Raw genomic sequence first — 54,598 nt, 5'->3', positions numbered from 1 at the left:
GCGCCGGTAGTCGCGGATGATCTCCTGGGCGAGCGTCGTGATCGGGGTCGACGTCGCTCGCGCGCGGACCCGCAGCACCTCGAAGGCCTGCTCGACCGTGGTGCGTTGGGCGTAGGCGAGGATCCCCTTCGCCTGCTCGATCAGCACCCGGCTGTCGAGGGCGTGCTGCAGCTGCTCCTGGGTGACCGTGCTCTGCTGGAGCGCACGCTGGTGCAGGATCCCGATCGTCGCGACGTCGGCGAACGCCTGCACGACCGCGATGTCGTCCGGATCGAGCCGCCCCGGCCGGGCCTGGAAGAGGTTGAGGGAGCCGATCGTCGCCCCCGCCGACCGCATCGGCACGCAGTGCGCCGAGAGCACGTCGAGCTCGACCGCCAGCGTCCGGAACTCCGCCCACTCCTCGCCCACGGCACGGGCGTCCTCGACGATCACCGGCCGCCCGGTCTCGAAGCACTGGATGCACGGGCCCGACCCGCTGTCGAGCTGGAGCAGCTCGATCAGCCGGGTGTCCTCGTCCGTGGAGGCGAGCACCTCGAGGGAGCCGGTGGAGTCGGCGAGGACGAGCCCCGCCGAGACGGCGTCGAAGAGGGTCGCGCTGCTCTCCACGAGGGTCTGGGTGAAGTCGACGACGTCGTAGTCGTCGACCAGCGTGTCGGAGAGGGCGACGAACGTCTGGATGACGCTGCGCTCGCGGGAGTTCGTCACCATGTGTCGTCCTGGGCGGTGAGAGGGCGGTCGGGGAACCCGTCGTGCCGGGCCACGATGCCGGAGGCGACATCGACGACGGAGCGCTGCTGGGCGAAGGCGTGGGCGCGCAGCAGCAGCTGCGCCTCCTCGGCCGTGCTGCCGTAGCGCGCGATGATCATGCCGGTCGCCTGGTGCACCACGCGTCGCGAGCGCGGATTCGTGCTCTCCTCGACCTCGTTGTCGCGCAGCACCGCGGCAAGCACCAGCAGCGCCGTCGCGGTGGTCGAGGCGCTGATCCGGCCGAGGAGGGAGTCGCTGAGCGACGTGGGGCGGCGGGAGTAGAGGTCGACCGCGCCGATCGAGAGCCCCGCGATCGAGAGCGGGAAGGCGAAGACCGCGCGCACCGCCGTGGGGCCGATCGCCTCGGTGAAGAGCGGCCAGCGCTCCTCCGCGCCGGTGTCCGGCACCGAGACGGGGCCGGCAGCGCGGATCGCCTCCCAGCACGGGCCCTCGCCGAGGTCGATCTGGATCTCGTCCAGCCGGCTCGCGGTGCTGTCGCTCGCGGCGACGGTCTCGCCGCCGAAGGGGCTGCCGACCGTGGAGATCGCGACGCCGTCGATCGGATACCCGCGCAGATACGGGTCGCAGAGAGCGTCGGAGTCGGTCACCGCGCCCATTTTAGCCGTCGGCTCCGCTCGGAGCGACGCTCCGCCGGACCGGCGGGGACCACGACGCGGTGACGCGCGGGAGCCCGCCTGGCTGCGCTGCCCGGGCGCACGAGGCGACGGCCCGTGAAGCGGCTCGTCGGGCGCGGACGGTGCATGGTGCGGGGCGACGGGAGCCGGAGGACGGCGGCCTGCACGGCGACGGAGCGGCTCAGGCCGGGGTCGATCGAGCCGGGACGCTCGAGGGCGGCGATGAGGTCGTCGAGGACGGCGAAGGCGGGATCTGTCATCACGGCTCCTGGCCGGGTGTCCGCGGCCGTTGTCGTGCGCCGAGGCGCGGGAGGTGTCGATCGGGTGTCGCCGTGCGGGGTCCGCGCACGACGTCGACGAGGTCCTGCCCGACGGTACGGGGCGCGGATCGACCGGACGACGTGGTTGACCTCTCGGAGGTCCGCCGCTACTCGTACTCTGCGTTGAGCTCGTCGAAGTCGTTCGTGATGATCGACAGCGGGGTGTACGGCGTGATGAGGAGGAGCGCCGGGTTCGCGCGACCCTCGCCGTAGTTGACGGTCAGCCACTGCGGGGTCGGGGAGGCCAGGGCGGCCTCGACCTCGGCGCGGAACTCGTCGAGGCTCCTGTTGTTGACCGTGTAGGCGGTGCCGTTGTAGATCAGGTCGATGCGCTTCACAGCTGATCGCCCTTCGCCGGAGGACGCACCGGTTCGGCGGGCTCCGAGATCACGTACAGCCCGCCCGCGGAGTTCGCGAGGTCGGTGAGCGCGGAGATCCAGGCGGGGTTGATGCGGGGCATCCGGCCGCCGAAGTACTTGTAGCGGAGCGCGTGGGAGGGGTGGATCCAGATCGCGCTGCGGCCGTCGCCCATGCTGTGGTCGTCGCGCCAGCTGAGCAGGAACGACTCGTTGCGGCGCAGCTTCGCGGTGATGACGATCTGCAGGTGCGCGAGCACGCGGTCCTCGAAATCGATCTCGACGGTCCCGTCGTAGTGCAGCTTCCCCATCGGCGTCTCCAGCCCCTGATCTCCGCTCGGCAGGCGCCCCACCGTGGCCACCACCCTTCCGCAGACCGGAGGGATCCGACAACCCGGTCTGCCATTCTCTGCTCGATCTGTCCAGGTCTTCCGTCAGCGGCGGTCCTCTGTCAATTTTCTCCCTCCACGCAGCCGGCACTGCCGAGCATGGACGGCATGAAGCACATCCTCTTCGCCGACAAGACGATCCTCGTGGGGGACGAGGCGGCCGACGCGCTCGTCGAGTACGCCGTCGCCCTCGCCGCGAAGGGCGCGGCCGACACCGTCGAGTACACGGGGATCGGCGCCGACGGCGGGACGGTCGACGCCACCTTCCTCGTGAACGCCGCGGCCGCCCTCATCGTCGAGACCACGCCGAGCGACCTGCCCGAACCGGACAACGCGGCGGAGGTGGCACGGCTGCGCGAGCGGATCGACGCGCTCACCGGCGAGCATCCCGTGCAGCCCGGCGACGGCGAGCTGACCAGTGGTGCCGACTACGAGGACTCCTCCGAGCGGTGAGTGGTTCCCCGTGGTGCGCGTCCGGGCGCGACCGGCGTCCGCTACCACTGCGAGGCTCCGCAGTGAACCCCCTGATCGGCTGAGGGGAGGCGGACGTACCGTGGCCCTGCGGGTCGCCGGCGACACGATCACCGGTCGACCGCTACGGGCACGGCCGCGGGTCGGCCGGGGAGGACGGACACCATGACCGGAGACCATCCCTTCTGGGTGCGCCTCGCGCGCAAGGAGCCGCAGTGCGCCATCGTGCGCGGCCGGGTCTTCGAGATCGGCGTCCCCGACGAGCGGGACGGGGCCTTCCTCCTCACGGTCTGGGAGAAGGGGCGGCCCGTCGGGCACGTCCTGAACGTGGATCCGCCCGCCTACAAGCCGTGCGGACCGGGGCACCCGGTCGAGCCGCAGCGGGTCGACGGGGTCGAGGAGCTGCTCGAGCTCCTGGTGCCCCAGCGCACTCGGCTCGCGGCGCACGGCTGACGCCGCTCCCGTCCGCGGGGGCCGCCCGAGTCCTGTGCACCGGGAGCGGGGCGAGCGCTGAGCACCCGCTGACGGACGCCCGGGACGGGGGAGTCGTGCGGCCGGGCGGCGGCTGGCATCCTGACCTCGGTGCGACGAGCGCGCCCGCGAGGGGGAGCCCGATGAGCACCACCGAGGACGTCGACGACGGGACCGCTGAGTTCGGGTACCGCCCCTCCCTCACCCGCGGGATCGGCCGCTTCGGCAGCTTCGCCGCGGGCGTGAGCTACATCTCGATCCTGACCGGCACGTTCCAGCTCTTCTCCTTCGGCTTCGCGCTCGGCGGTCCCGCCTACTGGTGGTCCTGGCCGATCGTGTTCACCGGGCAGCTCATGGTCGCGCTGTGCTTCGCCGAGCTCGCCGCCCGCTACCCGGTCGCCGGCTCCGTCTACAACTGGAGCAAGCGCCTCGCCGGGCCGACGGTGAGCTGGCTGGCGGGCTGGCTGATGGCCACCGCGTCCGTGGTCACGCTCGCGGCCGTCGTGCTGGCGTACCAGGCGACGCTCCCGCAGATCTGGAGCGGGTTCCAGCTCGGCGGCTCCGCGGGGGTGAGCGCGGTGGTCTGGGGAGCGGTCCTGATCGCGTTCACCACCGCGGTCAACGCGCGCGGCGTGCGGCTGATGGCCCGGATCAACAGCGTCGGCGTGCTGATCGAGCTCGTCGCAGCGGTGCTGCTGGTGGCGGTGCTCGCGGTGAACGTGGTGCATCCGCCGACCGTGCTGCTCGACACCAGCGGCTACGGCGGGAGCACGCCGGGCGGGTACGCCGGCGCGTTCCTCATCGCCGCGATCGCGTCGGCGTACGTGATGTACGGGTTCGACACCGCGGGCTCGCTCGGCGAGGAGACGGTCGATCCGCGCCGGACCGCGCCGACGGCGATCCTGCGGGCGGTGACCGCCTCCTTCGTCCTCGGCGGCCTCATCCTGCTGCTCGGCATCCTCTCGGCGCCCGACCTCGCCGACCCGGCGCTCGGGCAGGCGTCGGGCGGGCTGCAGCGGATCGTGCTGCAGGTGCTCGGGGGGCCCCTCGGATCGGTCCTCCTGCTCTGCGTGGTCGTCGCGATCACCGTGTGCGCGCTGGCGGTGCACACGGCGGGCATCCGGCTGATCTTCGCGATGGCCCGCGACAACGCCCTGCCCCGCAGCCGCGTGCTCGCCCGCGTCGACCCGCGGCGCGGGACCCCGGTGGCGCCGGCGCTGGTCGTGGGGGTGCTCGCGGTGCTGATCCTGGTCGTGAACATCGGGACGCCGGCGATCTTCACGGCCGTGACGAGCGTGGCGGTCATCCTGATCTACCTCGCCTACCTGCTGGTGACGGTGCCGCTGCTGATCGCCCGGCTCCGCGGCCGGTGGCCCGCAGCCGCGCCCGGGCGCTTCTCGCTCGGCCGCGCGGGCCTGCCGGTGAACGTCGTCGCGGTGCTCTGGGGCGCGGCGATGACGGTCGACCTCGCGTGGCCGCGCGTCGAGGTCTACGGGGAGGAGCTGCGCTGGAGTGCGGTCGTCGTGATCGCCGCGGTCGTCGGGATCGGCCTGGCCTGGTTCCTCCTCCGCGGCCGGCACCGCCTCGGCACCCTGCCCGCGCACGCGCTCCCCGCGACGCCGCCGCAGAGCTGAGTCGCTCGAGAAGGCCTGTTCTCGAGGGGCAGGACGATCCTTCCCGGGCGACTCGGCGGCGGCACCGGGAGGAGGATGGGGGAGCGGGTGCTCGGCCGAGCGCCGCGGGAAGGAGCGCGCGTGCGGAACCGCCTGGCGACTCCGTCCCTGCTCGCGCACGCCGTGCTCATCCAGGCCGTCGCGTTCCTGCTCCGGCCGGCCGCCGTCTACCAGGCGATCCGGCTCGACGTGCCGGCCTGGGCGCTCGGGGCGCTCGGCGCCTCGTTCGCGCTGGTGCCGCTGCTGATCGCGCTGCCGGTGGGCGGGCTGGTCGACCGGGTCGGCGCTCGGGCCGTGATGGCCGTCGGCTCGCTCGTCGCGGTGGGAGCGGCCGCGGTGCTGCTCCTGGCGGGCGGGAGCGTCGCGGGGCTGCTCCTCGGCATCGCCCTGCTCGGCGCGGGGCACCTGGGCTGCGTGGTCGGGCAGCAGACCGTCGTCGCGGGCGGCACCGGAGGGACGCGTCTCGACAGCCGCTTCGGCTACTACACGTTCGCCGCGTCGCTCGGGCAGGCGATCGGGCCCGCGTTCATCCCGGTGCTCGCGGGCGGCTCGGTGCGGCCCGACCCGGCGCCGCTGTTCCTCGTGGGCGGGATCCTCGCGGTGCTGCTGCTCGTCTCGACGGCGGGGATCCGCAGCCCGTCCCCGCGAGGACCCGCGGCGGAGGGGGCGGCGGCTCCGGGCTCGACGCTCGGTCTCCTCCGGGTGCCGGGCCTCGCGCGCGCCCTGCTGACCAGCGCGACCGTCGTCGCCGCCGTCGACCTGACCGTCGTCTACCTCCCCGCCCTCGGCGCCGAGCGAGGGCTCCCGGCCGGCGTCGTCGGGGCCCTCCTCACCGTGCGCGCGCTCGCGTCGATGGCCTCGCGGCTCCTCCTCGGTGCGGCGACCGCCCGGCTCGGGCGCACTCGGGTGATGGTGGGCGGCATCCTGATCTCGGCGCTCTGCCTGGTGCTGGTCGCCCTGCCCGCGCCGACCGTGCTCCTCTTCGTCGCGGTCGCCGCCCTCGGCCTGGGCCTCGGGATCGGCCAGCCCATCACGATGTCGTGGCTGATCGAGCGCACCCCCGCCGACCGCCACGGCCGCGCCCTCGCGCTGCGCCTGGCCGGGAACCGCCTCGGGCTGATCGCCCTGCCCAGCCTCCTCGGCGTCCTCGCGGCGGCGTCCGGAGCGGGCGGCGTCCTCATCGGCACCGGTGCCGCGGTCGGCGCGACCCTCCTCCTGCTGCGCGGGGTGCGCCTGGACTGAGGTGCCCGGGGCCGCAGTGGATCGGCGGCGCGAGCCGCGTTCCCGGGCCTCTCCGTCGGAAGACCGGAGGGTCAGCTGCCCGGCTCCTCCACGCGGACGTCCTCGGCGGCCTTGTCGGCGCGCCAGCCGCGCCAGACCGGCTGGCGGAGGGTCCCGGAGGCGGTGCGCTCGCGGTAGCGGACCTCGCCGACCAGGACGGGCGACACCCAGTGCACGCCGCGCGACTCGAGCGGAGGGACGGAGACGGCGGGCTCCTCGGTGGCGTGCTCGGCCAGGCGGTCGACCAGTCCGCGGCGCTCGCGGTCACTGAAGCCGGTGCCCACACGGCCGGAGTAGGCGAGCCCGTCCTCGCCGGGGATCGCGGTCAGCAGCGCCCCGACCGACCCCTGCAGGCCGCCCTCGCCCTCGCGCCAGCCCACGATCACGACCTCCTGCAGCCGGTGGTGGGTGAGCTTGATCCAGTCGCGCGAGCGGCTGCCCTCCTGGTAGCGCGAGTCGCGGCGCTTGGCGACCACGCCCTCGAGGCCGAGGGCGCGGCTGGTGGCCATCGCCTCCTCCAGGTCGCCGTCGAACACGGACGGGACGTGCACGCGCTCGTTCTCGGCGACGAGCTCGACCAGTGCCGCGCGACGGGTGTCGTAGTCGCTCCCGGTCAGGTCGTCTCCTGCGCGCTCGAGCAGGTCGAAGACCATCAGGTGCACCGGCGTGGACCGGGCGGCCGCCTCGATCTCGCGCGGCTTCGTCAGCCCGCCGCGGGTCTGCAGAGCGCCGAAGTCGGGGCGCCCGCGAGCGTCGAGGGCGACGATCTCGCCGTCGAGCACGGCGTCGGCGGCGGCCTCGGCGAGCGGGGCGAGCAGGTCGGGGAACGCCGCGGTCAGGTCGTTGCCGTTGCGGCTCGTGAGGGTCGCGGTGCCGCCCTGCACCCGCACGAGAGCGCGGTAGCCGTCCCACTTCATCTCGATCGCGGCCCCCGGGTCCACGTCGCCGCGGCGTCCGGCCGTGGCGAGCATGGGGCGGTGGCGGCGCGGAGCGGAGTCCTCGGCCGGGCGGTCGGCGGAGGGTGCGGGGCGGGGAGCGGGCGACGCGGCGGACGCGGTCGCCCGGCCCCGTCGCTGCGTCCCGTGCCCGTGAGCGGGACCCGGCGCCATCAGGTGCAGGAGCCAGTTCTTCTCGGCGCCCTCCCTCGAGCCCGTGTGCAGCAGGGCGTAGCGGCGGGGCTCGCCGCCGAGCCCGCCGTCGGGGCGGCCGGTCAGCACCGCGATCACCTCCTTCCCCTCGCGCCACTTCTCGAGCGCGTAGGTGCCCTCGTCCCAGATGCGCACCTCGCCGCCGCCGTACTCGCCGGCCGGGATCGTTCCCTCGAAGGTCGCGTATTCGAGGGGGTGATCCTCGGTCTGCACCGCGAGCCGGTTCGGGTCGCCCTCCAGCGGCGGGCCCTTCGGCACCGCCCAGCTGACCAGGACGCCGTCGTGCTCGAGCCGGAAGTCGTAGTGCAGACGCCGCGCGTGGTGCTCCTGGATGACGAAGGAGTCGCCCGAGGAGGACCCCGCGGACGCCGCCTCGGGCACAGGCTCCGGCGTCCTCGACGCGTCGCGCATGCTGCGGTAGGTCGCCAGGCGGTCGGAGGAGGCGTCCGTCGCGGCGAAGCCCGCCATCCTCTCCGGGGTCGGCTCGAGCCCGGCACCGCGGGCGGCGAGCAGCGGGCGGAGGAGGTCGCCGTCGCTTCGCAGCCGCTCCACCACCTCGTCGGGCGACAGGTGGCGCAGGTCCTCGGCGCCCAGCTCCTCCCACGTGCGGGGCGCGGCGGCGGCCGGCCGGAGGCGCCCGCGGAGGGAGTAGGGGGCGATGGTCGTCTTCGTCGCGCTGTTCTGGCTCCAGTCGACGAGGACCTTGCCCTCGCGCAGGGTCTTCTTCATGTCCGAGACGACGAGGTCGCGGTGGTCCAACTCGAGCGCGCGCGCCAGCTCGTGCGCGACCGCCGAGATCTGGTCGCTGGAGGCGGAGGCGTCCAGCGGGCAGTAGAGGTGGATCCCCTTGCTCCCGCTGGTCACCGGCAGCGGAGCCAGCCCCATCCCCTCCAGCAGGTCGCGGGCGAGGAACGCGACCTCGGCGCACTCGGCGAGGCCCGCCCCCTCACCCGGGTCGAGGTCGAGCACGAGACGGTCGGGCGGACGGCGCTCGCCGTCGGAGCCCACCCGCCACTGCGGGACGTGCAGCTCGAGCGCCGCCTGCTGCGCCAGCCAGGTGAGCCCGGCGACGTCGTCGACCAGCGGGTACTCGACGTCGCGCGACGAGTGCGCGAGCCGGGTCCGGCTCAGCCAGTAGGGGGCGGAGGAGGGGAGGTTCTTCTCGAAGAAGACCTCGCCCGGATGCTCGGCGGTGCCCACTCCGTCGACCCAGCGCTTCCGGGTGACCGGGCGGCGCGCGAGATGGGGCAGCATCGCGGAGGCGACGGAGGCGTAGTAGGAGAGCACGTCGGCCTTGGTGAAGCCCGTCTCCGGGTAGACGACCTTGTCGAGGTTCGTCAGCCGCAGCCTCCGCCCGCCGACCGAGACGATCTGCTGCGAGGCGGCCATCCCCCCATGGTGGAGGCAGGCGCGCGCCGAGGGAACCCCGGACCGTCGCGGGAACCCGCAGCGAGCCGCCTCCACGACTCGGGGTTCCCTCGGCGGCGGGGAGTAGCGTCGACGCACCACGTCCGAAGGAGCCCTCCGTGCCCGACACGATCGCCGACATCCCCCTCACCACGATCGACGGCACCACGTCGACCCTCGCCGACTACCCGCCCGTGCGGCTGATCGTCAACGTCGCCTCCCGCTGCGGCCTCGCCCCGCAGTACGAGAAGCTCGAGGCCCTGCAGAAGAGCTACGGGGAGCGCGGATTCACGGTCCTCGGCTTCCCGAGCAACCAGTTCCTCCAGGAGCTGAGCGACGAGGACAAGATCAAGGCGTACTGCTCGACGACCTGGGGGGTCACCTTCCCGATGTTCGAGAAGGTCCGCGTCAACGGCCGCTCGGCGCACCCGCTCTACGCGGAGCTCACCAAGGCGGAGGACGAGAACGGCAAGGCCGGCCGGGTGAAGTGGAACTTCGAGAAGTTCCTGATCACGGCCGACGGCACGGTCCACCGGTTCCGCCCGACGGTCGAGCCCGACGACCCGCGGATCGTCGACCTGATCGAGGCGTCGCTCCCCGCCTGATCCCGCTCAGCGGCGGGCGCGGGGCGGAGCACGCCGCCCGTCGCGGATCAGCGGTCGCGGAGCCCCAGGGTCGAGCGGGCGTCCGCGGGCTCGACGCCCTCGGGGCAGACGATGTCCGAGACGTCGAACGGCGTCGCGCGCGAGAACGGGATCATCTCGATCCCGTCGACGTGGCGCAGCAGCACGAGGCCGCCCTCGCCCTCGCGCAGGCTCCGGCGCACCTGGCGCAGGAAGATGCCGGCCATGTCGAGCTCGACGACGAAAGAGCGGCCGCTCACGTCGATCCGGCAGCCGATGACCGGCTGGGAGCCGACGGAGACGGAGTCCGGCACGCGGCGCGGCTCGATCGGCTGCTCCTTGCGAAGCGTCCGCACCGGGGTGAGGGTGGGCAGGCCGGTCGCTCGCGCGGTGTCCGTCATGGTCGTCTCCGTCCGTCGACGTCCGCCGATGGTTCCGGGGACGTCTTCTCGACGGTACTTCGCGTCCCCCGCAGAGGGGACGGGGTTGACGGCCGTGCGATCAGGGGGCAGCGGGGCCCAGGAGCGGCGGAGCTCAGGAGCCCTGGCGCTGCTCCTCGGGCTCCGGCAGGACCGAGAGCTCGCCGTGCATGCTGGCGACGCTGAGCATCTGCTCGATCCACGCGCGGTTGAGCTTGGGCTGGTGCGCCTCGGTGAAGCGGAAGTGCAGCGGCACCGACGGGTGCAGCCAGACGGAGCTCCGGCCGTGTCCGGTGGAGGCGTCCTCCATCCACGAGAGCGAGAAGGCTTCGTTGCGGCGCAGCTTCGAGAGGACGGCGACCTTCAGGTGCGCGAGGACGCGCTCCTCGAATTCGATCTCGAGGTTCTGCGGTCCGTAGATGAGCGTGGCCACGGGCCCCCTTCGTTCATCGGGCCGGCCCTGGCGGACGGCTCCTCGGGGACGGTAGCCGCTCGGACCCCGGTGCGGGGAATCGGGCGGGAGACACGCCGGACCCCCATTGACAGTCCCGCGGACGGGACGTAGCACTGCCGGGCGTGCTGGGCGCCACGTTAGCCGACGCATGTAGCGAGAGTCGATGCTCCGTCGCGGATCTCCCGTCGGCCGGGGCCGGCCCGGGAGCGAGCGCGGGCACCTCCGGCTGCCGGCCGCGCCGCTCAGGATCCCGTCACGGCCCGGCCGGCGCGTCCCACCCCTCCTGCGGAGTCGCGCAGGTGCCGCGGAAGACGTACTGCGACGGCAGCTTCCGCTGGTGGGAGGACCAGTCGATCGCCGGCCGCCGCTGCTCCGGAGGCAGGTAGCCGAGCCGGTACACCGCCATCAGCTCCAGCTCGTCGGGCACGGCGAGCAGCGACTCGATCCGCGCCCACGCTCCCGGCACCTCCATCGGGAACGACACGAACTGGATGCCCATCCCCAGCTCGACCGTGCTCAGCCAGACGTTCTCCATCGCGGCGCCCATGCTGAACACCGAGTAGAAGGAGGAGAGCTCGCCCGGCCGGTACTCGGAGCGGTCGAGCATCACGCCGAGCAGCAGCGGCGATCCCGCGACGAGCCGGCGGTTCTCCTCACCGAGCGTCTGCGGGACGCGGAGGGAGTTCATCAGGAACTGCCCGCGCTTCGTGAAGACCTGCTTCGTGAAGGGGCGGAGCGCAGCCGGCAGCTTGTCGAACAGCATCCCGTCGCGCCGCTGCTCCATCTCCTCGCTGCTGAAGCGGAAGTAGGGCTTGTAGCGCTCGAAGAACGTGCCGTTCGACATCGCGGTGGTCATGCTCTCGCCGCTGATCGCGGCGATCCGGTCGATCGTCTCGCGCTCCTCGACGAGCACGAACCGCCACGGCTGGCTGTTGAGCTGCGACGGCGCCCGGCCGGCCACCTCCATCAGGAGCCGCTGGTGCTCCTCGGAGACGGGGTCGGGCAGGAACGCGCCGTTGGTGGTCTTCCGGCGTCGGACGACATCGAGGAACTCCATGCCTCGATCCTGCCCCGATCGATCGTGCAGAGGGGGGAGCGGCGGCGGCCCGGGGCGCGCGCGGTAGCATCGAGGGTCCTGTGCAGACTCGAGGGAAGCGGTGGAACGGTGAAGACGAGGGTCATCTTCTACCTTCTCGGAGGTGTGTTCGTGCTCGGCGCGGGCATCAACTCGGTCGTGGGCAGCGGATTCTCGGTGCCGAACCTGCTGACGATGCTCTGCGGCGCGCTGATCCTCGCGATCGCCGGCTGGCAGGCGCTGCGCTCGTACCGCTCCGACCCCGACCGCGACGTCGAGCCCCCGCGCTAGAAGCCGGGGCCCGTCAGCGCAGGGATGACCCGGCCCTGAGACGCTGGAGCACTCCTCGGCGCCGCGCCGGCCGCCGCGTCCGCCCGAGAGCGGCGAGCACGAACGGAGCCGCCGCCAGCGCGATCGCCGGGTGCCGACGTCCGTGCGTGCCCGCGAAGGGGATCACCGCCAGCGGGACGGCGGCGGGAGCCAGCGCGGACGCGGCGCGGGTGTCCGATCGCCGCAGCGTCGCCCAGGCCAGAGCGGTGAGCGTCGACGTGCAGATGTAGAGCGCGTGATGGATCCAGTGCCAGCGGCCCGTGCGGAGAGCGCCGGTGGCGACGGCGGTGCCGAGGGCGCAGTTGGCGGAGTAGCTGACAGCGGCGGCGCGCAGCCAGAGCGGACCGGAAGCGCTCACCCTCCGCCGCGTCCTCACACCTCGCCCCGCGCGAGCAGCAGCCGGTAGGGCGCCACGCGCTCGACCCGCCACCCCTCGGGCGCCACCGCCCGCAGCTCGGCGGCGGTGAAGCTGCGTCGCACCGACAGCGACCCGTCGTAGTGGAGGAACGAGCCGGCCGCGATCGGTCGCGTGGCCAGCAGGTAGGCCGTGTAAGCCAGCCGCGAGCGCTCGATGTCGTTGTGGAGGGCGCGCGGGGCCAGGCGCTCGCTGTCGGCGAGCAGGTCGGCGAGTGATTCCGGCGACAGGTGGTGCAGCACGTGGTTGGAGGTCACCAGGTCGAAGTGCTCGCCCTCGGCGACCAGGTCGGCGCTGCTCGCGCGGCGGAACTCGACTCCGGGCGGCGCGGGCGTGGACGTGGCGAACGAGGAGGCGCGCTCGTCCGGATCGACGGCGGTGATCGCCAGGCGGAGGCCGTCCTCGCGGGCCCAGCCGGCGAGGGAGCGGGCGACGTCGCCGCCTCCGGAGCCGATGTCGAGCAGGCGGAACGGCTCGTCGGGCCGCAGCAGCGGACGCAGGCGCGAGCGGTAGAGGCCGCGCCACCCCGAGACCAGCCGGTTCACGGTGCCGAAGCGGGCGTAGGTGGCGTCGAGCAGGGTGCGGTCGCAGTCCGGGTCGTCCATCAGCTCCTGCTCGGAGACCTCGCGGTGGCGCAGGTCCGGCGCGAGAGGGGCTCGCGGAGTCACTCCCCGCCCCGCTTGGTGAGCAGCGCGAGCTCGACGGTGAGGCCGGGGCCGAACGCCATCGCGCCGATCCGCTCGCCGTCGGCCGCCTCGCCGTGCAGCAGGCGCCGCAGGATGAAGAGGACGGTCGCGCTCGACATGTTGCCGTTGGTCCGCAGCACCTCGCGCGACGGGGCCAGCTGCTCGTCGCTGAGGGCGAGCGAGGCCTGCACCTTGTCGAGGATGCTGCGGCCGCCGGGGTGGATCGCCCAGCGCTGCACGTCGCTCCGCTCGACCTCGGCGCCGGCCAGCAGCGGGGCGACGGCCGCCTCGATGTTCGCTCCGATGATCGAGGGCACGTAGGTGCTCAGCCGCATCGAGAAGCCGTGGTCGCCGATCGTCCACGCCATCTCGGTCTCGCCCTCGTCGGTGAGCGTCGTGGCGAGCGCGTCGAGCTCGAGCACCGGGGTGCCGGGCGCGGCCTCGCGGGCGGTGACGACGGCCGCCGCACCGCCGTCGGCGAAGACGGAGGTCGCGACGATCTGCTCCGGGTCGTTGGAGCTCGTGAGGTGGATGGTGCACAGCTCGACCGCGACGACGAGGACGACCGCCTCCGGGTCGGCCTCGCAGAACTGGCGGGCGGCGCGCAGGCCGGGGAAGGCGCCGTAGCAGCCCATGAAGCCGAGGTGGAAGCGCTGCGTCGAGGGCGCGAGGCCGAGGCGGCGGACCAGCTGGTAGTCGGGCCCCGGAGCGTAGAAGCCGGTGCAGGAGACGGTCACCACGTGGGTGACGTCCTCGGCCGTCATCGACGCGGACGCGAGGGCGCGGCGGGCCGCCTCCGTGAAGAGCTCGGGAGCGCGCTCGGTGTAGACGGCGTTGCGCGCCGCCGTCCCCGGGTCGAGCACCAGGCCGCTCCCCGCGTCGTAGAAGACGCTCGCACCCTCCCGCTCGACCCGGTCGAGCTCGTCGACCACCGTGCTGCGGGTGTCGATCCCGGACGCGTCGAAGGCCGCGCCGATCAGGCGGGACCCGAGCCGGGTCATCGCGGGCTGGGACGCGAAGAGGTCGCGCACCTCGGACTGGCGCAGGACCGTGGTCGGCACCGCCGTCTCGATGCTGCGGATGTGGACGCTCACCCGCAGGAACCTATCGCGGAATCCTGCGGGTGAGCGGTGCCCTGGAGCGTGATCAGAGGATCGGCTTCCCGCCGGTGACGGCGATCGTCGACCCGCTGATGTAGCTCGCCTCGTCGGAGGCGAGGAGGACGTAGGCGGGAGCCACCTCGGCCGGCTGCCCGGGGCGGCCCAGCGGGACCTGCTCGCCGAACTCGGCGACGGCCTCCTCCGGCATGGTCGAGGGGATGAGCGGCGTCCAGATCGGGCCGGGCGCGACGGAATTGGCGCGGATGCCCTTCTCGCCGAGCGCCTGCGCGAACGAGGCGGTGAGGCTGAGGATCGCCGACTTCGTGGCGGCGTAGGGGAGCAGCTGGTACGACGGCTGGTCGGACTGCACCGAGCTCGTCGCGATGATCGATGCGCCCTCCTTCAGGTGGGGCAGCGCCGACTTCACGAGGTGGAAGTAGGCGCTGATGTTCGTCGCGATCGTGCGGTCCCACTCCTCGTCCGGGATGTCGGTGACGCTCTCGCGGCTCATCTGGAAGGCGGCGTTGCTGACGAGCACCTCGAGGTGGCCGAAGCGCTCGACGGTCTCGGTGACGACGGCGCGGCAGTGCGCCGGGTCCTGCAGGTCGCCGGGGAGGAGCAGCGCCTCGCGGCCGGCCTCCCGGACCCACTTGGCGGTGTCCTCGGCGTCGTCGTGCTCGTCGAGGTACGAGATCGCGACGTCGGCGCCCTCGCGCGCGAACGCGATCGCGACGGCCTTGCCGATGCCGCTGTCGCCGCCCGTGATGAGGGCGACCTTGCCGCTGAGGCGGCCGGTGCCGCGGTAGGTGGTCTCGCCGTGGTCGGCCTTCGGCGTCAGCTCGGCCTCGGTGCCGGGCGGTGTCTGCTCGGGGGATTCCGGAGTCATGACTCTCCCTCTCGTGTCGTCGGTCGGTCCCTCCATGCAAGCGGGTGGGAGGGAGGGGGCGCAGGGGGTTGACGCCCGGACCGCTCCGTCGTGTCGTCAAGCCCGCGACACCGAGGGCTCCCTGGGTCTTGACTGAGCGTGTCGCCCTTCTTCGGGGCGCTCGGCCAGGAGGTTCGACATGAGCACGACAGACAGGGATCCGGCTGACGGCGGACTGCCGCGACGGGCAGAGGGCTCGGCGGCGGGCGGCACGGCGCGCATCGACTCCGCGGGGGAGACGGGAGCGGCTGCGGCGACGGACCGCTCCGCGACTCCGGACCGTTCCGCCTCCTCGGACCGCTCCGCTTCGACGGACCGCTCCGACTCCGCGCACTCGGTCCCCGAGCACCGCGCGCCCGTCGACCCCGACTCCGCCGAGGCGAAGCAGGCCCGTGCGGCCGCGCGCAAGGACATCCACCAGCGCGAGCGCGACCGCTTCGGCGGCTTCAAGATCGGCTGCGCCTTCTTCGGCTGGCTCGCCGCCACCGGACTCGCCGTCCTCCTGACCGCCCTCGTCACCGCGATCGGGGCCGCCGTCATCGGCACCCAGGACGTCACCGGCGACCTCGCGGCCGACCCCGCCGCGTTCGGCTGGGCGGGCGCGATCGCACTGCTGGTCATCCTCCTCGTCGCCTACTACTGCGGCGGCTACGTGGCCGGCCGCATGGCCCGCTTCAGCGGAGCGAAGCAGGGCGTCGGAGTGTGGGCCTGGGCGGTCGTCGTCGCGATCGTCGTGGGCATCGTCTCGGCGATCACCGGCGGCAGCCAGGCGCTCTCCGCTGTCAGCGGCTTCCCGACGATCCCCCTGGACGCCGGCGACGCCACGGCCGCAGCGGTCGTGACGGCGCTCGCCGCCCTGATCGTCGCGCTGGTCGGCGCCGTGCTCGGCGGTCTCGCCGGCATGCGCTTCCACCGCCGCGTCGACCGCGAGGGCCTCTCCGGCCTCTCCGTCTGACGCTCCCGTCCCTCCTCCCTCCCCGGAAGCTGCCGCTCCGGTACGCCACGCACGCCGTGCCGCGCACCGGAGTGGCAGCTCGCGGAGGGGAGGTAGGGTCCATCGCGTGACGGGGGAGCGAGGGACGCGGCTGGCGGACGAGCTGCGGGAGTGGGACGCGGGCGCGCTCGCGGACCTGCGGGACGAGTACCTGGCGTTCCTCGAGCAGCGCGGCGAGTCGGCGCTCGAGCGCGACGGCGGACCCGAGCACGTCACGGCGAGCTGCTTCGTGCTCTCGCCGGATCTCGCGCAGGTGCTGCTCTGCTTCCACCGCAAGGGCCGGTTCTGGGTGCAGCTCGGCGGTCACGTCGAGCCCGGCGACCACTCCACGGCCGACGCGGCCCTCCGCGAGGCGCGGGAGGAGAGCGGAGCGGCACGGCTGCAGTCGCTCGGCGTCCTGCCCCTCGACCTCGACCGGCACGCGCTCGGCGACGGCTTCGGCCGCTGCTCGCGACACTGGGACGTGGGCTACGGCGCGATCGCCGATCCGGACGCTCCCGTAACGGTCAGCGACGAGAGCGACGACGTGGCCTGGTGGCCGGTCGACGCGCTGCCCGCCGAGGTGCCGCCGGGGTTCGCCGAGCGGCTGGCCGGGGCGCTCGCCGCGGCGCGGCTGCTCCGTGGTGCGGGGTCGCTCGGCGGCTGATCGAGGCCCGCCTCCACCCACCTCGCATCCCGGCAGCGCGCCTGCGACGAGTCCTCCCCGTGACTCCGGCGCCGTGCGGCACGATGGGGCGATGAGCAGCACCGCTGACCCTGTCGTCGTCCTCGCCGGTGCGAGCGGATTCCTCGGGACGGACCTCGCCCGCCGCTTCGCCGCCGACGGCTGGATGGTGCGGAGGATCGGCCGCTCCGGGCCGGACGCGCGCTGGGGCGACACCGCCGGCATCACCCGGGTGCTCGACGGTGCGCGCCTCCTGGTGAACCTGGCCGGCAAGAGCGTCGACTGCCGGTACACCGCGGCGAACCGGGCCGAGATCCTCCGCTCGCGCGTGGCGACCACCGCGGAGCTGCACCGCGCGGTCGCGGCGGCCGCGACTCCTCCGCCGGTCTGGATGAACGCGAGCACGGCGACGATCTACCGGCACGAGGAGGAGCGGGCGAACACCGAGGACGAGGGCGTGCTCGGCGAGGGCTTCTCGGTCGACGTGGCGCGGGCGTGGGAGTCGGAGTTCTTCGCCGGGGAGACGCCCGGCGTGCGGCGCGTGGCGCTGCGGATGTCCATCGTGCTCGGAGACGGTCCGGCGACGGCGATCCTGCTGCGGCTGGCGCGGCTCGGCCTCGGCGGTCCTCAGTTCGACGGGCCGTGGCCCTCGACGCGCGCCCGCCGGGAGGCCGGCGTGCACCACGAGCACCGGCGCACCCGCGGCCGTCAGCACTTCAGCTGGATCCACGTGGAGGACGTCCACCGGTCGATCCGCTTCCTCGAGGAGTCGACCCTCGACGGGCCGGTGAATCTCGCGTCGCCGAATCCGAGCGACAACACCGAGCTCTCCCGGCTGCTCCGCGCCGCCGTGGGCCGCCGGATCGGCGTGCCGGCTCCGCGCTTCGTCCTCGAGCCCGCGACGCTCGTGCTCCGCACCGAGTCCGAGCTCCTGCTCAAGTCCCGCTGGGTCGTGCCCGCCCGCCTCGAGGACGCCGGCTTCACCTTCGCGCACCCCCACCTCGCCGAGGCCCTCCGCACCCTGGCCTGACCCGCCCCCTGCGTGGCGACCGACCTCCGCCGCGAGCCCGTATCGCGGAGGTCCGAGTCCGAGCGCGGATCCTCCCACTACCGGCCGCCCTCGAGGCGTCGGGCGAAACGCGTGCCGAGCGTTTCGGATGCGCCGAACGCTCCCCGCTCCACGAGACCCGGCCGCCCTCTGAGCCGACCGCGCCACGCCGCGCGGGGAGAGGCGTGGCCGACATCGCGGCGAAGGTCGCGCTACTGCGCGACCTTCGCCGCGATGTCGCTCCGATACACCCCGCCGTCGAGGTGGATCAGGTCGAGCGCGCGGTACGCCCGCTCCCGCGCCTCGGCGAAGTCGGCGCCGCGTGCGACGACGTTGAGCACGCGGCCGCCGGTGGCGACGAAGCTCCCGTCGACCAGCTGGGTCGCCGCGTGGGCGATGGTGACGCCGGGGACGTCCGCCGCCGCGTCGAGTCCGGTGATGGTCCGTCCGGTGACGGCGTTCTCGGGGTAGCCCTCGCTCGCGAGGACGACGGTGACGGCGACCTCGTCCGTGAACGCGGGCCACGGGACGGAGGCGAGCGCGCCGGTGGCCGCCGCGTGCAGCAGCGCGGACAGCGGGGAGGCGAGGCGGGGGAGGACGACCTGGGTCTCGGGGTCTCCGAAGCGGGCGTTGAACTCGATCACGCGCAGGCCCGCGTCGGTCACGATGAGGCCGCAGTAGAGCAGTCCGACGAAGGGGGTGCGCTCGCGCTCGAGCTGGCGGATGGTCGGGATGGCGACCGTGTCGATCACCTCGTCGACGAAGGCGCGCTCGCTCTCCCAGCGGTCGGCGAGCCAGGGGAGCGGGGAGTAGGCGCCCATGCCGCCGGTGTTCGGCCCTTCGTCGCCGTCGCCCAGGCGCTTGAAGTCCTGCGCGGGGGAGAGGGGGACGACGTCGTGGCCGTCGGAGAGGAGGAAGAGGGAGACCTCCTGGCCGGCGAGGAACTCCTCGATGAGGACGTCGCCGGACTGCAGCCAGAACTCGGCGTGCGCGATCGCCGCGCTGCGCGACTCCGTCACCAGGACGCCCTTGCCCGCGGCGAGGCCGTCGGCCTTGACGACCGAGGGGAGTCCGTACTCGTCGATGGCGCGGGTCGCGTCGACCAGGGTGGAGACGCGGGTCGCGCGGCCGGTGGGCACCCGGGCCATGTCCATCACGCGCTTCGCGAAGGTCTTCGAGCCCTCGAGTGCGGCGGCGGCCCGGTCGGGGCCGAAGGTGGGGATGCGGCGCTTGCGGAGCGCGTCGGCGACTCCGGCGACCAGGGGCGCCTCGGGGCCGATGACGACGAGCTCGATGCCCTGCTCCACCGCGAAGTCGCTGACCAGCCGGGGGCTGTTCGTGTCGAAGTGGATGACCTCGACGTCGCGCGCGATGCCGGCGTTGCCGGGCGCCGCGATGATCTCGTGGTGCTCCTCCTCCGCGAGGAGAGCCGTGATGATGGCGTGCTCACGGGCACCCGAACCGAGGACGAGGATCTTCACCCTGACAGGATAGGGCGCCCCGCCCCGGGGCTGGTCCCTGTGACGTCCTCCTCCGCAGGGCGGCGCTGCGGACGCCGACACGCCGGGCGGAGCCCCGCGGGAGGCCTCCGGGAGCGAGCGGCGGCGGCAGGATGGATGCATGGCCAAGGGCAGGATCGATGAGGCGAGCGGGCAGTCCGCGGTGCGGGCGGCGCTCGCCGGAGGAGCGGACCGGAACACGACGGCGACGGCGGTGCGGTTCCTCCTGCAGATCATCGAGACGAACGTCCCCGGGCGCAGCGTCGAGGTGCGCGTTCCGCCGTTCGGCGCGGCCCAGTGCGTCGAGGGACCGGGTCACACCCGCGGGACTCCGCCGAACGTGATCGAGATGGACGCGGCGACCTGGCTGCCGCTCGCGACCGGCTCCCTGCCGTGGAGCGAGGGCCTCGCGAGCGGGCGGATCCACGCCTCCGGAGTGCGCGCGGACCTCACGCCGTTCCTCCCCATCCTGCGCGTCGGCTGAGCGTCGGCGAGTTAACTTCTCGTAAACGCGGCGGCGAGCCGTCGTCGGAACGTTTGACCTGGGGTCCGCTGTCGGGTTGTCTGGGAATAACCCCCTCACGCGGCACGAATCCTCTCCGGATCCACCGCTCGATGCTTGGAGTCCCCTTCACGATGCGCAGTACTTCCCCGGGCCGACGCGGCCTCACCCGACTCCTCTCCGCGACCGCCGTCGGCGCCGTCGCCGGAGCGGCCCTCCTCGGCGCCACGCCCGCCGCGGCGGCCGAGGGCGATGTCGCCATCGACATCCTCTCGATCAACGACTTCCACGGGCGGCTCGCCGCCGACCGCGCCGTCGCCGGAGCCGCCGTGCTCGCCGGCGCCGTCGACTCCTACCGCGCCGCCAACCCGAACACGCTGTTCGTCTCGGCCGGCGACAACATCGGCGCCTCGACCTTCGTGTCGAAGGTGCAGGGCGACATCCCCACGCTCGACTCGCTAAACGCGATGGGCCTCGACGTCAGCACGCTGGGCAACCACGAGTTCGACCAGGGCCGCGCCGATGTCGACGGCCGCGTCGTGGACGCCTCGGCGTTCCCCTACGTGAACGCGAACCTCTACGACACCGCGACCGGCGAGCGCGCCTACTCCCCGTACGTGATCACCGAGCAGGACGGCGTCTCCGTCGCCTTCATCGGCGCGATCACCGAGGACCTCGGCAAGCTCGTCAGCCCCGCCACGATCTCGACGCTCTCCATCGAGCCCATCGCCGAGAACGTCAACGAGGTCGCCGCGCAGCTCCAGGACGGCGACGCCGCCAACGACGAGGCCGACGTGGTCGTCCTGCTCCTGCACGAGGGAGCCGACGCCGACGCGGCCGAGCTGAACACTCCGGAGGCGGACCCCAAGTTCGGCGCGATCGTCAACGCGGTCGCCCCGAACGTCGACGCGATCGTCTCGGGCCACAGCCACCAGGAGTACAACGCGGGCATCGACGCCGGCCGGGCCTTCCCGACCGTCGTGTCGCAGACCGGCAGCTACGCCGAGAACATCGGCCGCATGTCCCTGACCGTCGACCCGGCGACCAAGCAGCTCACCTCGCTCACCAGCGAGGTCGTGCCGCTGACGAAGGTCGTCGACGACCCGGCCTCGGACGACCCGGCCAAGACGATCGTCGTCGGCGCCTTCGAGCCCGACCCCGAGGTCGAGACCATCGTCGCCGACGCCCAGGCCGTCGCCGTCCGCGAGGGCAGCGTGAAGGTCGGCACCATCACCGAGGACATCTCGCGCGCCTACCGCCCGGACGGCACCACGACCAACCGCGGCTCGGAGTCGACCCTCGGCAACCTCGTCTCGGACGCTCAGCTCTGGGCCACCCGTGAGCTCGGCACGCAGATCGCCTTCTCGAACGCGGGCGGCCTGCGCGACGACCTCTCCTACACCGCGACTCCGGACCAGCCCGGCGACGCGGACGGCGTGGTCACCTACGCCGAGGCCTCCGACGCCCAGCCCTTCGCGAACACCCTGGTGACCCTGCAGCTGACCGGCGAGCAGATCTCCGACCTGCTCGAGGAGCAGTGGGTGGGCAGCTCCAGCCACCCGCAGCTGAACCTTTCCACCTCGAAGGACCTCACCTACGTCTTCGACGCCACGGCGCCCGAGGGCTCGCGCATCTCGCAGGTGTTCTTCCAGAACGAGCCGATCGACCCGGCCGCGACCTTCACCGTCGTGACCAGCAGCTTCCTCGCGAGCGGCGGCGACGGCTTCAGCACCTTCACCGAGGGCACCGGCACGGCCGACTCCGGCCGCATCGACCTGGACGCCTTCGTCGGCTACATCCAGGACCTCGGCACCGTCAGCCCCGACCCCGTGCAGCGCACGATCGGCCTGACCGACAACGTCCCGGACTCGGGCGAGTACGCGGTCGGCGACACGATGACCGTCGACCTCTCCTCGCTCCTGTTCAGCACCGGAGCCGCGGCCGACACCACCGTGACCGCGAGCGTCGACGGCACCGTCGTCGGCACCGCGACGATCGACCCGACCCGGGCCGTCACCGACGACTCGACCGGTCGCGCCTCGTTCTCGGTCCCGATCGACGAGAGCCTGGCGGGCGGCGCGCACACCGCGACGTTCGCGCTCGACACCACCGGCACCGAGATCAGCGTCGGCTTCGCCGTCGCGGCCGGCGCCGGAGCGGGCACCCCGACTCCCGGACCGACCACGGAGCCGACGCCCGCGCCGACCACGCCGCCCACCACGGGCCCCGCGCCGACGCCGACCACTGCTCCGGTCGCCGGCTCGCACCACCTCGCCGAGACCGGAGTGGACGCGACCCCCGCGTTCGCCGCCGGGATCGCCGCTCTGCTGCTCGGTCTGGGCATGACGGTCGCGCGCCTGCGCCGCCGCACCGCCGCGAAGTAGCCGCACCGCGCGCACGACGGGCCCTCGACTCCGGTCGGGGGCCCGTCGTCGTGTGCGGGGCGAGCCGATGGTCGACCGCCGGGAGCGGCGGCGGGGAGGCGCTCCCCGAGGAGCGGCAACAGCCCCCGGAGACGCGAGAACGCCGCCTCCCGATCGGGAGACGGCGTCGGAACGCGATGAGGTGCTGTCGCGGAGCGGCGGGGCTCAGTGCTGCGCGGGGACCTGACGGTAGCCGTCGCGGCTGGCGACGAGCACCGTCGACACCGTGCCCCATGCGGCGAGGCCACTGAGGACGACGAGGATTGCGATGCTCATGAGTGTTCTGCCTTTCGTTGCGGCGGCTTCTGATCGATCCGCCGGGATGCTGTGTACAACGTCCAGTGTCCGGCCCGGTGTTCCGTAGGACAATCGAACTGTTCTTGCCCTGACGTGTAGTTTCTCTACATGGACGTTCGACGGCTGGAACTGCTCCGCGAGCTCTCGATGCGCCGCTCGATCACGGCCGTGGCGGAGGCGACGCACCGCACGCCCTCCGCGGTCTCGCAGCAGCTCAAGGTGCTCGAGCGCGAGGCCGGCGTGCCGCTGATCGAGCGCTCCGGCCGCGGCGTGGTGCTCACGGCGGCGGGACGCGAGCTCGCCCGGAGCGCCACCGAGATCGCGATCGCGCTCGAGCGGGCCGACGCCGTCTGGCAGACGTTCAAGAACAACCCGATCGGCGAGGTCACCATCGCGACCTTTCCCACCGCGGGCCAGATGCTCCTCCCGAACGCGCTGGTCGCGCTCCGCAGCGTCGAGGGACTCGTCGTGCAGTGCGAGGACGCGGACCCCGGCACCGACGAGTTCGCCGACCTGACCGCCGACTTCGACATCGTGCTCGCCCACTCGCCCACCGGCAGAAGCGCCTGGGCCGGCCGCGGACTCGCGATGGCGGAGCTGATGGTCGAGCCCCTCGACATCGGCCTGCCGGTCGGGCACCGCCTCGCGGACCGGGCGACGGTCTCGGCGGCGGACCTGGTCGGCGAGACCTGGATCGGCGTCCCGGACGGGTTCCCGTTCGAGCGCGTGATGCAGGACATCGAGACCGCGTCCGGCGAGGCGGTGCGGGTGGAGCAGCGCTTCGCGTCGACCCGAGTGACGGAGGCGTTCGTCGCGGCGGGCCTGGGCATCGCGGTGCTCCCGCGCTACACGGCGGGCGGCGCGGGAGTGGTGGTGAAGCCGCTCCGCGGAGTGAACTCCGTGCGGCACATCGTCGCGCTGATGCGGCCGGACCGGGCGGAGCGGCTCTCGGTCCGCACCGTCGTCCGCGAGCTGCGCGCGCAGGCGGGCCGGCTCGTGCACGCGCTCTGAGCGATCACGGTGCCTCGCCCTCGCCAGCGCGGGAGAGAATGGAGGCATGAGCGATCCCGCCCGCCCCGAGGTCACCCGCGAAGAGGTCGACGTCCGCCGCTCCCCGCGCGTCTGGCGCATCCTGACCCTCGGCGTCGGGCTCGGAGCGATCGCGGCCTTCGTGCTGACCTTCGCGCTGCCCGAGACGCAGGGGTTCTCCCGCGGGCAGGTCTTCGGCTTCAGCCTGCTGCTCTTCGTGACGCTGTTCGGCGCTCTCGCGGGGCTCGTCGTGGTGCTGCTCGACCGGGTCGTCGGCCGGAAGGTCGTCCGGACCACCGCCGAGCGGATCGTCGAGCGCGAGGACGCGGCCGAGGAGCCCGTGGCCGAGGAGGCCCTGCCCGACGCGCGGACGACGTCCGACGAGGACGACCCGCAGACGGGGTCCGACCGGGTCTAGCCGGCGGAGGCGGGCCGCCCTGCGGCCGCTGCACTCCGCCCTGCGCTGAGGGTCCCGCCCGCGGCTCGCGCTCGCGGACGGGACCGCGGCGTCAGCGTCCCCGGCGCGACGAGGAGCGGCGGCTGCTGCTCGCGCTGGACGTCGGGCGCTTGGCGGCGGCGCGCTTGGCCTTCTGCGACTTCGAGATCTTCTTGGCCACGAAGGTGAGCAGGAACGGAAGGATTCGGTAGATCACGGGGGACTCCTCGGGTGCATGCGCGCGGGGCCGCGCACCCTCCGATCATGGAGCGGCGCACGGATCCGCGGCACCCGTTGCGCCGCGCCCGGCGCTGTGCAGAGCTCAGCTCAGCTGCGTGCGCTCCACCCAGTCGAGGTACTCCGGGGTGACGGTGCCCGTGACGTACTCGCCGGTGAAGCAGCTGGTCTCGAGGTCGGTGACGTCCGAGCCCTCGAGGATCGCCGCCTTCATGTCGGCGACCTCCTGATAGATCAGCTGGTCGGCGCCGATCGCCTCCGAGATCTCGGGGATGCGGCGGTTGTGGGCGACGAGCTCCTGGCGCGAGGGCATGTTGATCCCGTACACGTGCGGGTAGCGCACGGGGGGCGCGGCGGACGCGAAGGTGACCGTGTTCGCGCCGGCCGCGCGGGCCATGTCGACGATCTCCTTGGAGGTGGTGCCGCGGACGATCGAGTCGTCGACGATCAGGACGTTCTTGCCCTTGAACTCGCTCGACATCGCGTTGAGCTTCTGCCGCACCGACTTCTTGCGGACCGCCTGCCCGGGCATGATGAACGTCCGGCCGACGTAGCGGTTCTTGTAGAAGCCCTCGCGGTACTCGATCCCGAGCTTCTGCGCGACCTGCATCGCGGCGGGGCGGGAGGAGTCGGGGATCGGCATGACGACGTCGATCGCTCCGCCCGGGGTGTACTGCGCGATGGTGTCGGCGAGGCGGTCGCCCAGGCGCAGGCGCGCCTCGTAGACCGAGATGCCCGACATCACGGAGTCGGGGCGGGCGAGGTAGACGTACTCGAACGAGCACGGGATGAGTCGCGGATCCTTCGCGCACTGGCGGCTGGCCATCCGGCCGTCGGGGGTGATGAAGACCGCCTCGCCGGGAGCGACGTCGCGGACGATCTCGAAGCCCTGCGCCTCGAGCACGAGCGACTCGGAGGCGACGACCCAGTCGTCCGGCGCCCCGGTGTTGCTGCGGCGGCCGACGATGAGCGGGCGGATCCCGAAGGGGTCGCGGAACGCCAGCAGCCCGACGCCGGCGATCAGCGCGATGGTGGCGTAGGAGCCCTCGACGCGCTCGTGCACGCGGGCGACGGCGTCGAACACCTCGTCGGCGTCGAGGTCGCGGCCCGACATCGAGGCCTGCAGCTCGTTCGCCAGCACGTTGACCAGCAGCTCCGTGTCGGAGGTGGTGTTGAGGTGGCGGCGGTCGATGCGGAAGAGCTCCTCGGTGAGCTCGCGCGTGTTCGTGAGGTTGCCGTTGTGGACGAGGATGATGCCGTACGGCGCGTTCACGTAGAACGGCTGGGCCTCCTCCTCGCGCTCGGCGTTGCCCTTCGTCGCGTAGCGCACGTGGCCGAGGCCCATGGATCCGAGCAGCGAGCGCATGTCGCGGGTGCGGAACGCCTCGCGGACCTGTCCCGCGGCCTTCTTGATGTGCAGGGTGCTGCCGTCGGCGGTCGCGATGCCGGTCGAGTCCTGGCCGCGGTGCTGCAGGAGGGAGAGGCTGTCGTAGATGGACTGGTTGACCGGTCCGGAGGACACGATCCCAACGATTCCGCACATGCCGGAGGGGCTCCCAAGGGGATAGCAGGGGGGTTTGACGGTCCATCCTGGCACGCGGGGGACTCATCCCCTAATGGTTCGCCGTGGGCGGATCCGTGGTCGCGGGGGTGCTCAGGGCGGCGTCGACCGGCGGATCGGCCGGGCCGTCGTCGCCATCCGACCGGAGCGCGCGCGACCAGGCGACCTCGCGGCCGAGCTGCCCCGACTCGGTGAACAGCCGCACCTGATGGGTGCCGGCCAGGGCGGCCGCGAGCTCGTCGCGATCGGCGGGCTCGAATCCGAGCGACCGCCAGAAGGGGCCGGATCTGCGGGAGAAGAGCCAGGCGCGTCGGGCACCGCTCCGAGCGGCGTCGGCGAGAGCGTGGCGGGCGAGGCGGCTCCCCGCGCCGGACGCTCGGCGGTCCGAGGCCACCGCCACGCTGCGGATCAGAGCGTGGCTTCCGTCGGTACTCGGCTCCCAGCCGGTGCTGCCGACGACGCGACCGCTCCGGTCGCGCTCGAGCCAGAGGTGCACTGAGGGGGAGTCGATCCCGGCGAGCGTGAGGTCGGCGGCCGCGAGGAAGGCGCGCGCCGCGTCGACGTCCGCCGGTCCCGCACGCTGCAGCTCCACCCGTCCGATGCTGCCGCAGAGGGGCCCTCGGAGGAGTGCGCGGCTGCGGAGAGGCGGAGATCCCGGGCCGGGATCCGGCTCCGCGCCGCGGCGGGAGAGGGCAGTCGGTAGGGTCGTCGCGTGAGTGATGAGACGAGCAGCTACGCCCGCGCAGGAGTCGACACGGCGGCGGGGGACCTCGCCGTCGAGCTGATGAAGTCGGCGGTGTCGGCGACGCACGACAGCCGGGTCCTCGGCGGGGTCGGCGGCTTCGCGGGTCTGTACGACGTCTCCTTCCTCCGCGACTTCCGAGCCCCCCTCCTCGCGACCTCGACCGACGGCGTCGGCACCAAGGTCGCGCTCGCGCAGGCGATCGACAAGCACGACACCATCGGGCAGGACCTCGTCGGCATGGTCGTCGACGACATCGTCGTGGTCGGCGCCCGCCCCTTCTTCATGACCGACTACATCGCGTGCGGCAAGGTCGTCCCGGCCCGCATCGCCGACATCGTCGCCGGCATCGCGCGCGCCTGCTCCGAGACGGGCACCGCGCTCGTCGGCGGCGAGACGGCCGAGCACCCGGGCCTGCTCGGACCCGACGACTACGACGTGGCGGGCGCGGCGGTCGGCGCGATCGAGGCCGACCAGGTGCGCGGTGCCGACCGCGTGCGCGACGGCGACGTCGTGGTGGCGATGGCCTCCTCCGGACTGCACTCGAACGGCTACTCGCTCGTGCGCCACATCCTCGCCGAGCGCGGCATCGGCTTCACCGACCGCTCCGAGGAGCTGGGCGGCGTGGTCGGCGAGGTGCTGCTGGAGCCGACCCGCCTCTACACCCGGCCCCTCCTCGACCTCCTCGACGACGCCGAGCTCGGCCCGGCCGTCCACTCCATCAGCCACGTCACCGGCGGCGGGATCGCGGCGAACCTCGCCCGGGTGCTGCCGCGCGGCTCCTGGGTCGAGGTCGAGCGGGCGAGCTGGAGCCCGTCCGACGTGTTCCGCGCGCTCGCCGGGATGTCCGGCGCGACGCTCGAGAGCACCGAGGGCACCTGGAACCTCGGCATCGGCATGTTCGCCGTGGTCGCGGCGGAGGCTGCCGACGGCGTGATCGCGCGCCTCGAGCGCTCGGGCGTCCCGTCGTGGGTCGCCGGCCGCGTCTCGACCGCCGCGCGCGGGTTCGAGGGCTTCGAGCAGGGCGCGAAGGGCGTCGACGGCGGAGCGGTCCGCCTGGTCGGGTCCTACGCGGGCTGATCCTCGGAGGCGCCGCGGATCAGCGCGGTACGGCGTGCGCGCGCTCCCAGGAGTGCTCGTGCCGGGTCAGCAGCCACGAGCCCGCAGCGCAGAGCGCGCAGGCGGCCGCGGTGGCGAGCAGGGCCGTCGCCCAGGTCGGGGCGTCGCGGCTGACGAGCAGGTTCGCGGAGGCGACCAGCACGCCGAGACCGGCGCCCGCGCTGGTGCCGAGCACGAACGGGCCGTCGCGGCGGCTCGCGACGCGTACCGCGACCATGCCGGCGACCGCTCCCGCGCCTCCGACGACTCCGATGCCCGCGCCGGAGGCCGCTCCCATGAGCAGGCCGAAGCTCACCAGCCCGGGCGGGCCGTCGGCGGCGAGGACGCCGGGCAGGTAGAGGACCAGGGCGACGGCGGCGCCGACCGCGCCGCCCACCAGGATCGCGCCGACCAGCAGGGCGGCGGTGACGTAGCCGACCCGCGCGACAGGCCGCGCGGATCCTCCGGGTTCGAACATTCGCGGCTCCATCGACGCGGCCCGCGGGGCAGCGGGCGGTCCTCGGACAGTACGCCCGAACGCCCCTCGGCGGAACCGCCGTCGGGGATCGGCGGGACTAGCGCCGGAGGGTCTCGCTCGGGAGCTCGCCGAACCGCGTCGCGTAGTGCTGGGCGAAGCGGCCGCCGCTGATGAACCCCCAGCGGGCGGCGACGTCGCCGACCACCAGCGAGCCGATCGATCCGGCCGAGAGCTCCTCGTGCGCGCGCTCGAGGCGGACGTCGCGCAGGTAGTGCCGCGGGGTCTCGCCGAAGGCGCGCTGGAACGCGAGCTGCACGCCGCGGACCGTGAGCCCCGCAGCGTCGGCGATGTCGGCCACTCCGAGGGGCAGATCGGCGTTGGCCTGCACGAACTCCACGGCCCGGCGGAGGCGCCGCGCGCTGACCGAGGGCGGCACGGCCGGCAGCGGGGCGATGCGGTGGGCGAAGGTCTGCAGGGCGGCGAGCGCGGCGATGCGGGCGACGCCGTCGCGCTGCAGCACGGTGGGCGTGTGCGCGGAGGCGAGGGTGTCGCGCAGGAGCCGGATCGCCGCCCACCAGGCGGTCGTGTCTCGCGCCACGGGGGCGAACCGCAGCGGGCCGGGCTCGGTGCCGTGCAGCTCGGCGGCGATCGTCTCGAGGTGGGCGGCCTCGAAGTGCACGAGCGCGTCGCGGTACTCGAGGGCCTCGAAGCCGAAGGGTCGGCCGCTCGGGAACATGGCCGGGCGCCCGACGACGAGGCGGTGCTCGTCGCGCCCCAGATCGAGGGAGGCGCGCCCCGCGGTCAGCCAGAGGGCGACGTAGACGTCGCTCGGTGCCACCGTGCCGCGCACCCGGCCCAGGAAGGAGGCGGAGTGGAGGCTCACGGGCCCGGGCCCGGTCGTCGTGTAGCGGAACGCGAACGGCACGACCGAGCGCTCGGCCCGGAAGCCGGAGCCGTTGTACGAGCCGGCGTAGAAGTCGCGCGCCTCGTCGAGGTCGCTCCCGCGACGCTCCGACTGCCACACGGGCAGCCGTGCGGGCGGGGAAGTGCTCATCGGGTCAGTGTCCCAGGGGGCACCGACATTCTGCCCTCAGTGGCGGAAAGCGGGAGAACGTGCTCAGCCGAGCGACCCGCGCTCCAGGTCGGGTCCCTCACCCGCCGGATCCCCGTCCGCACGCGAAACAGGGCCGCCCCGAGGGAGCGGCCCCGATTCACGGGAGGAGTCACGCACGCTTCTGGTGCGGCTCCTCGACGAGGTCCGTGTCGTCGCCGTCGTCCTCGGCGTCGATCCACTTCGAGTAGTCCGGCTCGTCCGGGTGGCTGAGCTCGCGCTCGAGCGCACTGTAATCGACCGCCGGGCTGAACGACTTCAGCTCACGGGCGATCTTGGTGTTCTTCGCCTTCTGACGGCCGCGCCCCATGGGTGACCCCCTCACGATGACAGGCCAGACGGGCAGTGAGCCGGCTGGGGAAAAGAGCAGACAGGGAAAGTTGAAATCTACGCGGTAGTTTAGCAGACGGGGGACACGCCACCCCGGGCCTCGATCTGCCGGACGGCCGCCCATCCTCGACCGCGTCAGGAGCACCGTGGACAGCGTCGCCCCACCGCGTCCCGTCGTGGTGATCGGCGCGGGTCAGGCGGGTCTGTCCGTGGCCTACTACCTGCGCCGTCTCGGCCTCGTCCCCGGGCGCGACCTGATCGTCCTCGACCGCGGTCCGGAGCCCGGCGGGGCCTGGCAGTTCCGCTGGGAGGCCCTGCGGCTCGGCTCCGCGCACCGCGTGCACGATCTCCCGGGCATGGAGCGGATGGGGCTGTCGTTCCGGACGGCCGATCACCGGCGACCGGCACGGGACGTGGTCCGCGAGTACTACGGGCGCTACGAGGAGGAGCTCGGTCTCGAGATCCGCCGTCCGGAGTCGGTGCGGCGCGTCACGAGTGCGACGCCGCACGACACGGGGTCGCCGCTCGTCGTCGAGTCCGACCGCGCGGTCGAGCGCGCGAGTCTGCTCGTCAACGCGACCGGCACCTGGGGATCGCCCTTCGTCCCGCACTACCCCGGGCGGGACCGCTTCCGCGGCGTGCAGATCGACCCGACCGAGTACGTCCGCGCCGAGGACTTCGCCGGGAAGCAGGTGCTCGTGGTCGGCGGCGGCACCTCGGCGATCGGCTTCCTGCTGGAGCTCGAGCGGGTCGCGCGCTCCCTGACGTGGGCGACGCGGCGACCGGTCGTCTACCACGACGGCGAGCAGCTGGCGATGGAGTCGGCGGTGGAGGCGGTGGCCGAGCAGGACCGCGCCGCCCGCGCGGGCCTGCCCCTCCCGAGCATCGTCGGCGGCACGGGCGTGCAGCGCACCCGCCGGGTGGTCGCCGGGATCGAGCGCGGGCTCCTGCACGAGCGGGGGATGTTCTCGTCGATCGAGGAGGAGGGCGTGCGCTGGCCGGACGGCTCCTTCACGCGCGCCGACGCGATCATCTGGGCGACGGGCTTCCGGCCGGAGCTGCGCCACCTCGCTCCACTCGGGCTGCGCGAGCGCGAGGGCGGCATCGCTGTCGCCGACGGCGCCTCGCTGACGGATCCGCGCGTCTTCTTCGCCGGCTACGGCCCGACGGCCTCCACCATCGGGGCGAACCGCTCGGGCCGGCGCATCGCGCGCGCGGTCGTGGCGCGCCTGCCCTGAGCGCGCCTGCCCTGAGCGCGCCTGCCCTGAGTCGGTCTGCCCTGAGCGGCGCGGCGCCTCAGATCCTGCCGTCCCAGTCCACCGGCACCACGGAGCCGCGGTAGCGGATCCCGTCCACGCGGATCGGCCCGGCGAGCGCGGGCGAGAGCGGCGCGACGACCAGGGTGTCGCCTCCGGGAGCGAGCCCCAGCGCCGCCGACAGCACGGCGACGGAGGCGGCCGCCGACCAGGCCTGCGGTCGGCAGGCCGCCGGGTACGGCACCGGCGCGTGCACCTCGGCGGCGGGGTCGCCCGAGTGCAGCTCGGGCATCCGGTAGCCGAAGCCCTCGGCCGCGGCGATCAGTCCGCGCGAGAGGGTCGTCGCCTCCGCCCCGAAGCCCTCCCGGGCGAGCCCGGTGACGGCGATCGCGGTGTCGTGCGCCCAGACCGAGCCGCCGTGGTACGACAGCGGCCAGTAGCCGCCCGAGCCGGTGTCCAGGGTGCGCAGGCCGAAGCCCGAGTCGAGCCCGGGGGAGACCAGCAGCTCGGCGACCCGGGCGGCGTGCTCGGGGGAGAGGATGCCGGTACCGAGGAGGTGGCCGAGGTTGCTGGTGATCGTGTCGACCGGGCGCCCGGCCGCGTCGAGCGCGATCGCCGGGTAGCCGCCGTCGGCGTCGTCGATCCAGAACGCCTCCGCGAAGCGCGCCTTCAGCGTCGACGCCGCCTCGCGCCACTCCGAGCCGTCGCGGCCGAGGTGCTCGAGCAGCGCCGCTCCGCCGACCATGGCCTCGTGGGCGTAGGCCTGCACCTCGCAGAGCGCGATCGGACCCTCGGCGAGCGTGCCGTCGCGCCACTGGATCGAGTCGCCCGAGTCCTTCCAGCCCTGGTTGGCGAGGCCGTGCCCCGTGGTGTCCACGTACTCGAGGAACCCGTCGCCGTCCGAGTCGCCGTCATCGCGGAGCCAGCGCAGCGCCGCCTCCAGAGCGGGCAGCAGCTCCTCGACCTCGTCGTCCGGGAGCCCCCAGCGCCAGGCGTCGTGGAGGAGGCAGACCCAGAGCGCGGTGGCGTCGACCGTGCCGAAGTAGAGCGGGGGCAGCGAAACGCACTCGCCGGGGATCTCGAGGGTCGTGGCGCGCAGCTCGTGCATGATCCTGCCCGGCTGCTCGGCGGTGTCCGCGACGTGGCGGGTGCCCTGCAGGCCGGCCAGGACGCGGAGGGTGGAGGCGGCGATCCCGGTCCCGAGGGGGAGGAGCATCCGCGCCGCCCAGATCGAGTCACGGCCGAAGAGGGTGAAGAACCACGGCGCTCCCGCGGCGAGGAACGGCTCGCCGGGGCGCTCCACGGTGACCATGCGCAGGGCGTCGAGGTCGTCGAGCGCGGCGCGGCACCAGGAGGCGAGGCGGGAGTCGCCGGTCTCGAGCGCGGTCCCCGCCCACTCGGCCGGTCCGGACGCGGCGGCGACCACGGCGGAGGCGTCCTCCGCGGCGACGCTCCACGCGACCTCGACGCTCCCGCGGGCCGGGACCACGACGCTCCAGGTGAGCACCGTGCCCGAGATCGAGGCGCCGGGTGCGCGCAGCTCGGCGCGGACCGGGCCGTGGGTCCAGTCGAGGCCCCCGTCCACCGGAGCGGTCGCGAAGGAGGGCTCGTCGCGGAGCCCCGCCTTCACCACGTGCACGAGCGAGAAGTCGGGATCGAGGGTCAGTTCGACGGTGGTCGCGACCTGGTCGGGGAGCGCCGACTCGAGGCGGATGCTCTCGCGGACGCCGCCGGCGGAGACCTCCCGCGAGCGGACCACGCGGATCCTAGGGTCCGCGGCGGCGTCGTCGAGATGGCGGGCGAGCGCGGTGAAGCGGGCGGAGGAGGCGCCGTCGCGGCCGCTCGCGATCGCCTCGAGCGCCGCGCCACCCACCCGGAGGGAGGCGCCCGCGAGCACGCGCACGTCGCCGAGGTAGAACCCGTGCACGGGGCGGGAGCCGACCTCGCCCGCCTCGTCCGACCACAGCTGCACGGGTGCGCGGAGCAGGACGAGGGAGTCGTGGAGGAGGGGCTGGCGGGGCTGGCGGGGCGGGGTCTGTCGGTCGTCGCGCTCGGTCGTCACGGTCGACTCCTCACTGGATCGTCGGTGCTGGGGGCGTGCCGCCGATCGTCCGCCGCCGGCCCCGGGAGTGCCGGAGCGGGGCGGACGGTTGACAGCGGCGTCGTCGGAGGTAACCTTACCGAAGGATTTGATCGATCAAATCGGTGGATCCCGCCGGGTTGGAACGATCAAGAGCACGTCGAGGAGGACGCATGGCACTGCCGACCGTCGAGGACGTCGCCCGTGCCGCGGGCGTCTCGCGCCAGACCGTGTCGAACGTGCTCAACAGCCCGCACATCGTCCGCGACAGCACCCGCGAGCGCGTCGAGAAGGCGATCGGCGACCTCAACTACCGGCCGCACGCCTCCGCCCGCCGCCTTCGCACCCGCAAGTCCGGCACCATCGGCGTCCGGATGGACCGCGTGCTCGACGGCATCTCCGGCAGCCTGCTCGACCGCTTCCTCCACGCCGTCACCGAGCAGGCCGATGCGCGCGGCATGCGCATCCTCCTCTACACGGCGAAGAGCCCGGAGGAGGAGATCGAGCGGATCGGACGCCTCCGCGACGGAGCCGACGTCGACGCCTTCGTACTCACCTCCACCTTCTACGGCGACCCCCGGACCGCCTGGCTGATCGAGCAGGCCGTGCCCTTCGTCACCTTCGGCCGCCCCTGGGGCGTCGACGACCGCAACGACCCGCAGCACCTCTGGGTCGACGTCGACGGCGCCGCCGGGCTCGCCCAGGCCACGGCGCACCTCGCCGACAGCGGCTGCTCCCGCATCGGCTTCCTCGGCTGGCCGAGCGGATCCGCGACCGGCGACGACCGCCGCAGCGGCTGGGAGCGGGTGCACCGCGAGCGGTTCCCCGACGCGCCCCTGCTCGCCGCCTCCTCCGAGGACGACGTCCAGCAGGCCCGCATCGCGGCCATCGAGTTCCTCCGCGCGACCCCGGAGCTCGACGGGCTGGTCTGCGTCTCCGACTCGCTCGCGCTCGGCGCCTCGATGGCCGCCGTGGCCGTCGGCCGGCCCTCCCTCCCGATCGTCGGCTTCGACAACACCCCCGTCGCCGCGGCCGTCGGCCTGCCGAGCATCGAGCAGGACCTCGACGCGGTGGCCGCGGGCGCGCTCGAGCTCCTGCTGGGCGAGCGCGGCGACGACGTCGTCCACCGCTCGCTCGCTCCGGGCGAGGCCCACCGCCTGATCGAGCCCCACCTCGTGCTCCGCACACCCCTCCACCACCCCGCCGACTGAGGCGCCGTCACTCCGACCGGCGCCCCTCCCCACGAAAGGCCAGACCATGACCCCCACCCACCGCGCGGCACGCTGGGGTGCCGCGATCCTCGCCGGAGGCCTGCTGCTCCCGCTCGCCGCCTGCTCGAGCGGCTCCGACTCCGGTGACGCGGGCGGCGACTCCGCCCTCACCGTGATGATCGGCTCGTCCGGCGACGCCGAGACGACCGCCGTCACCGACGCCGTGAACGCCTGGGGCGAGCAGAACAGCACGACGGTCGACGTGGTCGCCGCCAGTGACCTGACGCAGCAGCTCGGGCAGGGCTTCTCCGGCGGCAACCCGCCCGACCTCTTCTACATGAGCTGGGACCAGTTCCAGACCTACGCGAGCAACCGCTACCTGGAGCCGTACGCCCAGGACGCCGGGAACGCCGACGCCTTCTACCCGGCGCTGCGCGACGCGTTCAGCTACGACGACCGGTTCTACTGCGAGCCCAAGGACTTCTCCACGCTCGGCCTCGTGATCAACACGGACCTCTGGGCGGCGGCCGGCCTCACCGACGCGGACGTCCCCACCGACTGGGCCTCGCTCGAGTCGGCGGCGACGAAGCTGACCGCGAACGGAGTGACCGGGCTCTCCTTCGGCGCCGAGTACGCGCGCATCGGCACTTTCATGAACCAGGCCGGCGGATCGCTCCTCTCGGAGGACGGCACCACGGTCACCGCGGACACCCCCGAGAACGTCGCGGGCCTGACCGAGGTGAAGACGCTGCTCACCGACGGCGTGCTGAAGTTCCCGGCCGCGCTCGACTCCGGCTGGTCCGGCGAGGCGTTCGGCAAGGGCGCGGCGGCGATGGTCATCGAGGGCCCGTGGATCAACGGAGCGCTCGCGGCCGACTACCCCGACGTCGACTACCGCGTCGCCGAGCTCCCCGCCGGCCCCGGCGGGAAGTCGACCTTCACCTTCAGCAACTGCTGGGGCATCCCCGTCGGCAGCGCCACGGCCGAGAAGACGGAGTCGCTCGTGTCGGCCCTGACCTCTGACGAGCAGCAGCTCGCCTTCTCGGACGCCTTCGGAGTCATCCCCTCCACCGAGACCGGAGCCGCCGAGTACGCGACGAAGTACCCCGAGAACGCCGCCTTCGTCTCCGGCAACGACTACGCGGTGAGCCCGGTGGCCTTCGCCGGCGCGGCGACCGTCATCACCGACTTCAACTCGGCGCTCGAGGGCCTCGCGACCGGCGACCCGGAGTCGATCCTCGGCGACCTGCAGACCAACCTGCAGGACGCGCTCGACACGGCGAACGCGAAGTAGCCCGGCCGGGAGGCGGCGGACCCGACCGCCGCCTCCCCGTGCCCGACCGGCACGCCCCACCCCGCGCACGTGAGTCGAAGGAGACGCATCGATGAGCACCACCGCCGCCCCCCGGAGCCGCCGCTCCGGCATCCGCGGGCACGAGGCCCGCTACGGCTGGCTCTTCACCCTCCCGGCGATCGTCGTGATCGGCGTGTTCCTCGTCGTCCCGATCGGCCTCGCCCTCTGGGTCAGCGTCAGCAACTGGAACGGGCTCGGCTCGCCCCTCGGGCCGACCGCGCAGTTCGTCGGAGCCGACAACTACCGCGCGGTGCTCACCGACTCCGGCCTGGCGCAGAAGGACTTCGGCACCGCGATCCGCAACAACGTCTACTACGTGCTGCTCGTGGTGCCGCTGCAGACCGCGCTCGCGCTCTTCCTCGCCGTGCAGGTGAACCGGCGGATCCTGCGGGGCCGGGGCTTCTTCCGCACCGCCTTCTACTTCCCCTCCGTCACCTCCTCGATCGCGATCACCGTGATCTTCCTGTTCCTCTTCTCCGCCTCCGGCGTCGTCAACGCGGTGCTCGGCTGGTTCGGCGCCGACGGGCCGACCTGGATGGCCGACCCGACCGGCGTCCTGCACTCGCTCCTGGGCGCCGTCGGCGTCGACGGCTCCGGGCCGCTGGCCGCGGGCGCCCCGCTCGGCCTCACCTGGTGGGACTGGCTGTCCGGCCCGTCCGTCGCGATGTGCGTGCTGATCACGATGGCGATCTTCACCACCTCGGGCACGTTCATGCTGCTGTTCCTCGCGGCGCTGCAGAACATCGGCGCCGAGATCGACGAGGCGGCGCTCATGGACGGCGCCGGCCCGCTCCGGAAGTTCTTCTCGGTCACCCTGCCGATGCTCAAGCCCACGCTCTTCACCGTGCTGACCCTCGGACTGATCGGCACCTGGCAGGTGTTCGACCAGATCTACCTCACCGGAGGAGGGGCGCCGGGCAAGACGCTGCTCACCCCGGCGTACCTCGCCTACGAGTCCTCGTTCACGGACCTCCGCTGGGGTCAGGGCGCCGCGATCGCCTTCATCCTCTTCTTCATCATCGTCGTGCTGACGCTCCTGCAGCGGGCGCTCCTCCGCGAGAAGGGGGAGCCGCGCCGGCGCCCCCGCCGCGCCGCCCGCGCCGACGCCGCGACGACCCTCACCACGGGAGGCATCCGATGAGCACGCTGACCGAGCCCGGCACCCGCGCCCCTGAGAGCCCCGAGCCCGCCGCGCCGGTCCCGCACCGCCGCATCCGCCTCGGCGCCCGCGGCCGCGCGTCGCTGATCGGCGGCTACCTGCTGCTGATCGCGCTGGCGCTGGTGTACATCTACCCGTTCCTGATCTCGGTCGCCTCGTCGTTCAAGTCGGACGCCGACGCCACCGCGAACCCGCTGTCGCTGCTGCCCGCGACCTGGTCGTTCGCCTCCTACGAGCGTCTGTTCACCGACGTGCCGCTGCCGCTGTGGACGCTCAACTCGGTGATCGTCACCGTGTTCGTCACGGTCGGCCGGGTCTTCTTCGACTCGTTGGCCGGCTACGCGCTGTCGCGGCTGCGCTTCCGCGGACGGGGCCTGCTGTTCGCGCTGTTCATCGGAGTGATGAGCGTGCCCGCGGTGGTGCTGCTGATCCCGCGGTTCCTGATCCTCAAGCAGCTCGGCCTCTACGACAGCTACGCAGGGATGATCGTCCCGCTGATCGTGGACGCGGCGGGGATCTTCATCATGAAGCAGTTCTTCGACTCGATCCCGCTCTCCATCGAGGAGGCCGCGCGGATCGACGGGGCCGGAGTGTTCCGGACCTTCCGCTCGATCGTGGTGCCGATGGCGCGTCCGGCGATCGTGACGCTGTTCATCCTGTCGTTCCAGGGCTCGTGGAACGAGTTCTCGCACTTCGTGGTGTCTCGGCAGTCGCCGGAGCTCAACACGCTGACGACCGGAGTCGCGTCGCTCGTGTCGGGGCAGCTGGGCACCGGCAACCAGTACCCGCTGCAGCTCGCGGCCGCGGTGCTGATGTCGATCCCGGTGGCCGTGCTGTTCTTCGTCTTCCAGCGGCGGATCATGAACACGACCGAGGGCGCGGAGAAGGGCTGACGCGGGGGCTCCGGAGAAGCGTCTCCGGATCATGCTGAGCGAGCATCGCGCGCGGGTGGCCGACTCGTGCCGATCGAGCAGCGCACAGGCCGCGGCCGACGCAAGCTGATCGAGCAGCGCACAGGGCGCGTATCGAGATCCGTGTCCGTGTGACGAGTCTCGATACGCCCCTGCGGGGCTGCTCGATCAGCATGCGCGGAGCGCCGCCGCTACTTCGCGAGGAACTCCAGGACGACGCGGTTCCACTCCTCCGGGTGGCTCACGGTCACTCCGTGCGGGGCGCCGTGGACGACGTGCAGCTCGGAGCCGGGGATCGCCGCGTGGGTGCGGGCGCCGGAGCCCTCGAACGGAACCGTGCCGTCGCCGTCGCCGTGGATGACGAGCGCGGGCACCGACACGTTCGGCAGGTCCTCGCGGAAGTCGGTGGTCGCGAACGCCGTCATGCAGGCGAGCGCGGCGTGCTTGGCCGACTGCTTCGCTAGGGCGATCGCCTCCTGGCGCTGCTCCTCCGTCACCTTCAGCACGCCGTCGACCGAGAAGAAGTCGGTGGTGAACTGGTCGTAGAAGTCGTCCTCGCTCTTCGTGAGGCCCGCGGTCATCTGCGCGGCCTGCGCCTTCTCGAGCGGGCCGTCCGGGTTGTCGTCCGTCTTCATCAGGTACGGCGGGACGGCCGAGGCGAAGACGACGCTGTGCAGGCGCTCGGCGCCGTGCTTCGTGAAGTAGCGGGCGACCTCGCCGCCGCCCATCGAGAAGCCGACCAGGGTGACGTCCTGCAGGTCGAGCTCGGTGAGGAGGGTGTGCAGGTCCTCGGTGAGCGTGTCGTAGCTGTAGCCGGTGAGCGGCTTGTCGCTGCGCCCGAAGCCGCGGCGGTCGTAGGTGACGACGCGGTAGCCGGCCTCGGCGAACGCGGGGACCTGCTCCTTCCACGACTCGCCCGAGAGGGGCCAGCCGTGGATGAGGACCACGGGGCGGCCCGATCCGCCGGTGTCGTCGACGTGCAGGTCCGTGTCCTTGAAGAGTCCGTGGTGGGCGGTGATCTCGGCCATGGCGAGTGCTCCTTCCGGCGCCGACGATCGGCGTCACTTGATGTTCGAGGACGTCCCTGCGAGCGGATGGCCGGGGCGGGGAGGGTTGACAGCTCCCGTCACTCCGCGACGATGGCCGCGGCGAGGCCCCGCAGCGCGGTGTGCAGCCCGGGGCTCATGGGCAGCCCGGCGTCGAGCACGGCGTTCGCGGCGGCGACCAGCACCGGTGCCGCGAGGGAGGAGACCACGGTGAGGCCGACGGGCGGATCCGTGTCGCCCGAGGGCCGCACGACCAGGACGAGCCGGGAGCTGTGAGCGCTCGTGCTGATCGTCGCTCCCGATCGGGCGGGCAGCACCGCGAGGGTGCCGCGGCCGACGAACTCGCGCTCCTCCCGGCTGGCGACGGTGAACGCGCCCTCGAGCGGGAGCAGGAGCACCACCGACCCCGGGTCGGCGCGGGGGCTCGGGCGGAAGTCGATCGTGCCGGCCGTGTGCCAGATCCGCCGCAGGAGCACGCCCTCGGCGGCGGCCTCCTGACCGGTGACGGCGAAAGCGGGGTCGGGCCCGGCCTCGGCGTGGCGGGCCCGCAGCCAGTGCCGGGCGGAGTCGCCGCGGAGGGGCATCGGGCGGATCAGCGGATCGGACACGGCGGCTCCCGAGGAACGCGGACCTGAATCGGCCGAGACAGTGAGGAACCATCATCCTAGGAGCGGCGGGAGGCGTGGTCTCCGGAGTGGCGCGTCCTCACATGCCGATGCCGCCCCGGCCGCGCTGAGCGCGACGCCGGAGCGGCATCCGAAGGGTGGTGCGGACTACTGGAATCCGCCGCCACGGTCCTCCGGGTCCTCGATCGGGTCGGAGTCGGGAGTGTCGATCGAGTAGGTCACGTGGACCGCCTCGCCGACCTCCTTCGCGGAGACGGCGTTGTAGACGAGGTGCGTCTCCTGGCCGTCGACGGCGGCGTAGACGTCGACCTCCTTCTCGTAGCCCCCCTCGGTGCTGACGCGGTTCTCGGTCTGGCCGTCGAACGGCCCGCCCTGGAAGAAGGCGAGGTAGCTCTCGCCCTCGGCGAGTGCGCGGATGTCGTTGCTCATGCCCCCAGGTCTACCACTCGGCGCCTTCCCGCCGCTCGGCCTTGCGCTCGGCGGGCGGAGGAGGGCCGGGAGCGGCGGCGGCCGTGCCGCGAGGTGGCACTGCTCGACGGGATCTCTCCGCACGCGCCGTCAGGGCACGAGCCGCTGCGTGATCGAGGCGGTCGGCCCGCTCAGCGCGATCTCTGCGAGCGCGCCGTCGACCAGGGGCATCTGCGGCGGCTGGTGCCCGGTGTCGACGTCGAGGATCACCGGCACGCCGAGGTCGCCGAGAGCGCGCTGCACCGCGTCCTCCTGGCTCAGCTCGGGCAGGGAGGCGCCCTCGGTCCGGCCGATCAGGACGCCGGTCGCCTGCTCGAACCAGCCCGCGAGGCGGAGGGAGGTGAGCATCCGGAGCACCGAGACGGAGTCGGACCCGGCCGCCTCCAGGTAGACGACGCTGCCCTCCGGCGCGTGCCGGCGAGCGAAGCCCGGAACATCGCCGTAGGGCGTGCCCGCGAGCAGGGACACCCTCTCGACGCATCCGCCGATCAAGCGGCCGCGCCGACTCGGTTCGGCGGGCTACGACGTCCGCCTCCGGCCGCACGCCCTGAGTGCTCGCCATCCGACGACGCTAACGCCGCTCGCGGCGACCGGCTTCGGATGCCCGGTCCGGCGAGTACCTCCGCGCCCCTCCTGCCCCGAATTGTCGGCCGGCCGCCGAGCGCGATCGCGAGGAGGGTCAGCGCGAGTGCCGCGCCGCCCACCCACTCGCGCGCAGCGCCGCCCGCCGGGAAGAAAGATGGGGCCAGGAGGCGCACCGGAACGTGACGTCCCGGTCTCGCGCAGGCGTCTCGGTTCCGCTGCTGCCGGCGGCGATCAGCGCCACGCGGCGCCCTCAGCTCGTGAGGCGGCCGATCTCGTCCTCGGAGAGGAGGCGGTCGGAGTAGAGCACGATGCGAGCCGCGGGATCGGGGCTGTGCGCGTCGGGGCCCGCCCACCTCCGTTCGAGACCGAGTCGAGCGACCGTGCGGTGCGATCGCTCGTTCCGTTCCGCGACGACCGCGGTCACGGGGAGCTCGGGTCGGAGCCGCCGCGCCCGCGCGATGCCTGCGGAGGCGACCTCCTGGGCGTACCCCCTGCCCCAGTGGTCCGGATGGACGGTGAACGCGACGTTCCAGGCCGTGTCGGTGAGGAGGGTGCATCCGCCGATCCCGATCGCACCGTCCGCGCCGCCCTCGGGACTCCGCAGCCGGACGACCCAGCTGCTGAGGTCGTCCCGTTCCCACTGCGCCGTCCGGCGGGCGAGCACCGCCCGGGTCTGCTCGACGGAGCCGTGTCGGAGGAGGGGGTCGCCCGCCGCGATCCGCTCGTCGGAGTACAGCCGCCACAGCTCGTCCAGATCGCTCTCGGCGGGACGGAACAGCCGGAGCCGCTCGGTCGTCTCGTCGGGGCGATCACCGGCGCCGATGCTGCTGCCGCTCGCTCGAGGGGGGACTCGCGACCACCGGCGCGGTCGCTGAGGGGTGAGGCGAGCGCGGTGACCGCGCCTGGACGTCCACCTGCTCAGCCCGTGATCAGGCCGGTGAGGCGGTCGGCGGCGGCTCCGACGGTCGAGACCGCGCTGACCGTGACGAGGCACGCGACGCCCCAGAACCAGGTGCGACCGGGTGCCCCGGCGCTGCGCCGCTCGAAGGCGAGCCACCAGGCGCCGACCACCGAGACGCACGCCGCGACCACCGAGCCGAGCGCCATGCGGACGTACTCCTCGGGACCGGGGGAGGACCAGGCCGTGGTCGCGAGGACGATGAGCAGCGGGACCACGATCATCCCCAGTGCGCCGAGCAGCACCGCGTGGAGGTGACTGCGGGGAGGGGCCCCGGCCGTCGTCGTCGCGGTCCGCGTCCGTGTCGTGTCCATGCCGCGTCCCCCGTCGCCGCGGTCCGGTCCGCGCTGCCCCGACGCTATCCGCTCGCCGTCCCGCCGTCACCCCGCACCTCCGAGCGGGCCGCGTGCCCGGTGGCGTCAGCCACGCCGCCCGCGCCGCCCCGGCCGAACGCCGAGAACGTAGGATGTCCGGGATGACGATCGGACGCCGCCTCTTCCTCTCGGGAGCCGCCACGGGAGTCGGGCTCCTGGCTCTCGCGGGCTGCACGCCGTCGCGTCCGACGCCGACCCGCTCCGTCACGAAGGCCCCCGTGCCCACGCCGAGCACCACCGCCGTCCCCGCGCCGGCCGCCTTCGTGCGCTCCGCCTGGGCCGAGGATCCGTACGCGCTCGGCTCCGTCTCCTACCTGCCCGTCGGCGCGACGCCGCAGCACCGCACCGACCTGGGCACCGCGGTCCTCGACCGCGTCTTCCTCGCGGGCGAGGCCACCGACACGGAGGCGCCCGGCACACTCCAGGGCGCCTGGAGCTCCGGGGTCCGCGCGGCCGCCGAGATCAGCGCCGTCGCCGACGAGGGCGAGCGGATCGCGATCGTCGGGGCCGGTCTCGCCGGAGCGGTCGCCGCGCGGCGCCTGTCCGACGCGGGCTTCGACGTCACCGTGGTCGAGGCGCGCGAGCGCACCGGCGGCCGCATCGCCACCGCGACTCCGGACGGCTGGCCGATCGCCGTCGAGACCGGAGCCTGGGCCCTCACCGGCGCGGGAGCCGCCCTGCGCGAGAGCATCGCGGACGCGGGCGTCGTCACGACCGCGGTCGACCTCGCCGACGTCCGCTCGAGCGACGCCGACGGCGCGGCTCTCGACACCGGCACCACGGGTGCCGACGCCCTGACCCGTGCTCTCGAGTGGGGAGCGGAGCAGCCGGAGGACCTGGCGCTCGCCGAGTCGTTCGCCGGCTCCGGAGCGCCCGATCCCGCCGAGGCCGAGCCGGGCTCCGGCGACGGCGACGCCGCCCGCGTGGCGGCGCACCTCGCCGGGACGACCGCGCTGCGCACCGGCGCCGCTCCCGAGGAGCTCTCCTCCTGGTACGGACTGGGCGACGCCTCCGCCGCCACGACCGCGGAGGAGCTGAGCGACGACTCCGGCGACGCGCTGCTGACCGACGGGCTCGCGCCCCTGGTCGACACGCTGCTCGCCGACGTCGAGGTCTCGCTGCGCGCCGTGGTGAGCGGGATCGGCTACACGGACACCGGGGTCAGCATCCGGCTGGGCACCGGCGAGTCGTTCACAGCCGACCGGGTGCTGGTCACCGTGCCGATCGGGGTGCTCCAGACGGACGCGATCGCCTTCGACCCGCCGCTCCCGTTCGCGCAGCGCGCGGCCGTCGCGGCCCTCGGCTCCGGCGTCGTCGAGACGCTGTGGCTGCGCTTCGACGAGGCGTTCTGGGAGGCCGACGCCCCCGCGCGCTGGTCGCTCGTCGGCTCCGAGGCGGGCATCACCGAGTGGCTCAATCTTCAGCCGTCGACCGGCGAGGCGGTGCTCGTCGGGCTGGTCGGAGCGGATCAGGCCCTCTCGCTGCAGGACCTCAGCGACGACGAGCTGGTCACCCTCGCGCAGACGGCGCTCGAGCCGTTCGCCGTCGTCCCCGGCTGACGAGCTCGCGGAGCCGCGCCAGCGGCCCTTGCCACTCCGACGCGTGCGCCGCCCCGAGCGGCCGCACCCGGCTGAGCGCGAGGACGAACGCGGCGATGCCGGAGATCAGGCTCAGCACGATCACGTCGTAGAGCACGAACATCACGGGGCCGTCGACCTGGCCGGGGTCGAGGAAGAAGTACGGGTACCAGCCGATGAGGGCCCCGCGGACCAGGGTGATGACGCCCCAGACGATCGGGAAGCCGAGCACCGTCAGCGCCCCGCGCCAGGCGACCGGGTGGCGGCCGGGTCCGAGGATCCAGTCGAGGATCGCGAGCGTGGGGATCACGAAGTGCAGGAGCGCGCTCGACCAGGGCACGTCGACCCGCACGCCGCGGTTGTTGGCCTCGACCGCGATCAGCCCGAAGACGATCCCCGACACGACCATGTAGGTGAGCACGAGCGCCCGCACCGTGCTGAGCCAGCGCGGCTCTCGCTCGCGCGCGAGGGCGACCAGGCCGGACAGGCCCAGCACCACGACCCCGGCCATGTTCGACTGCGTCGTGAAGTAGGCGAAGAAGTTGTCGATCTGGAACGCGCGGAAGCCCAGGGTGTAGAAGAAGTCGCCGACGAGTCCGACCGCGCCCAGCCCGGCGAGGGCCAGGCGGAGGATCGCGAACGCCTTCCGCACACCCGCTCCGATCCGTCGCCGCTGGGCCCGGAGGGCCGGACTTCCGGACGATTCTACGGTCGCCGCGCTCGGAGCTCCCCGAGCGCGCGGCTCCGCCGGACGGGGGAGGCGGGCCCCGCGGAGGCGATCTAGCGTGGAGGAATGGTGCGCGCACAGGACGGGAAGGGTTCGGGTCGGATGTCGACGGAGGAGGCGTCCCGGCGCTGGAACGCGGTCACGGGTCCGCTGTTCCTCGCGGCGGGAGCGGTCTTCGCGGTCCTCGGGAATCCGGTCTGGCCGGTGTTCCTCGTCCTGGGGATCACGTTCCTCGGGCTGACCACCGGCCCCGGGAGGCCGACGAGTCGGAGCGGAGCGCAGGAGCCGGACCGCGATCGGTGACGCGCGCTTCGCGACGCGGACACTCGCCGGTCGCGTCGCCGGGATAGCGTGCGTGTCATGCCCTTCACGCCGAGCCACGCCGTCGTCGCGCTCGCGTTCTCGAACGGCCGGATCCCCGCCGCGGCCGTGGCCATCGGCGCGATGGTCCCGGACATCGGCATGTACCTCCCGATCGCCGTCGCCCGCGAGTCCACCCACTCCCTCCTCGGCGTCGTCACCGTCGACCTGCTGCTCGGAATGCTCGGCCTCGCGCTGTGGAGCGCGGTCGTCGCTCCGGCCTGGCGCGACCTCGCGCCCGCGCTGGTCCGCTCGCGCCTGCGTCCCCGGCGCTCGCCGCCCCGCGGGGCCGCCGCATGGATCCGCGTGCTCGTCTTCGCGGCCGCCGGCATCGCGATCGGAGCCGCCAGCCACGTGATGTGGGACGGCTTCACCCACCGGGGCGGCCTCTTCGTCTCGGCGATCCCGCTGCTGCAGCAGGAGCTCGGGCCCTTCCCCGGCTTCCGATGGGCGCAGTACGCGAGCGGCGTGCTCGGGCTGCTCGGGCTCGGGATCGGAGCGGTGGTCTGGTACGTCGGCCGCCGTCCCCGGAAGCTCCGCTCCGACGGCCGGCAACCGGTGCGCATCGCGGCCGCGGCCGTGGTGCTCGCGGCCGCGGTGGTTCCCGCCGGGATCGTGCTGGCGGGGGCGGGCATCGATCCGCTCGACGCCGCCTACCGGGCGCACGTGGTGCGGGCGGCGATCCTGCTCGTGGGAGGCGGTGCGGCGGCCGCCGTCGCCGTCGCGGCGGTCTGGTGGCTCACCGGCCGAGGGGTGCGCGGGGCCGTCGTCTGAGACGGCGGAGGACGAGCCTGTCGTCTCAAGGGAGCACGGGCATCCGTCGCGAGGAGGATGCGCCGGTGCATAGCCCACCGATAGCGTCGGACACGGCCCGTTGGGGCGGGCCGCCTTCGGGGGAAGGCACTAAGGGGAAATCGGGGGCTCGCGGCACACGCCGCGGGCCCTCTACCCGTTTCCGGGCCCCCGCCGGCTCGGAGCTCCCGCCGCCTCAGCGCCGCTTCGAGCGCGGCCGGTTCTGCGCGGCCGGGCGCTGCGGGATGCGCGGGGCGCCCTCGCCGGCGGCACCCTGGGGGAGCGAGGACGCGGGCGGGATCGGGCGGCGGGTCACCGGGCGCACCGGCTCGCCGCGGCGCGTCTGGCCGGGGATCGGCCGCGAGCGGCGTCCGTAGATCAGCTCGGACGAGTCCAGCAGCCACGGCACCAGCGCCACCGTCACTCCGTGCACCAGCAGGAGCTTCTGGCGGATCCGCCGCGACTTGTGGTTGTGGAGGAACGCCTCCCACCAGTGCCCGACGATGTACTGCGGCATGTAGACCGTCGTGATCTCGGAGCCGTGCTCGAGGCGGTGGGCCTTGATGTACTTGATCAGCGGGTACGAGATGTCGCGGTAGGGAGAGGCCACGCAGCGCAGCGGCACCTCGATGTCCATCTGCGCCCAGTCGGCCTTGAGCTGCGCGGTCTGCGCGTCGTCGATGGAGGAGTGCACCGCCTCCAGCGTCTCGTGCCGCGCCGCGATGGCGTAGTCGAGCGCCTTCAGCGTGGGCTTGTTCATCCGGCCCACCAGCACGATCGCATGGTCGCCGTTGGCGCCGAAGGTCGTGGTCGGGTCGACCTCGATCTCCTTCTCGACGTCGCGGTAGTAGCGGTAGACGCCGGCCATCAGGACACCGAGGATCGGCATCACCAGGTAGACGAGCCAGGCGCCGTGGGTGAACTTCGTGATCGTGACGACGACGAGCACTGCGAACGTCAGCGTCGCGCCGAACAGGTTGATGGCCAGGCTCGTGTAGACGGTGCGCGAGCCCTCGCCGTTGCGGATCATCCGCACCCAGTGCTTGACCATGCCCGACTGCCCGAGCGTGAACGAGACGAAGACGCCGATGATGTACAGCTGCACGAGGCTCGTGAGCGAGGCCTGGTAGACGAGCAGGATGATCGCGGCGACGAGCGCCAGGATGATCACTCCGTTGGAGTAGATGAGGCGGTCGCCGCGGGTGTTCAGCGACTTGGGCGCGTAGCCGTCGCGGGCCAGCACGGAGCCCAGCAGCGGGAAGCCGTTGAACGCGGTGTTCGCCGCGAGGAGCAGGACGGCGGCCGTCGCGGCCTGGATGATGAAGAACAGGATCGTGTTGTTGCCGAACGTGGCGGCGGCGACCTGCGCGATCACGGAGCGCTGCGGGGTCGTGGCGCAGTCGGCGAAGCCCACCAGATGGCAGGCGTTCTCGGCGTAGTGCACGTTCGAGAGCAGGGCGAGGGCGGTCAGGCCGACGAAGAGCACGATCGCGATCGTGCCCATCGCGACGAGGGTGCGCTGGGCGTTCTTGACCTTCGGGGCGCGGAACGCGGGCACACCGTTCGAGATGGCCTCGACACCCGTGAGCGCCGCGCAGCCGCTCGCGAAGGAGCGCAGCAGCAGGAGGACGACGGCCGCCTGCGTGAGCTGCTCGCCCTGCACGGTGAAGCCCGCCGACTCCGCGACCGGGGTGTCGCCGAAGGCGGTGCGGACCAGGCCGACGACGACCATCACGAAGACGCTCGCGACGAAGAGGTACGTCGGGACGGCGAAGGCGCGGCTCGACTCCGAGACGCCGCGGAGGTTCACGGCCGCCAGCAGCACGACGAAGAGGATCGCCAGCTCGACCCGCAGCGGCGCCAGCTCGGGCACCGCGGAGATGATGTTGTCGACTCCGGAGGCGACCGACACGGCCACGGTGAGCACGTAGTCCACGAGGAGGGCGGCGGCGACCGTGAGGCCCGCCGTCTCGCCCAGATTGGTGCGAGCGACCTCGTAGTCGCCGCCGCCGGACGGGTACGCCCGGATCAGCTGGCGGTAGCTCAGCACCACCACGACGAGGAGGACGACCACGCACGCGGCCACCCAGGGGGCGAAGGTGAGGAAGGAGAGTCCGCCGAGCAGCAGGATCATCAGCAGCTCCTGCGGCGCGTAGGCCACGGAGGAGAGCGGGTCGCTGGCGAAGATGGGGAGCGCGAGCCGCTTCTGCAGCAGCTGTCCCTCGAGCTTGTCGCTGGGGAGCGGCTCGCCGATGAAGAAGTGCTTGGCGGTGCGCAGCTCGGTCGCGTCGGCCGATGATCCGTCCGCGGCGGACGGGGGGCCCTCGTGTGTCACGAGCGATGACATTACTCCGTGCGAGGGGGCAGTCAAGACGGCCGGGAGCGGGCCGAGCGGAGGCTGATCTCGCGCTGTGACCGGGAGTTTCCCGGTGCGGCGGGGAGCGACGGCCGGCGTCCTCGCGGCCGGCGCCCCGAGCGGGGGGTCAGCGGCCGTCGCGGGTCGCGGCTCCGATCAGGCCGGTGAGGCTGTCGCGGAGCGCGGTGAGCTCCTCGAGGGGGACGTCGAGCCGCTCCACGATCTGCGGAGGAACCTGCAGGGCCTGCTCGCGGAGGGCCGCTCCGGAGGGGGTCAGCGCGACGTCGAGGCGGCGCTCGTCGTCGCTGCTCCGGGCCCGCGTGACGTGGCCGCTCGCCTCCAGGCGCTTCACGAGCGGGCTGAGCGTGGCCGGCTCGAGGCGGAGGGCGGAGCCGAGGTCGGCGAGCGAGCGAGGGCTGCGCTCCCAGAGCGCGAGCATCACGAGGTACTGCGGGTGCGTGAGTCCGAGCGGTTCGAGCACGGGGCGGTACAGCCCGATGACGGTGCGCGCCGCGACGGCGAGGGAGAAGCAGACCTGGTTCTGGAGGGCGAGCGGGTCGGGTTCCACGGCGTCATCCTCTCATCGTGCCCTGATGGTTAGTACACTAAGGATATGACGCGGAAGAAGACCGACTCCCTCTACCAGCGCTTCAACGCGCGGCTGTTCCCCTGGATCGGCCCGCCGCCGCTCGGCCCGTACGACCAGCCCGAGCAGGAGGCGCCGGCGGGGCAGGCGTGCCCGCTCTGCGGCCGGCCGATGTCCGAGCACGTCATCGACCGCTCCGGTCCGCGCACCCAGCTGTACTGCCCGAGCGACCCCTCCTGAGTCGCACGCCCCCGTTCGGGGGTCGGGGGCTTCGGGCGGCGGGGGCGGATGATGAGCGCATGTCCCGTCTGAGCCCCACCGCCGCCCGCGTCGTCCAGTACAGCCGTTTCGGCGACGCGGACGTCCTCGAGATCGCCGAGGTCGAGCGGCCGAAGCCCGGGGCGGGCGAGGTGCTGGTCGAGGTGCTCTCCGCCGGGGTGAACCACATGGAGGCGTTCATCCGGCAGGGCCAGTTCGACTCCGACCACTCCGCGGCCTTCCCGATGCGCCAGGGCACCGACTTCTCGGGCGTCGTCGTCGCCCTCGGCGAGGGCGTCACCGACATCAAGCTCCGCAGCGACGTGGTCGGCCACGCGCTCGTCGGCTCCCACGCGACCCACGTCGTGGTGCCGCGCCGCAACCTCGTCGCCAAGCCCGCCTCCGTGAGCTGGGAGGTCGGCGGCGCGCTGTTCCTCGCCGGAGTGACCGCGTGGCGCGCGCTGGAGGCCACGCATGTGGGACCCGACGACACCGTCCTCGTCTCCGCGGCGGCCGGAGGAGTCGGCAGTCTCGAGATCCAGCTGGCGAAGCTCCGCGGCGCGACGGTGATCGGCACCTGCGGCGAGCGCAACTTCGACTACCTCCGCCAGATCGGCGTGAAGCCGGTGGTCTACGGCGACGGGATCGCCGACCGCATCCGGGCCGCGGCGCCCGGCGGGGTCACGGTGTTCCTCGACAACTTCGGCGGGGAGAACGACGCCCTCGCCGACGAGCTCGGCATCGCGGCGGGCCGCTTCCACTCCAGCGACGACCGCAAGGAGATCGAGCTGCGCGCCGTCTGGCCCGACGCCGAGACCGCCCAGCGCGACACCGAGATCCTCGGCGAGCTGGTCGGCCTCGTCGGCGAGCAGAAGCTGCGGGTGCTCGTCTCGGGCTTCTACCCCTTCGACCAGGTGCAGGACGCCTTCGACGACCTCGAGAAGCGGCACTCGCGCGGCAAGATCGTGCTCGGCATGAACCCGGTGGACCCTGCGAAGGTCACCAAGGCGCGCGACATCCACGAGGCCGGCCGCTAGCCGGCGGCTGTCACGTCCGCGGGCGGGTGGCGTCGAGCGCGTCGAAGACCGCGGCGTTGAGGGAGAAGGCCAGACGCGCCTCCGCCACCATCGCGTCGAGAGCGCGCGGAGGCAGGGCCAGCTCGTCGAGCTGGATGCGGTACGCCCGCTTGAAGTGCACGGCGTTCGGGATCGCGTCGAAGCGGAAGAACGCCAGCTGCTCCGCGTCCGCGCCGTAGTGGCGGGTCATCATCGTCGCGATCGCCTGACCGCCCGAGAGGTCGCCGAGGTAGCGCGTGTAGTGGTGGGCGAGGTGCAGCAGTCCGTCGCCGTCGCCGAGGGACTCCAGACGGGCCGCGTAGCGCGCCGTCGCGTCGAGGGGGACGATCGAGGCGGGGTCGACCCCGAGAGCGGCGAGGCCGGAGCGCAGGGCTGCGACGCGGTGCACGGCGGTGTCGTGGAGCAGGGCCGGATCCTCCGGGGCGGGGCGGCGCGACTCCAGCGCCTCGTAGACGGGGAGCAGCTGTCCGAGGTAGCGCGCGAACTCGCGGAGGGAGAGCGTGCCCTGCATCAGCGCCGCGATGTAGCCGCGCGATTCGGCGTGCCTGTGCTCCTCGGAGGTGGCCTCGCGGAGTGCGGCGGCGACTCCCGGAGGCGCTGTCGGGGCGGGCGTGGAGGGGCTGTCGGTCGTCGTGGCTGCGGTCACGGTCGGCTCGTCTCGTCGGGGGCCAGGGCTCGCGGTGGGCGAGCGAGGTTAGGTTAGCATTAGCTAACTTTTCGACCAGCCCCCGCCTCGGGCGCCTCTGAGAAAGGCGACATCGTGCCGCTCCTCCACCGCCGCTCCGCAGGCCTCCTGGCCGCCGCCCTGGTCGCTCTCGGGCTGCTGGGCGGCTGCTCCTCGGCGGAGTCCGCGGTCGACGGCCCGGTCACTCCGCGTCTCGCCGACGTCGCACCGCTCGCCGAGCCGCGCACCGCTACCGGCCCCTCCACGGCCCGGATCCAGGCGGCTCCCGTCGAGCCGATCTCGTCGGGTCCGCAGGCGCTGCCCGCCTCCGTCGTCGACGCGCAGGGCACGGCCGTCACGGTGGCCGACACGTCCCGCATCCTCGCGCTCGACCTGTACGGCTCCACCTCGCGGCTCGTGTTCGAGCTCGGTCTGGGCGACTCCGTCGTCGGCCGCGACCTCTCGAGCGACTTCGCCGAGATCGCCGACCGGCCGATGGTCACCCGCAACGGGCACGACCTCGCCGCTGAGGCGATCCTCGACCTGGCGCCGACCGTGATCATCACCGACACCAGCCTCGGCCCGTGGGACACCGTCCTGCAGATGCGGGACGCCGGCATCCCCGTCGTCGTGGTCGGCGCGGACAGGTCGATCGCGACCATCCCCTCCCTCGTCGGCGAGGTGGCGGCGGCGCTCGGCGTGCCGGAGCGCGGAGCCGAGCTCGCGGCGCGCGTGAGCGCCTCCGTCGACGAGACGATCGCCCGCATCGGCGCGGTCGCCCCGGCCGACCCGGCTCAGCGGCTGCGGATCGCGTTCCTCTACGTGCGCGGCCAGTCCGGCGTCTACTACCTCTTCGGCGAGGGCTCGGGCGCCGACGACCTCGTCCGCTCGCTGGGCGGTGTGGACGTGGCGGAGGAGATCGGCTGGCAGGGGATGCGACCGCTCACCGACGAGGGGCTCGTCGCCGCCGCACCGGATCTCGTCCTGATGATGACCGGCGGCCTCGACTCGGTCGACGGAGTGGACGGACTGCTCCAGCAGGTGCCCGCGCTCGCCCAGACACCAGCCGGGCAGAACCGCCGCATCGTCGACATGGCGGACACCCGCATCCTCAGCTTCGGCCCCGACACCCCGCGCACGCTCGACGCGCTGGCTGTCGCGATCTACGCTCCGGACAGCGCCCGATGACGGCCGTCGCGGGAGCGCCCGCCCCGCGCCTCAGCCGGGTCCCGGTCCTCACGGGCGCCCTGATCCTCGGGCTCGTCGTCGTCGCCGTCGTCTCCGCCGGTCTCGGGCAGCTCCCGATCCCACCCGCGCAGATCCTCGGCTCGGTCGCCCAGCACGTGAACGACGTCCTCGGCGCTCGAGTGCTGCCGGTGCTCGAGACCCCCGCACACGTGAACGGCGACGCGACGCTCTGGGCGATCCGCTTCCCCCGGATCGCGATGGCCGCCGTCGTCGGGGCGGCGCTCGCCGTGGGCGGGGCCGTCATGCAGGGGGTGTTCCGCAATCCGCTGGCCGAGCCCGGCGTCGTCGGAGTCTCCTCCGGAGCCGCTCTCGGCGCGGCCGCGGTGATCGTGACCGGGCTCGACGCGCTGGGGCCGCTGACCGCGCCGGCCGTCGCCTTCGTCGGCGGGCTGATCGCGACCCTCCTGGTGTACCTGACGGCCCGGGCCGGCGGGCGCACCGAGGTGGTCACGCTCGTGCTCACCGGCATCGCGGTGAACGCGGTCGGAGGCGCGGGGATCGCGCTCCTCACCTTCCTCGGCACCACGCAGCAGCGCGAGCAGATCGTGTTCTGGCAGCTCGGGTCCCTCAACGGCACGCGCTGGCAGGACGTGGCGATCGTCCTGCCGATCACCGCGGCAGGCATCGTCGCGGCCGCCCTCCTCTCGCGCCGGCTCGACCTGCTGGCCCTCGGCGAGCGCCAGGCGCAGCACCTCGGGGTGCCGATCGAGCGGACCCGGATCGCCGCGATCGTGGTCGTCGCGGCGCTCACCTCCGCCGCCGTCGCCCTCTGCGGCATCATCGCGTTCGTCGGGCTGGTCGTGCCGCACCTGCTGCGCATGGTCCTCGGGCCGGCGCACTGGGCGCTGATCGGCACGAGCGCCGTGGGAGGGGCGCTGCTGCTGGTCTCCGCCGACGCGGTCGCGCGCACCGCGGTGCCGTACGCCGACCTGCCGATCGGGATGCTCACCGCGCTGGTCGGCGGTCCGTTCTTCTTCTGGCTGCTGCGGCGGGCCCGCGTGCGCTCGGGAGGCTGGGCGTGAGCGCGGAGGAGCGGCTGCGCGCCTCCGGTGCGGGCGTCGCCTACGGCCGCCGTCAGGTGCTCGACCGCATCGATCTGAGGATCCGCCGCGGCGAGTTCGTCGCGCTGGTCGGGCCGAACGGCGCCGGGAAGTCGACCCTCCTCTCGGTGCTCGCGGGGGACTCCGTGCCCGACGCCGGCGAGATCGACCTCGACGGGCGGAGCCTCCGGAGCTACCGCGCGCCCGAGCTCGCTCTGCTGCGCTCCGTGCTGACGCAGTCGAACGAGGTGTCGTTCCCCTTCACGGTCGCCGAGGTGGTCGAGATGGGCCGGTCGCCGAGACGGGGCGCCGACGGTGCGGGTGCGGCCGTCGCGCTGGCCCTCGCGGACGCGGAGGTCGCGACGCTGCGCGACCGGCGGATGCCCGAGCTCTCGGGTGGCGAGCGGGCGCGGGTGGCGTACGCGCGGATGCGCGCGCAGGAGTGCGATCTGGTGCTGCTCGACGAGCCGACGGCCAGTCTCGACATCCGACATCAGGAGCGCCTGCTCGGCCAGGTCCGCTCGCACACGGAGTCGGGCGGCTCGGCCGTCGTCGTGCTGCACGATCTCGGGCTGGCCGCCGCCTACGCCGACCGCGTCGTCGTGCTCGAGGGCGGACGGGTCCGCGCCGACGGGCCGCCCGCGCTCGCCCTGACGACGGAGCTGCTGAGCGACGTCTACCGCTTCCCGATCCGCGTCGACGCCGACGCCGACGGAGTCCTCTCGATCCGGCCGGAGCGTGCGCGGCGCACCGACCGGCCCCCGTCCGACGCCGACACCCGCGCCGCTGCGCCGACAGGAGAGATCCGATGATCCGCACGTTCCGCCCGGCTGCTGCGGCGGGCCCGCACCGTCCGGCCGCTCCGGCCCGCCTCCTCGCCGCCGTGCTGCTCGGGGCGGCGGTCGCCGCCGCTCCGCTCGCCGCCCCCGCGGCCGCCGCCGCCGGCTCCGTGACGATCACCCTCCCGGGCGGTGCGTCCGCTGCCGATCCCGCCGAGGCGACGTCGATCACCGTCGCAGGACGCGGATTCCAGTCGGTCGCGGGGGGCTTCGGCGGGGTGTACGTCCTGTTCGGCTGGGTGTCGGGCGAGGGCTGGGCGCCCAGCAGCGGCGGGCAGGCCGGTGCCGACTACCGGTACGTGCCCGACTCCCAGTCGAAGGACAACGCGGGCTACGAGCGGTTCGTGGCCTTCCCGGGCGGCGAGACGGAGTCGGCGGCGAACGGCGTGCTCGCGGCCGACGGCTCCTTCGTCGTCGACCTGACGATCCCGTCGGCGCGCTTCGAGGCGATGGACCGCTCGGGGGCGCTCACGACCGTCGACTGCCTCGAGGTGCAGTGCGGCGTGATCACCCTCGGCGCGCACGGAGTGAAGAACGCGAGCAACGAGTCGTTCACTCCGGTCTCGTTCGCGGCGCCCGCGGCGGCCCCCGCGGCGGCCCCCGCTGCGGCCCCCGCTGCGGCTGATGCGGGCGCGGGAGCCGCGGGCGCGGCGGTTCCGGGCTCGGAGGAGTCGACCGCGGCCGTCGGCACCGCGCGCGTCGGCTACACCGCCTCCTCGGCGGTCGCGGGGAACGCCCTCTCCTTCACCGGTCAGGGCTTCGCCGCCTCGGAGCAGGTCGTCGCGACCCTCGACGACGGCGTGGTCGGCGTCGGCCCGCTCACCGCCGGCACCCGTGGCGAGGTCGCGGGGGTCCTCCCGCTGCCGGCCGATCTGCGCGGAGGCACTCACCTGCTCACGCTCACGGGCGCCGCCTCGGGAGCGAGCGCGCAGAGCGAGGTGACCGTCGTCGCGGCGGCCGCGCCCGGCGCGCCGAGCGCTCCACCGGCGCAGGAGGTGCCGGTCTGGCTCCCCCTCGCGCTCGGCGCTGCTCTGCTCATCGCGGCGGGGCTGGTGCTCGCGAGTGCCGTCGTGGCGATCGTGCGCGCGGCGCGCCGGCGGCGGACGCGGCGGGGATCGGAGGTGCGGAGCGTGGTGTCCGGTGCGGACCCGGCTCTCGCTGAACCGGTCGACGCGGAACCGGTCGACGCGGCGTCCGCCCCGGCGCCCGTCGCCGCCGCGCCTCCGCTGCTCGACCGCGAGACGGCGGACGCCCGATGAGGCGCCGCCTGGCGGGCCTCGCAGCCGCGGCCGTGCTGGCGCTGGGGCTCGCTCCGGCGGCCGCCGCGACGCCCACCACTCCCGGAGGAGGGACCGAGATCGGCGTGACCGTGCCCGAGGGCGTGACGACCGGAGCCGACGGCCGCATCGCGGACGCCGAGCTCCGCTGGGGACTCAACCGCGAGACCTCCGGCGGCGCCTTCGCCGGCGGCTGCAACTTCCTCAGCGCGGGCACCGCGGGCGATACCGGCGGCTCCCGCGTCTGGGCCGAGGCGGACGGCCTCTACTCGTCGCGGGAGGGGGCCGTCTCGATCGAGAAGGCGACGGTGAAGGAGCCGCTCCAGCGGAGGGTCAGACCCGCTGCCGAGGCCTCGCCCGCGCCGCCGCCGATGACCACCTGGGTCTGGGCGCTCG

At 73.4% G+C, this 54,598-nt stretch carries 60 protein-coding genes (1 of these 60 cut by a window edge); 29 read left to right on the top strand and 31 right to left on the bottom strand.

All coding sequences use genetic code 11. The features are described 5' to 3' along the window. From C5C27_RS03070 to C5C27_RS03050, 5 genes are all read right to left on the bottom strand, one after another. A protein-coding gene (locus C5C27_RS03070; protein WP_104313576.1) for a GAF and ANTAR domain-containing protein crosses the window boundary here: on the bottom strand, positions 1-708 show its 5' portion. The gene continues 3 nt to the left of window position 1, outside the view; 708 of the gene's 711 nt are visible here — the first part of the coding sequence; the start codon lies at positions 706-708; its stop codon lies beyond the left edge, outside the window. Further along, complete coding sequence (locus C5C27_RS03065) at positions 702-1,355, bottom strand: GAF and ANTAR domain-containing protein (RefSeq protein ID WP_146079593.1); 654 nt, start codon at positions 1,353-1,355, stop codon at positions 702-704. Before C5C27_RS03065 ends, C5C27_RS03070 begins: the two co-directional genes overlap by 7 nt. Beyond that, a complete protein-coding gene (locus C5C27_RS03060) occupies positions 1,352-1,642 on the bottom strand; it encodes a hypothetical protein (RefSeq protein WP_104233816.1) in 291 nt (96 codons plus the stop codon). The genes C5C27_RS03065 and C5C27_RS03060 overlap by 4 nt, the downstream gene beginning before the upstream one ends. A gap of 167 nt (positions 1,643-1,809) precedes the next feature. Continuing rightward, a complete protein-coding gene (locus C5C27_RS03055) occupies positions 1,810-2,040 on the bottom strand; it encodes a hypothetical protein (protein WP_104247371.1) in 231 nt (76 codons plus the stop codon). Then, complete coding sequence (locus tag C5C27_RS03050; RefSeq protein ID WP_104223784.1) at positions 2,037-2,369, bottom strand: ATP-dependent DNA ligase; 333 nt, start codon at positions 2,367-2,369, stop codon at positions 2,037-2,039. The genes C5C27_RS03055 and C5C27_RS03050 overlap by 4 nt, the downstream gene beginning before the upstream one ends. Before the next feature lie 186 nt (positions 2,370-2,555). Here C5C27_RS03050 and C5C27_RS03045 point away from each other — a divergent pair, with 186 nt between their 5' ends. The 4 genes from C5C27_RS03045 (at position 2,556) to C5C27_RS03030 (ending at position 6,304) form a co-directional block, all read left to right on the top strand. Next, positions 2,556-2,900 carry a hypothetical protein gene (locus C5C27_RS03045; RefSeq protein WP_146079592.1) on the top strand — a complete coding sequence of 115 codons (345 nt, stop codon included), beginning with the start codon at positions 2,556-2,558 and terminating at the stop codon, positions 2,898-2,900. 183 nt (positions 2,901-3,083) lie between these two features. After that, entirely contained in the window at positions 3,084-3,371 is a 288-nt protein-coding gene (locus C5C27_RS03040; RefSeq protein ID WP_104313575.1) for a hypothetical protein, read from the top strand. A 161-nt stretch (positions 3,372-3,532) separates the two neighbouring features. Beyond that, on the top strand, positions 3,533-5,023 hold the full coding sequence (locus C5C27_RS03035) for an APC family permease (RefSeq protein ID WP_104313574.1): 1,491 nt from the start codon (positions 3,533-3,535) through the stop codon (positions 5,021-5,023). 120 nt (positions 5,024-5,143) lie between these two features. Continuing rightward, on the top strand, positions 5,144-6,304 hold the full coding sequence (locus tag C5C27_RS03030) for an MFS transporter (RefSeq protein WP_258061331.1): 1,161 nt from the start codon (positions 5,144-5,146) through the stop codon (positions 6,302-6,304). 71 nt (positions 6,305-6,375) lie between these two features. Here C5C27_RS03030 and C5C27_RS03025 read toward each other — a convergent pair whose 3' ends face one another. Continuing rightward, positions 6,376-8,880, bottom strand: a complete 2,505-nt coding sequence (locus C5C27_RS03025; RefSeq protein WP_104313573.1) for an ATP-dependent DNA ligase — start codon at positions 8,878-8,880, stop codon at positions 6,376-6,378. 137 nt (positions 8,881-9,017) lie between these two features. On the opposite strand from C5C27_RS03025, the gene C5C27_RS03020 reads away from it, so the two are divergent. Continuing rightward, on the top strand, positions 9,018-9,503 hold the full coding sequence (locus tag C5C27_RS03020; protein ID WP_244229546.1) for a glutathione peroxidase: 486 nt from the start codon (positions 9,018-9,020) through the stop codon (positions 9,501-9,503). Between the two features lie 47 nt (positions 9,504-9,550). Here the strand turns inward: C5C27_RS03020 and C5C27_RS03015 are convergent, their stop codons facing one another. The 3 genes from C5C27_RS03015 to C5C27_RS03005 all read right to left on the bottom strand — a co-directional run bounded on the left by C5C27_RS03015 (position 9,551) and on the right by C5C27_RS03005 (position 11,451). Next, positions 9,551-9,922 (bottom strand): hypothetical protein, encoded by a 372-nt coding sequence (locus C5C27_RS03015; RefSeq protein ID WP_104313572.1) that lies wholly within the window; start codon positions 9,920-9,922, stop codon positions 9,551-9,553. A 133-nt stretch (positions 9,923-10,055) separates the two neighbouring features. After that, positions 10,056-10,373: a hypothetical protein gene (locus C5C27_RS03010; RefSeq protein ID WP_244229547.1), complete on the bottom strand. Its 318-nt coding sequence runs from the start codon at positions 10,371-10,373 to the stop codon at positions 10,056-10,058. A gap of 274 nt (positions 10,374-10,647) precedes the next feature. Beyond that, on the bottom strand, positions 10,648-11,451 hold the full coding sequence (locus C5C27_RS03005) for a nitroreductase family protein (protein ID WP_104313571.1): 804 nt from the start codon (positions 11,449-11,451) through the stop codon (positions 10,648-10,650). A gap of 108 nt (positions 11,452-11,559) precedes the next feature. Here C5C27_RS03005 and C5C27_RS03000 point away from each other — a divergent pair, with 108 nt between their 5' ends. Next, a complete protein-coding gene (locus C5C27_RS03000) occupies positions 11,560-11,760 on the top strand; it encodes a hypothetical protein (protein WP_104223776.1) in 201 nt (66 codons plus the stop codon). A 13-nt stretch (positions 11,761-11,773) separates the two neighbouring features. On the opposite strand, the gene C5C27_RS02995 is transcribed toward C5C27_RS03000, so the two are convergent. Genes C5C27_RS02995 through C5C27_RS02980 form a run of 4 tightly spaced genes read right to left on the bottom strand, consistent with a single transcriptional unit; the run spans position 11,774 to position 14,886 of the window. Beyond that, positions 11,774-12,157, bottom strand: coding sequence for a hypothetical protein (locus C5C27_RS02995; RefSeq protein WP_104313570.1), 384 nt, complete (start codon positions 12,155-12,157; stop codon positions 11,774-11,776). A gap of 14 nt (positions 12,158-12,171) precedes the next feature. Next, complete coding sequence (locus tag C5C27_RS02990) at positions 12,172-12,882, bottom strand: class I SAM-dependent methyltransferase (protein WP_258066481.1); 711 nt, start codon at positions 12,880-12,882, stop codon at positions 12,172-12,174. Further along, complete coding sequence (locus C5C27_RS02985; protein WP_104313569.1) at positions 12,879-13,994, bottom strand: type III polyketide synthase; 1,116 nt, start codon at positions 13,992-13,994, stop codon at positions 12,879-12,881. The genes C5C27_RS02990 and C5C27_RS02985 overlap by 4 nt, the downstream gene beginning before the upstream one ends. A gap of 52 nt (positions 13,995-14,046) precedes the next feature. Continuing rightward, positions 14,047-14,886, bottom strand: coding sequence for an SDR family oxidoreductase (locus C5C27_RS02980; RefSeq protein WP_104233826.1), 840 nt, complete (start codon positions 14,884-14,886; stop codon positions 14,047-14,049). Between the two features lie 178 nt (positions 14,887-15,064). On the opposite strand from C5C27_RS02980, the gene C5C27_RS02975 reads away from it, so the two are divergent. The 3 genes from C5C27_RS02975 to C5C27_RS02965 all read left to right on the top strand — a co-directional run bounded on the left by C5C27_RS02975 (position 15,065) and on the right by C5C27_RS02965 (position 17,613). Further along, complete coding sequence (locus C5C27_RS02975) at positions 15,065-15,880, top strand: hypothetical protein (RefSeq protein ID WP_258066480.1); 816 nt, start codon at positions 15,065-15,067, stop codon at positions 15,878-15,880. A 106-nt stretch (positions 15,881-15,986) separates the two neighbouring features. Beyond that, a complete protein-coding gene (locus C5C27_RS02970; protein WP_258066479.1) occupies positions 15,987-16,565 on the top strand; it encodes an NUDIX hydrolase in 579 nt (192 codons plus the stop codon). Between the two features lie 91 nt (positions 16,566-16,656). Continuing rightward, positions 16,657-17,613, top strand: coding sequence for an epimerase (locus C5C27_RS02965; protein ID WP_104313568.1), 957 nt, complete (start codon positions 16,657-16,659; stop codon positions 17,611-17,613). 230 nt (positions 17,614-17,843) lie between these two features. On the opposite strand, the gene purD is transcribed toward C5C27_RS02965, so the two are convergent. Then, entirely contained in the window at positions 17,844-19,112 is a 1,269-nt protein-coding gene (gene purD, locus C5C27_RS02960) for a phosphoribosylamine--glycine ligase (protein WP_104238724.1), read from the bottom strand. A 139-nt stretch (positions 19,113-19,251) separates the two neighbouring features. On the opposite strand from purD, the gene C5C27_RS02955 reads away from it, so the two are divergent. From C5C27_RS02955 to C5C27_RS02940, 4 genes are all read left to right on the top strand, one after another. Continuing rightward, the gene (locus C5C27_RS02955) at positions 19,252-19,614 is read left to right on the top strand and encodes a sterol carrier family protein (protein ID WP_104223770.1); all 363 of its coding nucleotides are present in this window, start codon (positions 19,252-19,254) and stop codon (positions 19,612-19,614) included. Between the two features lie 131 nt (positions 19,615-19,745). Beyond that, entirely contained in the window at positions 19,746-22,016 is a 2,271-nt protein-coding gene (locus C5C27_RS02950) for a bifunctional UDP-sugar hydrolase/5'-nucleotidase (protein ID WP_104313567.1), read from the top strand. A gap of 444 nt (positions 22,017-22,460) precedes the next feature. Next, positions 22,461-23,363: a LysR family transcriptional regulator gene (locus tag C5C27_RS02945; protein ID WP_104257884.1), complete on the top strand. Its 903-nt coding sequence runs from the start codon at positions 22,461-22,463 to the stop codon at positions 23,361-23,363. A 46-nt stretch (positions 23,364-23,409) separates the two neighbouring features. Then, entirely contained in the window at positions 23,410-23,799 is a 390-nt protein-coding gene (locus tag C5C27_RS02940; RefSeq protein ID WP_104250788.1) for a hypothetical protein, read from the top strand. Positions 23,800-23,890: 91 nt separating this feature from the next. Here C5C27_RS02940 and C5C27_RS17860 read toward each other — a convergent pair whose 3' ends face one another. The 3 genes from C5C27_RS17860 to C5C27_RS02930 all read right to left on the bottom strand — a co-directional run bounded on the left by C5C27_RS17860 (position 23,891) and on the right by C5C27_RS02930 (position 26,207). Further along, positions 23,891-24,034 carry a hypothetical protein gene (locus tag C5C27_RS17860; protein ID WP_181028791.1) on the bottom strand — a complete coding sequence of 48 codons (144 nt, stop codon included), beginning with the start codon at positions 24,032-24,034 and terminating at the stop codon, positions 23,891-23,893. Positions 24,035-24,139: 105 nt separating this feature from the next. After that, positions 24,140-25,597, bottom strand: a complete 1,458-nt coding sequence (gene purF, locus C5C27_RS02935) for an amidophosphoribosyltransferase (RefSeq protein WP_104223766.1) — start codon at positions 25,595-25,597, stop codon at positions 24,140-24,142. Positions 25,598-25,667: 70 nt separating this feature from the next. After that, on the bottom strand, positions 25,668-26,207 hold the full coding sequence (locus tag C5C27_RS02930; protein ID WP_104313566.1) for a GNAT family N-acetyltransferase: 540 nt from the start codon (positions 26,205-26,207) through the stop codon (positions 25,668-25,670). 120 nt (positions 26,208-26,327) lie between these two features. Between C5C27_RS02930 and purM the strand changes: the two genes are divergently transcribed. Next, positions 26,328-27,437 (top strand): phosphoribosylformylglycinamidine cyclo-ligase, encoded by a 1,110-nt coding sequence (purM, locus tag C5C27_RS02925; RefSeq protein ID WP_104223764.1) that lies wholly within the window; start codon positions 26,328-26,330, stop codon positions 27,435-27,437. Between the two features lie 19 nt (positions 27,438-27,456). Here the strand turns inward: purM and C5C27_RS02920 are convergent, their stop codons facing one another. From C5C27_RS02920 to C5C27_RS02910, 3 genes are all read right to left on the bottom strand, one after another. Next, entirely contained in the window at positions 27,457-27,933 is a 477-nt protein-coding gene (locus C5C27_RS02920; RefSeq protein ID WP_104257887.1) for a hypothetical protein, read from the bottom strand. 97 nt (positions 27,934-28,030) lie between these two features. After that, on the bottom strand, positions 28,031-28,987 hold the full coding sequence (locus tag C5C27_RS02915) for an AraC family transcriptional regulator (RefSeq protein WP_104313565.1): 957 nt from the start codon (positions 28,985-28,987) through the stop codon (positions 28,031-28,033). A 169-nt stretch (positions 28,988-29,156) separates the two neighbouring features. Continuing rightward, positions 29,157-29,354 (bottom strand): DUF3073 domain-containing protein, encoded by a 198-nt coding sequence (locus C5C27_RS02910; protein WP_097167615.1) that lies wholly within the window; start codon positions 29,352-29,354, stop codon positions 29,157-29,159. Between the two features lie 166 nt (positions 29,355-29,520). On the opposite strand from C5C27_RS02910, the gene C5C27_RS02905 reads away from it, so the two are divergent. Then, positions 29,521-30,612: an FAD-dependent oxidoreductase gene (locus C5C27_RS02905; RefSeq protein ID WP_104226818.1), complete on the top strand. Its 1,092-nt coding sequence runs from the start codon at positions 29,521-29,523 to the stop codon at positions 30,610-30,612. 58 nt (positions 30,613-30,670) lie between these two features. On the opposite strand, the gene C5C27_RS02900 is transcribed toward C5C27_RS02905, so the two are convergent. Beyond that, positions 30,671-32,692 (bottom strand): glycogen debranching N-terminal domain-containing protein, encoded by a 2,022-nt coding sequence (locus tag C5C27_RS02900; RefSeq protein ID WP_104313564.1) that lies wholly within the window; start codon positions 32,690-32,692, stop codon positions 30,671-30,673. A gap of 191 nt (positions 32,693-32,883) precedes the next feature. Here C5C27_RS02900 and C5C27_RS02895 point away from each other — a divergent pair, with 191 nt between their 5' ends. The 4 genes from C5C27_RS02895 to C5C27_RS02880 all read left to right on the top strand — a co-directional run bounded on the left by C5C27_RS02895 (position 32,884) and on the right by C5C27_RS02880 (position 37,327). Continuing rightward, the gene (locus C5C27_RS02895) at positions 32,884-33,921 is read left to right on the top strand and encodes a LacI family DNA-binding transcriptional regulator (protein ID WP_104282651.1); all 1,038 of its coding nucleotides are present in this window, start codon (positions 32,884-32,886) and stop codon (positions 33,919-33,921) included. Between the two features lie 46 nt (positions 33,922-33,967). Then, a complete protein-coding gene (locus C5C27_RS02890) occupies positions 33,968-35,215 on the top strand; it encodes an extracellular solute-binding protein (protein WP_104313563.1) in 1,248 nt (415 codons plus the stop codon). Between the two features lie 91 nt (positions 35,216-35,306). Continuing rightward, entirely contained in the window at positions 35,307-36,416 is a 1,110-nt protein-coding gene (locus C5C27_RS02885; RefSeq protein ID WP_104238714.1) for a carbohydrate ABC transporter permease, read from the top strand. After that, positions 36,413-37,327: a carbohydrate ABC transporter permease gene (locus tag C5C27_RS02880; RefSeq protein WP_104238713.1), complete on the top strand. Its 915-nt coding sequence runs from the start codon at positions 36,413-36,415 to the stop codon at positions 37,325-37,327. Before C5C27_RS02885 ends, C5C27_RS02880 begins: the two co-directional genes overlap by 4 nt. A 209-nt stretch (positions 37,328-37,536) precedes the next feature. Here the strand turns inward: C5C27_RS02880 and C5C27_RS02875 are convergent, their stop codons facing one another. From C5C27_RS02875 to C5C27_RS17855, 6 genes are all read right to left on the bottom strand, one after another. Then, the gene (locus C5C27_RS02875) at positions 37,537-38,373 is read right to left on the bottom strand and encodes an alpha/beta fold hydrolase (protein WP_104238712.1); all 837 of its coding nucleotides are present in this window, start codon (positions 38,371-38,373) and stop codon (positions 37,537-37,539) included. Between the two features lie 98 nt (positions 38,374-38,471). Continuing rightward, positions 38,472-38,999, bottom strand: a complete 528-nt coding sequence (locus C5C27_RS02870; RefSeq protein ID WP_104313562.1) for a hypothetical protein — start codon at positions 38,997-38,999, stop codon at positions 38,472-38,474. A gap of 165 nt (positions 39,000-39,164) precedes the next feature. Continuing rightward, a complete protein-coding gene (locus C5C27_RS02865; RefSeq protein WP_104223758.1) occupies positions 39,165-39,446 on the bottom strand; it encodes an oligoribonuclease in 282 nt (93 codons plus the stop codon). 129 nt (positions 39,447-39,575) lie between these two features. Then, entirely contained in the window at positions 39,576-39,977 is a 402-nt protein-coding gene (locus tag C5C27_RS02860) for a hypothetical protein (protein WP_104313561.1), read from the bottom strand. Positions 39,978-40,320: 343 nt separating this feature from the next. Then, on the bottom strand, positions 40,321-41,064 hold the full coding sequence (locus C5C27_RS02855) for a GNAT family N-acetyltransferase (RefSeq protein ID WP_181133429.1): 744 nt from the start codon (positions 41,062-41,064) through the stop codon (positions 40,321-40,323). Further along, on the bottom strand, positions 40,989-41,342 hold the full coding sequence (locus tag C5C27_RS17855; protein WP_181133428.1) for a hypothetical protein: 354 nt from the start codon (positions 41,340-41,342) through the stop codon (positions 40,989-40,991). The genes C5C27_RS02855 and C5C27_RS17855 overlap by 76 nt, the downstream gene beginning before the upstream one ends. A 161-nt stretch (positions 41,343-41,503) precedes the next feature. Between C5C27_RS17855 and C5C27_RS02850 the strand changes: the two genes are divergently transcribed. Further along, positions 41,504-42,961 carry an NAD(P)/FAD-dependent oxidoreductase gene (locus tag C5C27_RS02850; protein ID WP_181068386.1) on the top strand — a complete coding sequence of 486 codons (1,458 nt, stop codon included), beginning with the start codon at positions 41,504-41,506 and terminating at the stop codon, positions 42,959-42,961. Here the strand turns inward: C5C27_RS02850 and C5C27_RS02845 are convergent. Then, entirely contained in the window at positions 42,912-43,631 is a 720-nt protein-coding gene (locus C5C27_RS02845) for a Pr6Pr family membrane protein (RefSeq protein ID WP_104313559.1), read from the bottom strand. The two genes, C5C27_RS02850 and C5C27_RS02845, sit on opposite strands and share 50 nt — an antisense overlap. A gap of 141 nt (positions 43,632-43,772) precedes the next feature. Between C5C27_RS02845 and C5C27_RS02840 the strand changes: the two genes are divergently transcribed. Together C5C27_RS02840 and C5C27_RS02835 are read left to right on the top strand one after the other, a co-directional pair. After that, positions 43,773-44,009, top strand: a complete 237-nt coding sequence (locus tag C5C27_RS02840) for a hypothetical protein (protein WP_146079591.1) — start codon at positions 43,773-43,775, stop codon at positions 44,007-44,009. 57 nt (positions 44,010-44,066) lie between these two features. Then, the gene (locus C5C27_RS02835) at positions 44,067-44,840 is read left to right on the top strand and encodes a DUF4184 family protein (RefSeq protein ID WP_104223752.1); all 774 of its coding nucleotides are present in this window, start codon (positions 44,067-44,069) and stop codon (positions 44,838-44,840) included. A 214-nt stretch (positions 44,841-45,054) separates the two neighbouring features. On the opposite strand, the gene C5C27_RS02830 is transcribed toward C5C27_RS02835, so the two are convergent. Beyond that, a complete protein-coding gene (locus tag C5C27_RS02830; RefSeq protein ID WP_374952928.1) occupies positions 45,055-47,193 on the bottom strand; it encodes an APC family permease in 2,139 nt (712 codons plus the stop codon). A 148-nt stretch (positions 47,194-47,341) separates the two neighbouring features. Further along, entirely contained in the window at positions 47,342-47,782 is a 441-nt protein-coding gene (locus C5C27_RS02825) for a MarR family winged helix-turn-helix transcriptional regulator (protein WP_104313557.1), read from the bottom strand. A gap of 45 nt (positions 47,783-47,827) precedes the next feature. Here C5C27_RS02825 and C5C27_RS02820 point away from each other — a divergent pair, with 45 nt between their 5' ends. Together C5C27_RS02820 and C5C27_RS02815 are read left to right on the top strand one after the other, a co-directional pair. Next, entirely contained in the window at positions 47,828-48,040 is a 213-nt protein-coding gene (locus tag C5C27_RS02820; RefSeq protein WP_104313556.1) for a hypothetical protein, read from the top strand. Positions 48,041-48,099: 59 nt separating this feature from the next. Next, the gene (locus tag C5C27_RS02815; protein ID WP_104238704.1) at positions 48,100-49,095 is read left to right on the top strand and encodes an NADP-dependent oxidoreductase; all 996 of its coding nucleotides are present in this window, start codon (positions 48,100-48,102) and stop codon (positions 49,093-49,095) included. Between the two features lie 10 nt (positions 49,096-49,105). Here C5C27_RS02815 and C5C27_RS02810 read toward each other — a convergent pair whose 3' ends face one another. Beyond that, positions 49,106-49,780: a heme oxygenase (biliverdin-producing) gene (locus C5C27_RS02810; protein ID WP_104313555.1), complete on the bottom strand. Its 675-nt coding sequence runs from the start codon at positions 49,778-49,780 to the stop codon at positions 49,106-49,108. A gap of 114 nt (positions 49,781-49,894) precedes the next feature. Here C5C27_RS02810 and C5C27_RS02805 point away from each other — a divergent pair, with 114 nt between their 5' ends. The 5 genes from C5C27_RS02805 to C5C27_RS02785 form a co-directional block, all read left to right on the top strand. Further along, positions 49,895-50,986 carry a hemin ABC transporter substrate-binding protein gene (locus tag C5C27_RS02805; RefSeq protein ID WP_219812455.1) on the top strand — a complete coding sequence of 364 codons (1,092 nt, stop codon included), beginning with the start codon at positions 49,895-49,897 and terminating at the stop codon, positions 50,984-50,986. After that, complete coding sequence (locus C5C27_RS02800; protein ID WP_104313554.1) at positions 50,983-52,068, top strand: iron ABC transporter permease; 1,086 nt, start codon at positions 50,983-50,985, stop codon at positions 52,066-52,068. Before C5C27_RS02805 ends, C5C27_RS02800 begins: the two co-directional genes overlap by 4 nt. Continuing rightward, positions 52,065-52,898, top strand: a complete 834-nt coding sequence (locus tag C5C27_RS02795) for a heme ABC transporter ATP-binding protein (RefSeq protein ID WP_104238700.1) — start codon at positions 52,065-52,067, stop codon at positions 52,896-52,898. Before C5C27_RS02800 ends, C5C27_RS02795 begins: the two co-directional genes overlap by 4 nt. Then, entirely contained in the window at positions 52,895-54,184 is a 1,290-nt protein-coding gene (locus C5C27_RS17850; protein ID WP_181133427.1) for a hypothetical protein, read from the top strand. Before C5C27_RS02795 ends, C5C27_RS17850 begins: the two co-directional genes overlap by 4 nt. After that, on the top strand, positions 54,181-54,598 hold a 418-nt coding region (locus C5C27_RS02785; RefSeq protein ID WP_374955269.1), incomplete at its 3' end, for a hypothetical protein. The genes C5C27_RS17850 and C5C27_RS02785, both read left to right, overlap by 4 nt.

Origin of the sequence: Rathayibacter sp. AY2B7 (genome assembly GCF_002931635.1) — a bacterium.
Taxonomy (GTDB): Bacteria; Actinomycetota; Actinomycetes; order Actinomycetales; family Microbacteriaceae; genus Rathayibacter.
Note: the sequence above shows the minus strand (reverse complement) of the source record. Positions and strands in the feature narration are given on the sequence as shown.

Bases quoted from the DNA above. Each gene is read 5' to 3' on its own strand.
- C5C27_RS17850 (WP_181133427.1), top strand. From the start codon at position 52,895: ATGATCCGCACGTTCCGCCCGGCTGCTGCGGCGGGCCCGCACCGTCCG.
- C5C27_RS02965 (WP_104313568.1), top strand. From the start codon at position 16,657: ATGAGCAGCACCGCTGACCCTGTCGTCGTCCTCGCCGGTGCGAGCGGA.
- C5C27_RS02895 (WP_104282651.1), top strand. From the start codon at position 32,884: ATGGCACTGCCGACCGTCGAGGACGTCGCCCGTGCCGCGGGCGTCTCG.
- C5C27_RS03035 (WP_104313574.1), top strand. From the start codon at position 3,533: ATGAGCACCACCGAGGACGTCGACGACGGGACCGCTGAGTTCGGGTAC.
- C5C27_RS02890 (WP_104313563.1), top strand. From the start codon at position 33,968: ATGACCCCCACCCACCGCGCGGCACGCTGGGGTGCCGCGATCCTCGCC.
- C5C27_RS03060 (WP_104233816.1), bottom strand. From the start codon at position 1,642: ATGACAGATCCCGCCTTCGCCGTCCTCGACGACCTCATCGCCGCCCTC.
- C5C27_RS02880 (WP_104238713.1), top strand. From the start codon at position 36,413: ATGAGCACGCTGACCGAGCCCGGCACCCGCGCCCCTGAGAGCCCCGAG.
- C5C27_RS02980 (WP_104233826.1), bottom strand. From the start codon at position 14,886: ATGACTCCGGAATCCCCCGAGCAGACACCGCCCGGCACCGAGGCCGAG.
- C5C27_RS02885 (WP_104238714.1), top strand. From the start codon at position 35,307: ATGAGCACCACCGCCGCCCCCCGGAGCCGCCGCTCCGGCATCCGCGGG.
- C5C27_RS03025 (WP_104313573.1), bottom strand. From the start codon at position 8,880: ATGGCCGCCTCGCAGCAGATCGTCTCGGTCGGCGGGCGGAGGCTGCGG.
- C5C27_RS02950 (WP_104313567.1), top strand. From the start codon at position 19,746: ATGCTTGGAGTCCCCTTCACGATGCGCAGTACTTCCCCGGGCCGACGC.
- C5C27_RS02865 (WP_104223758.1), bottom strand. From the start codon at position 39,446: ATGAGCAACGACATCCGCGCACTCGCCGAGGGCGAGAGCTACCTCGCC.
- C5C27_RS02800 (WP_104313554.1), top strand. From the start codon at position 50,983: ATGACGGCCGTCGCGGGAGCGCCCGCCCCGCGCCTCAGCCGGGTCCCG.
- C5C27_RS02820 (WP_104313556.1), top strand. From the start codon at position 47,828: ATGACGCGGAAGAAGACCGACTCCCTCTACCAGCGCTTCAACGCGCGG.
- C5C27_RS02815 (WP_104238704.1), top strand. From the start codon at position 48,100: ATGTCCCGTCTGAGCCCCACCGCCGCCCGCGTCGTCCAGTACAGCCGT.
- purF (WP_104223766.1), bottom strand. From the start codon at position 25,597: ATGTGCGGAATCGTTGGGATCGTGTCCTCCGGACCGGTCAACCAGTCC.
- C5C27_RS17855 (WP_181133428.1), bottom strand. From the start codon at position 41,342: ATGGACACGACACGGACGCGGACCGCGACGACGACGGCCGGGGCCCCT.
- C5C27_RS02975 (WP_258066480.1), top strand. From the start codon at position 15,065: ATGAGCACGACAGACAGGGATCCGGCTGACGGCGGACTGCCGCGACGG.
- C5C27_RS02920 (WP_104257887.1), bottom strand. From the start codon at position 27,933: ATGTTCGAACCCGGAGGATCCGCGCGGCCTGTCGCGCGGGTCGGCTAC.
- C5C27_RS02945 (WP_104257884.1), top strand. From the start codon at position 22,461: ATGGACGTTCGACGGCTGGAACTGCTCCGCGAGCTCTCGATGCGCCGC.
- C5C27_RS03050 (WP_104223784.1), bottom strand. From the start codon at position 2,369: ATGGGGAAGCTGCACTACGACGGGACCGTCGAGATCGATTTCGAGGAC.
- C5C27_RS02915 (WP_104313565.1), bottom strand. From the start codon at position 28,987: ATGAGCACTTCCCCGCCCGCACGGCTGCCCGTGTGGCAGTCGGAGCGT.
- C5C27_RS03045 (WP_146079592.1), top strand. From the start codon at position 2,556: ATGAAGCACATCCTCTTCGCCGACAAGACGATCCTCGTGGGGGACGAG.
- C5C27_RS02955 (WP_104223770.1), top strand. From the start codon at position 19,252: ATGGCCAAGGGCAGGATCGATGAGGCGAGCGGGCAGTCCGCGGTGCGG.
- C5C27_RS02840 (WP_146079591.1), top strand. From the start codon at position 43,773: ATGGTGCGCGCACAGGACGGGAAGGGTTCGGGTCGGATGTCGACGGAG.
- C5C27_RS02835 (WP_104223752.1), top strand. From the start codon at position 44,067: ATGCCCTTCACGCCGAGCCACGCCGTCGTCGCGCTCGCGTTCTCGAAC.
- C5C27_RS03005 (WP_104313571.1), bottom strand. From the start codon at position 11,451: ATGGAGTTCCTCGATGTCGTCCGACGCCGGAAGACCACCAACGGCGCG.
- C5C27_RS02940 (WP_104250788.1), top strand. From the start codon at position 23,410: ATGAGCGATCCCGCCCGCCCCGAGGTCACCCGCGAAGAGGTCGACGTC.
- C5C27_RS03040 (WP_104313575.1), top strand. From the start codon at position 3,084: ATGACCGGAGACCATCCCTTCTGGGTGCGCCTCGCGCGCAAGGAGCCG.
- C5C27_RS02875 (WP_104238712.1), bottom strand. From the start codon at position 38,373: ATGGCCGAGATCACCGCCCACCACGGACTCTTCAAGGACACGGACCTG.
- C5C27_RS03015 (WP_104313572.1), bottom strand. From the start codon at position 9,922: ATGACGGACACCGCGCGAGCGACCGGCCTGCCCACCCTCACCCCGGTG.
- C5C27_RS02910 (WP_097167615.1), bottom strand. From the start codon at position 29,354: ATGGGGCGCGGCCGTCAGAAGGCGAAGAACACCAAGATCGCCCGTGAG.
- C5C27_RS02850 (WP_181068386.1), top strand. From the start codon at position 41,504: ATGACGATCGGACGCCGCCTCTTCCTCTCGGGAGCCGCCACGGGAGTC.